Here is a 55,903-nt window from a genome sequence, read left to right as displayed (position 1 = left end):
GGATGATGGGCAATTGCGCAGCTTTGACCCGGCTTCCGGTGCCCTGGTTTCGAGCGTTGCGTTGCCCGATGGGGCCACCTCGAACCCGGTGGTGGTGAACCGGACGCTCTATGTTGTGACATCGCGCGGGCAATTGCTGGCTTTCCGTTAAGCTGAAAGCGATGTATGAGGCGCGATCACCTCGCCCTCTGACCCGCCGCCCGGGAGCCGTTTCATGAGCTTTACCCTTGCCATCGTTGGCCGCCCCAACGTTGGAAAATCTACTCTTTTCAACCGCTTGGTTGGCAAGCGCCTCGCCCTGGTTGACGATCAGCCGGGGGTGACGCGTGATTTGCGTGAAGGCGAGGCCCGCTTGGGTGATTTGCGCTTTACGGTGATTGACACCGCCGGGTTGGAAGAGGTGACAGACGACAGCCTGCAAGGCCGGATGCGCCGCCTCACCGAGCGCGCGGTGGAAATGGCAGACGTTTGCCTCTTCCTGATTGACGCCCGCACAGGCGTCACGCCGACCGACGAGCTGTTTGCCGATCTGCTGCGCAAGAAAAACGCGCATGTCCTCCTTGGGGCCAACAAATCTGAAGGCCGCGCCGCCGAGGCGGGGTTGCTTGAGGCCTATTCCCTTGGATTGGGCGATCCGCTGGCCATTTCGGCAGAGCACGGCGAAGGCATGGCCGAGCTTGCAACCGCTCTTATGCCGATCGTTGATGAACTTTCCCTTAATCGCCCCGACGACGGCCCGGAAACCGAGGTGATGCTCGACGAGGACGATGGTGACATGGAGGCGGCGGAAGACTGGGCGCCGAGCACGAAAAAGCCTTTGCAGATTGCCGTTGTGGGCCGCCCGAACGCGGGCAAATCAACGCTGATCAACCAGATCCTTGGCGAAGACCGTTTGCTCACCGGGCCGGAGGCGGGGATCACGCGGGATTCGATCTCGCTGGCGCTTAACTGGGGCGGCACCCCGGTGAAGCTGTTTGACACCGCCGGGATGCGCAAACGGGCCAAGGTGCAGGAAAAGCTTGAGAAATTGTCGGTCAGTGACGGGCTGCGGGCGGTGAAGTTTGCCGAGGTCGTGGTGGTGCTGCTGGATGCGGCGATCCCGTTTGAGCAGCAGGATTTGCGCATTGCCGACCTTGCCGAGCGCGAGGGGCGGGCCGTGGTGGTGGCGGTGAACAAGTGGGATATAGAGCCGGAAAAACAGGCCAAGCTGATGGGCCTGAAAGAGGCGTTCGATCGGCTGTTGCCACAGCTGAGGGGGGCCCCGCTGATCACCGTTTCGGCCAAGACAGGCAGGGGTTTGGAGCGGTTGCGCGAGGCGATTGTGCGCACTCATGAGGTGTGGAACCGCCGGATTACCACCGCCAAGCTGAACCAGTGGCTTGCGGGCATGGTCGAGGCGCATCCGCCCCCGGCGCCGGGCGGGCGGCGGATCAAGCTGCGTTACATGACCCAAGCCAAGACGCGGCCACCGGGGTTTGTGGCGATGTGCTCGCATGTTGATAAACTGCCGACCGCGTATAAACGCTATCTTGTCAACGGGTTGCGCGAGGACTTTGACATGCCCGGCGTGCCGATCCGCCTGCATATGCGCAGCCAGGCGGAGGATAATCCGTATAAGAACAAGAAGAAATCCACGCCCTCACGGTTGCGCAAACACACTGGAAAACCCTCGCATAACGGCTAGCGTTCGGCGGGGTTAACGGCGGCGGTGTTCACGAAATTTCCCGGTTTGCACAAGGGATGCACAACCCATGCACATCCTATGCATACGGGGTGCCGCACCATGGGCCGGGTTAACGTGGCGCACCGTGCGGCGGCGCACCGCGCATCTGTGGCCGGCGGGCCGTTGGCGGCGGCCTTTGGATGGGGTAGACACGGGGCCAAAGGGGCAGGGTGCATGCGAGCGGTTTTTGCGATCCTTCTGATGATCTGGGCGCCTGCGGTTTTGGCGCAGGGATTTTCCGGTTTGGCGCGGGTGGATGGCGCGCGCTCGGGGCTGAGTGAAAGCGCCGATGCGGTTGAGCTGCGCCTGACGCTGAGCCAACCGGTGGCGTGGCGGGTGCATATGCTCGATCAACCGCCGAGGTTGGTGGTGGATTTCCGCGAGGTCGATTTTGCGCCCATGGGCACCCCCGATCTGAGCCTGCTGGAAAAGGTGGTGGCGCTGCGCACCGGCCGGATGGGGCCGGGGTGGACGCGGCTGGTGGCCGAACTTGCGGGGCCATATGGGCTGGCAACCTCGCAGATGGTGACGGGGGCCGAGGATGGCTCGGCGCGGGTTGAGCTGCGCCTTGAGGAATTGAGTGCAGAGGATTTTGCCCGTGCTGCCGGTGCGCGGCCTTCGCCACTGTTCCCCGAGCCTGCGCTGACGGCGCGGCCAGCGGCGCGCCCCAGCGAGGATGGCCGGCTGACGGTGGTGCTTGATCCGGGCCACGGTGGGGTTGATCCCGGTGCGCTGCGCGATGGGGTCTCGGAAGCGGACCTGATGTTGATCTTCGCGCGCGACGTGAAGGAAAGTCTCTTACGGTCAGGCAATTACGATGTGATCCTCACCCGCAACGATGACAGTTTCGTTTCGCTTGAAACCCGGTTGACGATTGCGCGGCGGGCCGGGGCGGATGTGTTTTTGTCGCTTCATGCGGATGCAATTGAAGAGGGGATCGCACAGGGCGCGCAGGTTTATACCCTGTCGAACGAGGCCAGCACAGAGGCATTGGCCAAGCTGGCGCACCGGCATGATCGGGAGGATATTCTGGCGGGTGCGGACCTGCATGGCACCGACGATCAGGTGGCGCAGGCGTTGATGGAGATTGCCCGGCGCGAGACCGAGCCGCGCATCGAGGCGCTGGCCGATGCGGTGGTAGCGGGGCTGCGCTATGAGGGCGTGAAGCTGCACAAGAAGCCACGGGCGCATGGGGATTTTTCGGTGCTGAAGCTGCCTGACATCCCTGCCGTGCTGATCGAGATCGCGTTTCTGTCCTCGCCCAGCGAGTTGAAAAAACTGCAAAACGCCGAGTGGCGGCAGTTGGCGGCGGCGGGAATCGCCCGCTCGGTCGCGGCTTGGGTGGCAGAGGACGAGCGGCTTAAAGCGCTGATTCGGCAATAAAACGGTGGGCGGGGCGGGGTTTCACGGCCAAGTGACCCTTAGGCGCGCCAAATTGCCGGAAAACCTGCGGCAAGTGTTTTGCGCGGGGCGGCAAATTCGCCTATAAGCTGGGCAACGAGCAAACTCACTAAAGATGGAGCGGCAGGTGCTGCGTTATATCACCGGCATACTCGGCGGGCTTTTCACGCTGATCACCACAGGCGCGCTGTTTGGCGGGCTGCTGCTGGGGGCTGTCTTTTGGGTTTATGGCCGCGATCTGCCGAGCCATGAGCAACTGGCGCAATACACCCCGCCCACCATCAGCCGGATATACTCGGGTGAGGGGCGGATCATGGATGAGTTTGCCCGCGAGCGCCGCCTTTACGCCCCGGCTGATGAGATTCCGGAGATGGTGAAGCAGGCTTTCATCTCGGCGGAAGACAAGAATTTTTACCACCACAAGGGCTATGATCCGCTTGGGATGCTGAAGGCCGCGATTGATGCGGCGCAGGGCGGGCGGCTGCGCGGCGCTTCGACGATCACCCAGCAGGTGATGAAGAACTTTCTGCTGAGCTCCGACCGGTCTGCCGAGCGCAAGGTGAAGGAAATCATCCTTGCCGCACGGGTGGAGCGGGCGCTGAGCAAGGAAAAGATCCTTGAGCTTTACCTCAACGAAATTTTCTTGGGGCAGAACAGTTTTGGCGTGGCCGCTGCGGCGCAGACCTACTTCAACAAGACGCTGGCGCAGCTTTCACCGGCCGAGGCGGCCTATCTGGCGGTGCTGCCCAAGGCCCCGTCAAACTACCATCCCGTGCGCGACAAGGAAAAGGCGACCGGGCGGCGCAACTTTGTGCTCAAGGAGATGTATGAGAACGGCTACATCACCTATGACACCTATCAAAGCGAGCGCCTGCTGGAGCTGAAGACCGTGCAGAACGGGGATTACGAGAGCTTCAAACAGGCGCTGCCGCCGCGCGATTACTTCACCGATGAAATCCGCCGCCAGCTCAGCCGCAACTTTGGCGAGGAAGAGTTTTTTGGCGGCGGTCTGACGATCCGCGCAACGGTGGACCCGGAGTTGCAGACCGAGGCGGCACTGGCGCTGCAACGCGCGCTTGAGCGCTATGACCGTGGCCTTGGCCGCTGGAATGGCACCGGCAAAACCATTGATGCCGCCCTTTTGGGCGACGAGGCCGCGTGGCGTGAGGCGCTGGCCAATGTGAAGGTGGCCCGCGATGTGGAGCTTGAGCAGAAGTGGTATCCTGCCGTGGTGCTGGCCGTTGAGGAAAACCAGCTGCGCCTTGGCGTAGAGGGCGTGCCGATGGATGGCGCTGAGCCAACCGTGGTGCCGCGCAAGGACATTGCCTGGATGAAGGGCAGCTTCTTTGACAATTTCGAGCTTGGCGATGTGGTGCATGTGCGCCGGATGACCCAGGACGGCAGCTTTATTCGCTGGACGCTGCGGCAGGTGCCGCGCGTGCAGGGGGCCTTTATGGCGATGGACGTGGAAAACGGCCGGGTGCTGGCAATGCAGGGGGGCTTCTCTTACCAGCATTCGGTTTTCAACCGCGCCACGCAGGCAACCCGGCAGCCCGGCTCCAGCTTCAAGCCGTTCGTTTATGCCGCCGCGCTTGACAGTGGCTACACCCCGGCGACCATCGTGGTGGACGCGCCGATCGAGATCAACACGCCGCAGGGTGTGTGGCGGCCCAAGAACGCCAGCCACAAGTTTTATGGCCCCGCGCCGCTGCGCACCGGGATCGAGCAATCGCGCAACCTGATGACCATTCGCCTCGCGCAAGAGGTGGGCATGCAAACGGTGGCGAGCTACGCCGAAAGCTTTGGCGTGTATGACCGTCTTGGCCCCTTCCTGGCCAATGCGCTCGGGTCGCAGGAGACGACGCTGTTCAAGATGGTGTCGGCCTATTCGATGTTTGCCAATGGCGGCGAGCGGGTGGAGCCAACGCTGGTGGACCGGGTGCAGGACCGCTGGGGTAAAACCATTTATCGCCACGATCAGCGGGTGTGTGAACAGTGCGACCAGGCCTCGCTGGCCCCCGGCACGCTGCCCAGGATCAACAGCAACCGCAAACAGGCGATTGACCCGATCACCGCCTACCAGTTGACCTCGATGATGCAGGGCGTGGTGCAGCGCGGCACCGCGCGGCGCACGGTGGGCATTGGCGATATCCCGATTGCGGGCAAGACCGGCACCACCAACGATGCCAAGGACGTGTGGTTTGTGGGCTTCACCAACACCATCGCCGCAGGCTGCTACATTGGCTATGACCGGCCGCGCAGCATGGGGCGGGGTGCCTCGGGGGGCGGAATGTGCGGCCCGGTGTTCAACAGCTTCATGAAGAAGGCGGTCGACAAGTATGGGGCCGGCAAGTTCACCGTTCCGCCGGGCGGATACTGGGTGAACATTGACCGCTTCACCGGCGCACGGCTTGGGCCGGGGGCGTCGGGGCCGAACGTGGTGGCCGAATACTTCCGCGAGGGCGAAGAGCCGATCTTTGGCATGGCCGCCATGCTTGACGGTGGCTTTGGCATGGGGAGCAACCTGCCGATGTTTGCGGTCGGGGAAGACGAGTTGGAGCAGACGGGCACAGCGGTGACCACCTCCACCGGCAAAAAGGCGGTGATTGCGCCCAAGGCCAGCTTTGGTTCGTTGAGTTCCGGCGGGCTTTATTGAGCCGCTGATCGTGAACGGGGGCAGGGTTGGCCCGCCCCCGCAAGCGATTGCGTATGCCGTTGAAGGGTGGGGTGGTGCCCGCCCTATGGGGGCAGGGGTCCTGCGCCCTTGGGGCCAATCGGGAAATTCCGGCTGAGAAAAGGCAGGCTTTCTTGCTCCCTCGCGCAGGGCGGGGTATCAGGCGGTCTGACACATGGAAAGAAGGGCGGGCATATGCGGGCCGAGGCACAGAATGCGGTGGATGCGGTGAGAAAGTCGCTGGAGCTTTTGGCCCAGCGGCTTGATCTGGAGACCGCCGATCACCGGCTGGAGGAGTTCAACGCCCGCACCGAAGACCCGGACCTGTGGAACGATCCGGCCAAGGCGCAAAAGCTGATGCGCGAACGCCAGATGCTGGTGGATTCGCTGGCCACCTACCACGGCATCCGTCAGGAGCTGGAAGACAACATCGAGCTGGTTGAGATGGGCGAGATGGAAGAGGATGAAGAGGTGGTGGCCGAGGCCGAAAACGCCCTCATCGTGCTGGAAAAGCGCGCCGCCGCCAAGGAGCTTGAAGCGCTGCTGAACGGCGAGGCCGATGGCAATGACACCTTCCTTGAGATCAATGCGGGCGCGGGCGGCACCGAGGCCAACGACTGGGCGCAGATGCTGCAGCGGATGTATGTGCGGTGGGCCGAGAAGCGCGGCTACAAGGTAGAGATGCAGAGCGAGGAATCCGGCACCGAGGCGGGGATCAAATCGGTTTGTTACAAGATCAGCGGCCCCAATGCCTATGGCTGGCTGAAATCGGAAAGTGGCGTGCATCGGCTGGTGCGGATCAGCCCGTTTGGCAAGGGCACCCGCGAGACCAGTTTTGCCAGTGTGTGGGTCTATCCGGTGGTGGATGACAACATCGAGATCGAGGTGAATCCGAGTGACATTCGGATTGATACCTACCGCTCGTCGGGGGCAGGCGGGCAGCACGTGAACACCACCGACTCCGCCGTGCGGATCACCCACGCGCCCACCGGGATTGTGGTGACAAGCTCGGAAAAGTCGCAGCACCAGAACCGCGATATCGCCATGAAAGCGCTGAAATCGCGGCTCTACCAGATGGAGCTGGACAAGCGGAACGCGGCGATCAACGAGGCGCATGAGAGCAAGGGCAGCGCGGGCTGGGGCAACCAGATTCGCAGCTATGTGCTTCAGCCTTACCAGATGGTCAAAGACCTGCGGACCAACTTTGAAACCTCTGACACCTCGGGTGTGCTGGATGGGGATCTGGATGGGTTCATGGCGTCGGTTCTGGCGCAGGATGTGGCCGGAAAATCGCGCAGCGAGGCGCAAGCCGAGGGGTAGGGCCGGGACTGGGCACGAAGCCGGGGCGAAGACCGGGCCGAATACCGGGCTGCTTTTTTTCCTGCGATTTGAACCATGTGCTGGCGGCGGCGGGAATAAATGAAGCGCGTCAATTGACGCTGCGTCAGACAACTCCCATCTGTGATCTATTAGATCATTTATTTGGGGATTTTATGACCATGCCATATGCACGCCAGACCTATACCGTGAACGAACTGACACGCCTGCTTGCCAATCCGGTGAGCGCACCATCGGGGCCTGCGGCCCATTCGTCCAAACACGGGGTAGAGGGGGAGCTTGCCAGCCACCCTATGTTCCAGAGGGCCCGCGTTGAGGCGGTTGTTCATGATGGGCGCAAGAGCGATTTGAACGCGCCCTTCCACGCAAGGGACCACCTTGGAAATTGGGTTCACAGCAACAACCAGCGCCGCCAGCATCCCTTGCCCTCCCCCGACGTGGGGCGGCATTCGACCATGTCGGCGACAGATATGGCCACCGCGCTGGCGCAGGCTTTCAACTCTGCCGCGATGCAGCCGCATCTGGCCACGCTGGACGGCGGCACCGATATGAGGGTGAACGTCAACTTTACCCTGCCAATCGGTGGCGGCGCGGCGCACCGGACCGGCCATCCCTCGACCGCGATGAACGTGGTTTCGCTTTTCGTTTACTGCAAGGCGAACCCGGCCAACGAAGACCTGCCGATCTTTCAGACGGTGGTGCCCAAGGACACCCATGCCGCGCCGGGTGGCGGCACTCCGGTGGTGGTGATCTGAAGCGCCACGCCTTTGAGCTGAGACATCAGATAAAGGCGAGGCGCGCACCATTCCGGCCTCGTCCTGCGCTTCGCCAAAAGCTGTGATTCAGGGTTATGGCGGAACGCTTTAGCCGCGAAAGGGCGGGGCGCGCGTGCTTTGCCGCGCTTGCGCCTTGATCCCCCGGCCTGCGCCATGCCTAATGGCCGTGAAAGCGCACGGGCAGCAGGCAGGCGGGGAGGACCAGGTGGCAGAGATAACAGATGTGGCGATGCCAGAGGCCTCGCCCAAGCCGGTTGTGGCCGAACTGCACTTTGGCGACCTTGCGGCCGCCCTGCGTGAGGGCTGGCGCGATTTTACCAAGGCGCCGCAGTTTGGCCTGTTCTTTGCGCTGATCTATGCCTTTGGCGGGTTTGCCATGGTCAAGCTGTCGCTCGGCCAGGTGGCGACGGTGCTGATTCTGAGTCTTGGCTTTCCGCTGGTTGCCCCGTTTGCGGCGGTGGGCCTTTATGACGTGTCGCGCCGCCTTGCGGTGGGCGAACGGTTGACTTGGCGCTGTGTGCTGGGCTGTGTGTGGCGCGAGCGTGCCAGGCAGATCCCGTGGATCGGCGCGATCATCGTGATCTACTTTCTGTTTTATACCTTCTTTGCGCATATGCTTTTTGCGATCTTCCTTGGCCCCTCGGCGCTGATGAATATCTCCAGCAGTTATGAGGCGTTTTTCACGCCGCAGGGTGTTCAACTCATCGTCGCGGAAGTGATCTTTGGCGCGGTGGTGGCGCTGTTGCTTTATGGGTTGACGGTGGTGTCGATCCCTTTTGCGCTCGACCGGGAGGTGGATTTCATCACCGCGATGCTGACCAGCCTTGAGGTGGTGCGCGAGAACAAGCTGGTGATGCTGGTTTGGGCGGTGGTGCTTGCGGTGCTGCTGCTGGCGGCGATGGTGCCGTTTTTCGCCGGGCTGCTCATTGCCTTGCCGGTTTTGGGCCACGCCACATGGCACCTGTATGAAAAGGCGCTGATCCACCCGGCGGAGTAGGCCAAGGGCTGGGACCAAGGGCAGGGACCAAGGAAAAAGGGCGCCCGATGAGGCGCCCTTTGGTAAACTGGTATTTGCGGGCTGGTTTAGCCTTTGTCGGCCCCGCCAGCCTGTTTGGAGGCGGGCATGACAGGCGCGGCGCTACCGGTGTTGCCGGTCGAAAGAGGATCGTCCTGGCGTTGCACGGAGCCTTCAAAATGGGCGCCGCTCTCGATGGCGATGGTCTTGTGAATGATGTCACCCTCAACGCGGGCCGAAGAGGTGAGGCGGACCTTGAGGCCGCGCACCCGGCCAACGACACGGCCATTGACCACGACATCATCGGCAACGCACTCGCCGCGCACCGTGGCGCCCTCACCGACGGTCAGCAGGTGCGCGCGGATATCGCCCTCGATGGTGCCCTCGATCTGGATGTCCCCGGTCGACTTGATGTTGCCGACGATGGTGAGGTCAGACGACAGCGTGGAGGCTGGCGGCTTGGCCTTGGGGGCGGAGGACACGGGCGCAGAGCTGCTGCCGGAGCTTGGCGGCGTGGTGGCCTGCTTGGGCGGCGGTCCGCCCGTTGACGTGGTTTCCGGTTTGCCGGCGTCGGCCCCTTGGCCGCTGCCAGGCTCGTTGATCCTGCTTTTAGAAAACATCTTTCGCTGCCTTGATGTAAGTCATGGGGTTTACCGGCTTGCCACCAACGCGCACTTCGTAGTGAAGGTGCACGCCAGTCGAGCGTCCGGTGCTTCCCATATCACCGATCCGGTCGCCGCGCGAGACCCTTTGGCCGACTTTCACGCGAACTTTGCTCATGTGGGCGTAACGGGTTTCGATCCCGAACTCATGCTGGATTTTCACGAGGTTGCCGTATCCGGATTGCCGCCCGGCGTGGATAACAACACCGTCGGCGGTGGAATAGATCGGCGTTCCGTAAGAGGCCGCGAAATCGGTGCCGTTGTGCATCCGCCCCCAGCGCGGGCCGAATCCCGAGGTGAAGCGGAAGGCCGATTTTACCGGCACCGCGAAGGGCGCTTTTTGCGCGGCGATGCGGTAAAGATCCATCTCCTCAAGGCCTTTGAGGATGCGGTTGGCGCGGTTCTGGCCCATGTCGAGCGGCATCCCCTTGGTCGAGAAAGTGACCGGGGTGAGGGGGCCGCCCTGGCCGGAGTAGCCCTTTTTGACGGTTTTGATCAGCGAGTCAGGTGGCAGGCCGGCATCGCGGAACATCTTGTCGAGCGGCTTGACGGAGACGGTGAGCGCCTCTTCAAGCTGGGTGAAGATGCGGTTGTTGCGATCAAGGATCAGCTCGCGCTCAAATTCCAGCCGCTGGGCTTCTTCGCGCGCGGAGCGGGCCGAGGTGGCCATGGCATCGCGCTCGGAGGCGGTGCTATCAAGCGCGGCGGTGAGGAAATCAACGGTGCCTTCCACATCGGCGAGGCGGCCATCGGTGGTTTTTGCCGAGCCGGTTGCGCCTTCAAGGGTGGCGAGGGCCTCGTCGCGCACCTTCATGGCGGCGTCGCGCTCTTTCATGGTGCGGCGCAGGGTGGCCTGGATCACGCCGATACCGGTGTCGAGCTCGCGGCGGCGATCCTCGGAGGCCAGCAATTGCGACTGCATGACAGAGATCTGATCAAGCGCGGCGTTGAAGCGCTCTTGCGCGGCGGCGGCCTCTTCGGCGCGGGCGTCACGCTGGGCGGACAGCTCATTGAGGCGAGCGGCATAGGCGACCTGCTCGCGCTTGGCCTGCTCGCGGATCGAGCCGGACCCGATGGAATCCATCAGCAAAACGGCGGTGGCGATGATGGCCCAGCCGACAACGAGAGCGGAGCCTGTGAGTGCGATTAGCTGGGTTTCCGAGCGAAGCCGGATGAAGCGAGTGTCGGTGTCCGAGCGCAGGAACAAGCGTTGTTCGGGCAAGCGGCGTTCGATGACGCTATGCAAGCGATGCAAGACGCGTGCTTTCAATGGTTCATTCCTGTTTCCCGTCCCCAACAATGGTTCGATCACGCCCCCAGCGATGCCGAACATGCCCTGTGTTACAGTGCACGCGTAGGGGCTGGCAACCCGGTTGCCGTGGCGGCGGCAGGCGCCTGTTGGTCAGAGGGAGCGATTCGGCAATTTTTCGCCGATTTCAGAGGGGTTGCGGGGCGAAGCTGCGGCGGCGTGCCGCAAGTGGGCGCGCTTTCTCAGCGACCTTCGACCAGCGGCCAGTAGAAATCAGGCGGCATCCCGGCTTCGGCGCGTTTTTCCTCGTTGAAGGGCGGCTTTGGGCCTGCGGGAAAATAGCGGCGCACGAGGCTGTGAAACGCCTCCTTGGGGTCCAGCCCGTCACGCCCGCAGATCCAGTTGAACCACTTGGCACCGTAGGCCACATGGCTGACCTCTTCGGCGTAGATAACCTTGAGCGCATCGACGGCACCCCGCTCCTTGGCCTGCTCGAACAGGGTGATCATGCCCGGCGTCACATCCAGGCCGCGGGCCTCAAGCACCATGGGCACAACCGCAAGGCGGCCGGGCAGATCAAGCGCGGTTTCTTCGGCGGCGCGCCACATGCCCGCATGGGCGGGAAGCGCGCCATAGTGGCTATCCATCGCTTCAAGACAGTCGCACATCATGTTGAAATGACGGGATTCATCATCGGCGGCGCGCACCCAGTCATCATAAAAGCCAAGCGGCATGGGGATATGGGTGAAGCGGGCGACGACATCCCAATGCAGATCAATCGCGTTCAGCTCGATATGGGCGATGGCGTGCAACATGGCGCGCCGCCCATCCGGCGAGCCGGGCTTGCGGCGGGGCACATCGCGCGGTGCCAGCAGCTCGGGCGCGGCGGGGCGGGCGGGCATATCGGGCGGGGACGCGGTGCCGATCTCAAGCGGCGCATCGGCGGCGCGGCTTTCAAGCCAGAGCGCCGCGTTTTGGCGAGACAGCGCCGCCTTGCCGCGCCCCTCGGGGCAGCGCAACACCGCATCGGCCAGTTCGGCGAGGCTTGCTGTCACAGGCCGCGCACCGCTTCGAGCACCTCATCGACGTGGCCTTTGACCTTCACCTTGCGCCACTCGCGCACCACGGCACCGGTGCCGTCAATCAGGAAGGTCGAGCGCTCTATCCCCATGCTTTTCTTGCCATACATGGTTTTTTCGACCCATGTGCCATAGGCCTCGCAGACCGCGCCATCACCATCCGAGAGCAGCGGAATGCCCAAGGCGTGCTTGGCGCAGAACTTCTCATGCTTGGCGACGGTATCGCGGCTGATGCCCAGCACCTGCGCCCCGGCGGCGGCAAAATCTTCCTTGGCGGCGGTGAACTTAAGCGCCTCGGTGGTGCAGCCGGGCGTATCATCGCGCGGGTAGAAATAGAGCACCACGGTGCCGGGGCGCAGGGCAGACAGAGTAACCTCGTCGCCGCCGTCGCGGGGCAGGGTGAAATCGGGCGCGGATTGGCCGGTGAGCACGGTGGTTTCTCCCAACATTGGATTGCGCTTCAAAAGAGCGCCGGAAATTGCGAGTATAGGCGTTAAGAGCAGATAGGCCAACGTGCCGCAAAGCAAGGGTAAACCCGGCCCATGACGCCGCCAGAAAACTCGCCGCAAAAGACTGCGGAGCCGCAAGAGGGTGAGGGCCAGCCAGCCCTGGCCCGCCGGCGTGATGCTGACGCCGAGGCGGAACAGGCTGTGAAAGAAGGCCGCGCGAGCCGCTGGATTGGCCCGGCAGAGGTGAGCGGCGCAGCGCCGCCAAAGGCGCTTGGTGCGGTGGCGCGCGATGATGCGGGCGCCAAGGCGGCGGGGCAGGTGCCCTCCCCCGAAAAGCTGGGATTGGACGGTGACACCCCGCCCGACTCTGGTGCCGCCCCCGCGCTTGGGCAGCCCAAAGGGCACAGGGGCGAGGCGGTGGCGGTGGAGGCGCGGCCAGAGCGGCTGGGGCTGGATCGCCCATCGGAGCCGGGAGAGGCGACAGAGGAGCAAAGCGCGCCACGATCCAAACCAACGCCCAAGCCGCGCCACAAGCGCCGCCGCCACATGATCGCCAAACCCTTCATCTGGGCGCTGGATGTGGTGGTAATCGTGGTGCTGGCGGTGGCGGTGATGGTGTTTGTGCTGGCGGGCAAGGAGCTGCCCGCGCCCGATTGGCTCGCCGCCCGTGTGGAGGCCGAGCTGACCGAGGGCATGGGCGGCGCCACGGTGAACGTGGGCGAGCTTTTCATCATCTTTTCGCGCACCGCCCTGCCGAGGGTGAGCTTTAGGGATGTAGATATTCTGGCCGTTGACGGCACCGAGATGCTGCATGTTCCGGCCTTTGGCGCGAGCCTTGACCGGGGGCTTTTGCTGGCCGGGCAAATCCAGCCGAGGGCGGTGCAGGTGGAGGGCGCGGCGGCGCGGCTTTCAAGGCGGGCCGATGGCACTTTTGATCTGGAGTTGGGGGATGTGGCGCTTGATCTGGGCGGCTCGGGGCGCAGCCTTGCCGAACTGATCGACGCGATTGACCGCATGTTTGCCCTGCCAAGCCTCGCCCCGATCGAGGAAATTGCCGCCACCGACATGGTGCTGGAGGTGTTTGATGCCCGCTCCACGCGCGAGTGGGTGCTTTATGACGGGGATCTGGTGGTGCGCCAGGACGCGGGCAATGTCTCGGGCCGTTTGGCGCTGCAACTGGCGGGTGAGCTGCCGCAGGAAGAAACCGATTGGGCCGAGGAGCGGGACCATGCGGCAAGTATCGCGCCCGCGGGGGCTGGCTCCGGCGCGTTTGAGGTTGTCCCGGCAGCGGTGGAGCTGACATTCGCCTCCGAGCGCAACTCGACCGCGGCGGAACTGGGGGTGCGGGTGGATGGCGTTTCAGCGCGCGACATTGCCGCGCAAAGCCCGGCCACGGCCTTTCTGGCACTGCTGGACGCGCCGATTTCGGGCGCCTTCCGCGCGCGGGTTAATGAGGACGGCGCTCTTGCCGAGCTGGCCGGGCAGCTCGAAATTGGCGCAGGCCAGATCGAGCCGGGGCAGGGGCAAGCGCCGGTGGGTTTTGACGGCGGGCGCAGTTACTTCCACTATCAGCCGGATGACGCGCGGGTGGTGTTTGACGAGCTGCGCCTCGCCGGGCCGGACGGGGCTTTCAGCGCCACGGGCCATGCCTATCTGGAGGGGATCGAGGACACCGGCTGGCCGACGCGCATGATCGCGCAGCTTCAATTCCAGAAGGTGCGGCTGAACCCAACCGGGCTGCTGCGCACGCAGGCGGAATTTGACCGGGGCGCGCTGGATATGAAGCTGACGCTTGATCCCTTTGAGTTTGTGATCGGGCAAATGGCGCTGAGCCGGGATGACCTGACGCTGAATGCCAGCGGCGCGGTGCGACCAAGGCCGGAGGGCTGGGAAGCCTCGCTTGATTTCGCGGTGGACCGGATGAGCCATGAGCGGCTCCTTGATCTGTGGCCGCTGCCGCTGGCCTCGAAAACCCGCAACTGGATTTCCGAGCGGGTTCTGGCGGGCGAGCTTTTTAACGTGCAGGGCGCGTTGCGGATGCAGCCGGGGGCTGAAACGCCGCTGGTCAACGTGGTTTATGAGTTCCGCGACGGAGAGGTGGTGCCGTTGCCCACGCTGCCGCCGGTGACAGGGGCGAGCGGCTATTCTTCGATCTCGGGGAATGTTTATACGCTGTCGCTCGACAAGGGCCAGATGGCCGCTCCCGAGGGCGGGATGGTGGATGTGACAGGCTCGGTGCTGCGGGTGCCCGATATCACCAAAATCCCGGCGCAGGGCGAGATCGAGCTGCGCACCGAAAGCAGCATCACCGCCGCGCTGAGCCTGCTGGACCAAGAGCCGTGGCACTTTTTGACCAAGGCGAAGCAGCCTGTGGATATTGCTGCCGGGCGCGCCGCGCTGGAGGGGCTTGTGACCTTCCCGCTGATGAAAAATGCCCCCAAGGAGCGCATCCAGTTTCGGGTGGCTGGCAAGCTGAGCGGCGTGCGCTCGTCCAAGGTGGTGCCGGGGCGCGTGCTGACGGCGGAAGCGCTGGATGTGGTGGCCCATAACGAGGAGATCATGATCACCGGGCCGGGTCGGATTGAGGGGCTGCCGATCACCGCGACATGGGTGCAACCGTTGAAAACCCCCAAGGCGGGCAGCCGGGTAGAGGGCACGATCGAGCTGAGCCAGGCCTTTGTCGACAAGTTCAATATCGGCCTGCCGCGTGGCATGGTTTCGGGCGCGGGCACCGGGCAGTTTGCGATTGATCTGGCGCAGGGGCGGGCGCCGCGCTTTACCCTCGCCTCTGATCTCAACCGGATGGGCCTGCGCATATCCGAGCTGGGTTGGTCGATGGGCAAATCGGCCAAGGGATCGCTGCGGGTCGAAGGCCAGCTTGGCGAGCCTGCGGTGATTTCGAACCTCTCGCTGAAAGCGCCGGGGCTGATGGCGGAAGGCAAGGTAACGCTGAACCCGGGTGGCGGGCTGAAGGCGGCCACCTTCAGCCGGGTAAAGGCGGGAGCCTGGATTGATGCGCCGGTCACGCTCACCGGGCGGGGCCGGGGGGTGACTCCGGCGGTGCGGGTGAGCGGTGGTTGGGTCGACATCCGCAAAACCTCCTTCGGGCAGGGCGGTGGCGGCGATACGGCGGGCGCGCCGATGCGCCTTGCGCTGGACCGGCTGGTAATTTCCGACAGCATCGCGCTGACCGGGTTTTCCGCCGATCTCAAATCGCGCGGCGGGCTGAACGGCAGCTTCAAGGGGCTGGTCAACGGCGCGGCGCCGATCTCTGGCACGCTGGTGCCGGTGCGCGGCAAGACAGCGGTGCGCTTTGGCTCGGATGATGCGGGGCGGGTGTTTCGCGCGGCGGGGCTGTTCCGGAAGGCCAAGGGCGGCTCAATGGAACTCACCCTCACACCGCGCCGCCAGCCCGGTGTTTATGACGGCGCCCTCAGGGTAAAAAACGTGCGGGTGCAAAGCGCGCCGGGGCTGGCCGCATTGCTGAATGCGATCTCGGTTGTGGGCCTGCTCGAGCAGTTGCAGGCCGCAGGCATCCTGCTGACCCACTCGGAGGTGGATTTTGTGCTCACGCCCGGCGCGGTGCAGATCACCAAAGGCTCGGGCGTTGGCCCGTCGCTGGGGATTTCGGTGGCCGGGCTTTATGACATGAACCGCGATTACATGCAGGTTCAGGGGGTCTTTTCCCCGATCTACGTGGTGAATGGCATCGGCCAGATCATCTCGAAAAAGGGCGAGGGGCTGTTTGGCTTTAACTACCGGATGACCGGGCCTGCCTCGGCCCCCAAGGTGAGCGTGAACCCGCTTTCGGTGCTTACACCGGGGATTTTCCGCGAGATCTTCCGCCGCCCGCCGCCCACGCTGAAAGGTACGGACTAGCCGCCGCGTGAAAGGCGCAGGCTTGCCACGGTGGTGGCTCGAAAGGCGGCGCTGGTTGTATTTTCTTGCCAAAAATATCCCCGCCGGAGGCATTGAACTTTTGGCGCTTGGCCGGGTATGGCGGGCGGTATGAAGCTGAGTGATTTTGATTTTGACCTGCCCGAAGCGCTGATCGCCACGCGCCCGGTAAAGCCGCGCCCTGCGGCCCGGCTGCTGGTGGCCGGTGGGGACTGGATAGATGACGCGCATGTCGCTGATATCACGCGGTATTTGCGCCCCGGTGACCGGCTTGTGCTGAACAACACCAAGGTGATTTCGGCGCGGCTTTCAGGGGTGCGGCGACGTGACAGCGCGCAAGGGCCGGTGGAGGCGCGGGTAGAGGTGACGCTGCTGGAGCCGGGCGCCGAGGGCGCGTGGATGGCGCTGGCGCGGCCTGCGCGCAAGGTGAAGCCGGGCGAGGTGTTGGAGTTTGGCGAAGGGTTGAGCGCTGAAGTGCTGTCACGCGAGGGCGGTGAGGTTTGGCTGCGGTTTTCGGCTGAGGGCGCGGCTTTTGACGCAGCCCTTGAGGCGGTGGGCGCGATGCCCTTGCCACCCTATATCGCTGCACGCCGCGCCGCAGATGCGGCAGACCGCGAGGACTACCAGACCGTATTCGCCAAGCACTCCGGCGCGGTTGCGGCCCCCACGGCTTCGCTGCATTTTGACGATGATTTGCTGAGCAAGATCAAGGCGATGGGCGTAGGGTTGACGGAGGTGACGCTGCATGTGGGGGCGGGCACCTTCCTGCCGGTCACGGTGGAGGATGTCACCACCCACCGGATGCACGCAGAGCGCGGCGAGGTGAGCGGCGAGGCCGCCGCAGAGATCAACGCCACCCGAGCGGCGGGCGGGCGGATCATCCCGGTGGGGACCACGGCGCTGCGGCTGATCGAAAGCGCGGCCAGCGGGCCGGGGCAGATTGCGGCGTGGCAGGGCGAAACCGATATCTTCATCTATCCGGGCTATGACTTTGCCCTGACAGACGCGTTGATGACCAACTTTCACCTGCCGAAATCAACCTTGATGATGCTGGTTTCGGCCCTCATGGGGCCGGAGCGGATACGGGAAATTTACGCCCATGCGATAGGCGCCGAATATCGGTTTTTCTCTTACGGGGACGCTTCGCTGCTGTTGCCGGACGAATAACGACACGGCGGCGTCGCAACCAAGCGGTTGACGGCACCGCCACTTGGGCCATTTGAGGCGCAATGGCAGGGAGCGCGGGCGATGATCAAGGTTCTGGCAAGCACATGGGCGCTGTTACTCGGCGTGATGTTGCTGATGGTAGGCAACGGGATTCAGGGCACCCTGCTGGGCATCCGGGGGGCGAACGAAGGCTTTTCGACGCTTGAGATCTCGATCGTCATGTCAGCCTATTTCCTAGGCTTTCTGGGCGGCTCACGCATGGCCCCGGAGATGATCCGCCGGGTGGGGCATGTGCGGGTGTTTGCGGCCCTGGCCTCGATGATCAGCGCAGTTTTGATTTTGTTCCCAAGCTACGCCGCGCCCTGGGCCTGGATCATTGAGCGGGTGGTGATCGGCTTTTGCTTTTCGGCGGTTTACGTGACCGCGGAAAGCTGGCTCAACAACGCCGTGACCAACGAGATCCGCGGCAAGGCGCTGTCGCTTTACATGATCGTGCAGATGACCGGGATCGTGGCGGCGCAGGGCTTGCTGGTGATCCCCGATGAGACCGGTTTCTTGCTGTTTGTGATCCCCTCGGTGCTGGTGTCGATCTCGTTTGCGCCGATTTTGCTGAACGTGCAGCCAACCCCGGCCTTTGAGACCACCAAGGCGATGAGCCTTTTGCAGCTTTACACCATTTCGCCGCTGGGCGTGGTGGGGGCCTTTTTGCTGGGCGGGGCCAATGCGGCAACGTTTGGCATGGCGGCGGTGTTTGCCACGCAGGCGGGCCTTTCGGTTGGGCAAACCTCGGGGTTTGTGGCGTCGATCTTTGTGGGCGGGTTGGTGATGCAATACCCGATTGGCTGGATTTCCGACCGGATGGACCGGCGGATGCTGATCGCGATGATCGCCATGCTCGGCGGGATTGGCGCGATTTTTGGCTTTGTGTACGGCGATGCCTATACGGCGGTTCTGGCGGCGGGCTTTGCGATTGGTGGCATGACGAACCCGCTCTATTCGCTGCTGATTGCCTACACGAATGACTTTCTGGAACCCGAAGACATGGCCGCCGCTTCCGGCGGGCTGATCTTTGTGAACGGGGTGGGGGCGATTGCCGGGCCGATTGTGACAGGTTGGTTCATGGGGCTGATCGGGCCGACCGGCTTTTTCATTTATATCGGCGGGCTGATGGCGGCGATCACCGGCTATGCCTTTTGGCGGATGACGCGGCGGCCCTCGACCCCGGTGGATGAGACCACCAGCTACACCCCGGTTTTGTCGTCCTCCACCCCGGTTGCCATGGAAGCGGCGCAGGAGGTGTTTATCGAGAACATCGACGATGAGCGCGGGGATGCCGAAACTGCCGCCTGACCGGTTGTCACAGGGCGCGGCGCGTGTTTGGCTGGGGCTGTGCTTTTTGGGAGGAAGTGGCAGTATGGAACAAGCGGAAGATATCCTCAGGTTTTGGGTTGATGAGATTGGCCCCGAGGGATGGTACGCGGTGGATGACGCGGTGGACGCTGAAATTCGCAAGCGGTTTGGCGGGCTTTGGCAGGACGTGCATGACGATGCGTTGCGCGGTTGGCGCAACACGCCTGAGGGGGTGCTGGCCTATCTCGTGCTGACCGACCAGTTTCCGCGCAACATGTTTCGCGGCGATGGCCGCAGCTTTGCCACCGATGCCCGTGCGCGGCAGATGGCGAAATGGGCGATAGAAAACCGGTTTGATCGGCGGATCGACGGGCCGAAGCGGCAGTTCTTTTACCTGCCCTTGATGCATTCGGAGGTGCTGGCCGATCAGGATCGTGCGGTGCGGTGCTTCATGACGCGCATGTCGCAGGGCAACAACCTGGAACATGCGCGGGCGCATCGGCAGGTGATCCGCGATTTCAGCCGCTTTCCCTATCGCAACGAGGCGCTGGCCCGCGTTTCAAGCGAAAAGGAGAAAGCCTACCTTGCCGCCGGGGGCTACGGCTGGACCTATCAAAGGATCGAAAAGGGCGAGGCGGCGGGCTGGGGTTCATCCGGGTGAGGGGCGCTGGAGGGGCAAAATCGCTTCGGGGTTTCGGAGTGGGCGAAAAATAGTTTAATACCAAACTAGTTTGGGCACAGGAGAGAATCATGGCCGCTAAAAACTTCGACCTCATCGTGATTGGCGCAGGTCCGGGCGGTTATGTGGCCGCGATCCGGGCGGCGCAACTTGGGTTGAACGTGGTGTGCGTTGAGCGTGAAAACCTCGGCGGCATCTGCCTGAACTGGGGCTGCATCCCCACCAAGGCGCTGCTGCGGACATCGGAGGTGTTTCACCTGATGCACCGGGCCAAGGATTTTGGCCTGTCGGTCGAGAAGCCGGACTTTGATCTTGAGGCCGTTGTCAAACGCTCGCGCGGTGTGGCGGCGCAGATGGAAGGCGGCATCAAGCACCTGTTCAAGAAGAACAAGGTCACCTCGATCATGGGCGAGGCGAGGATCACCGGCAAGGGCAAGGTCGCTGTGAAAACCGACAAGGGCACCGAGGAGCTGACCGCCAAGAACATCGTGCTGGCCACCGGCGCGCGCGCGCGTGAATTGCCGGGGCTTGAGGCCGATGGGGATTTGGTGTGGACCTATCGCCACGCGCTCACCCCCAAGCGGATGCCCAAGAAGCTGCTGGTGATCGGCTCGGGCGCGATTGGCATTGAATTTGCCAGCTTTTACAACACGCTCGGCGCTGACACCACGGTGGTGGAGGTGATGGACCGTGTGCTGCCGGTGGAGGACAAGGACATCAGCGCCTTTGCCAAAAAGCAGTTTGTGAAGCAGGGCATGAAGATCATCGAGAAGGGCATGGTCAAGCAGCTTGACCGCGCCAAGGGCAAGGTGACGGCCCATATAGAAGTGGGCGGCAAGGTGGAAAAGCAGGTGTTTGACACCGTGATCTCTGCCGTTGGCATTGTGGGCAATACCGAGGGGCTGGGGCTGGAAGAGCTGGGCGTAAAGATCGACCGGACCCATGTGATCACCGATGAATACTGCCGCACCGGCGTGGACGGGCTGTTTGCGATTGGCGATATCGCGGGTGCCCCTTGGCTGGCGCATAAGGCGAGCCATGAGGGCGTAATGGTGGCTGAGCTGATTGCAGGCCAGCATGTGCATCCGGTGAAGCCCGAAAGCATTGCCGGCTGCACCTATTGCAACCCGCAGGTCGCCAGCGTGGGCATGACCGAGGCGCAGGCCAAGGAGGCCGGACACAAGCTGAAGGTGGGCAAGTTCCCGTTCATCGGCAACGGCAAGGCGGTGGCCTTGGGCGAGCCGGAGGGCTTGGTGAAAACCGTGTTTGACGCCGAAACCGGCGAGCTTTTGGGCGCGCATATGGTGGGCGCGGAAGTGACCGAGCTGATTCAGGGCTATGTGATTGGCCGCCAGCTTGAAACCACCGAGGAAGACCTGATGAGCACGGTCTTCCCGCACCCGACGCTGAGCGAAATGATGCACGAAAGCGTGCTGGAAGCCTACGGGCGGGCGATCCACATCTAGAGGTGGGTTAGCACCCAGCCTTCAGGGTGGCGGAGATTGGAATTGAAAGGGCGCCCGGTGATGGGCGCCCTTTTTTCATGTGTCGGTCTGGGTGGGTTACTCCAGCGTGACAGGCACTTCCGCGATGGGGGTTCGATCCACCTTCAGGAGGTATTTCACCACGTAGTCGCCGGGGCGGTCGGGCATGGTGAGCATGGCGGGAGAACCATCGCGCGTGTAGGCGTAACCGAGATACCTGTCACCGCCCGCCGGGAAAATGGCGATGAAATCCCCGTTGTTATCCGGGCCCTCCCACTCCACCGGGAGCTTGCCCTGCGGCGTTAGCGTGCCGAGGGTGAGGGTGGCTGTGACAGGGGCGATCTCTACCTCGGCGACGGAAAGCACATTGCGCCCCTCGGCCTGCACATAGGCAATGTCATAGGCGCCGGGCTTGGCGGGAAGTTGCAGATCCAACGGAGAGCCTTCGCGGGTGTAGGTATAGCTTTCATAGCGCTTGCGCTCACCGCGCGGGAAAACGGCGATAAAGTCATTCTTGTCATCCGGGCCTTCCCAACCGATCTGCACCGAACTGCCTATGGTCAGGGTATCGGGTGGGGTGACGCTGGCGGAAACGGCCGCAATCTCGACCTCGGCCACCGAAAGCACATTTCGGCCCTCGGCCTGCACATAGGCAATGTCATAGGCGCCGGGCTTGGCGGGAAGTTGCAGATCCAACGGAGAGCCTTCGCGGGTGTAGGTATAGCTTTCATAGCGCTTGCGCTCGCCGCGCGGGAAGACGGCGATAAAGTCATTCTTGTTATCCGGGCCTTCCCAGCCAACTTGCACCGAACTTCCGGCATTGAGGGTGGCAGGTGGGGTGATGCTGGCGGAGACAGCGGCGATTTCCACCTCGGCAATGGCCAGTGTGGTGCGATCCTGGGCCAGGACATAGGCGATATCGTAGCTGCCCGGCTCGGAGGGCAATTGCAGATCGAGCGGAGAGCCTTCGCGGGTGTAGGCATAGCTTTCATAGCGTTTGCGCTCACCGCGCGGGAAGACGGCGATGAAGTCATTCTTGTAATCCGGGCCTGTCCAGCGGACCTGCACCGAACTCCCGGCGGGGAGTGCGGCGGGGGGCGTGATGCTGGCCTCGACAGCGGTGATCTCGATCGGGTGGGTGGCGAGGGTCTTGCGGTGATCGTTCAGGATATAGGCGATCTCGTAACTGCCCGCCTCTGGCGGCATCACCAGATCAAGAGGAGAGCCTTCGGCGGTGTAGGTGTAGTTGATATAGCCGCTGTCACCGATTTTACGCAGGGCGATGAAATCCTTGGCGGTGTCCGGCCCTGTCCAGCGGACGGGGATGGTGCTGCCGACGGTGGCGGTTTCGGCGGCCTCAAGGGAGGCGGCGGGGCGATACTCGGGCAGCTCGACGACTACCTTCTTGTTCACCCGACCCACACCAAAGATCGCCTCGGCGCTGGCCTCATCGGACGGGCGCATGACGGTGACACGGTATTCGCCCTTTTCCAGATCGGCGCTGAAGCGATCCACGTTCAGCGGCCCCTCGACCAGCGTCTCGCCGCGATGCAGATCCCAGACCAACGGATCGGTGATGGGCGGACCGTTCTTTCCATCGCGGGCCTGGAACTGGACTGTGACAGGAGGTGCCGGGAACATGACGATGACATTCAACGCGCTATCGGCCACGGTAAAGGCGGCCTCGCGCGTCAGCCCATCCTCGGGGCGGGTGGCGCGGGCGGTATATTCACCCGGATCAAGATCGGCGGCATGGGTGGCAGAGAGGGCGGTTTCGCCCACGGGCGAGCCGTTTTGCAGGATTTCCCAATTGAGCGGCGTGGTGATGAAGGGGCCATACTTGCCAAGCTGGGCACGGAAGGTGAGGCCCGTCACGGTGAGGGGCGGCGCTGGCTCGGGCGCTTCGACCACATCGACGATCTGGACCATGGCGGTGGACAGCTCATCGGCGTTGGAGGCGGTATGGAAGGTGCCGCCGGTTTCATCGGCGATACACTGCATTTGGCGCAGGGCTTCGGCTTCGGACACATCAAAGCCAACCACATGGGCGGTGAAATCAACGCCCGCCTGCTCCAGAGCGCGCGCGGCGGCGCAGGGATCAGGATCACAGGTTTCGATGCCGTCGGAGACAAGGATCACGGTTGCGGTTTCCTCGGTGTAGCGCAGGGCAATCGCGGCTTGGCGGACGGCTTCCGTCATCGGGGTTTTGCCCTTGGGCGAGATGCCATTGACCGCTGTGGTGATTGCCCCCTTGGTGCCAAGCGCCGGGGCAACGACGGTTTCGATATCGGTGCAATCGCCCTTGCGGCGGTGGCCATAGAGGGTGAGGCCAAGCGCTTGATCCGCAGGCAGAGTCTCTAGCACGGTGCCCACCACGTCCTGGGCGATTTCGATCTTTGTCTTGCCGTCGATCTGGCCCCACATCGAACCGGAGCCATCCATCACCAGAATCGCGGAAGGGCGCTCCTGTGCTGAAAGGGTGGTGGCAATAAGGGCGAAGAAACAGGCAGTTATGACCTTGAGCATGGGAATCTCTCCGGGGCAAAAAATGCGGTGCAAAATTGATTTGACCCGGAGTAAAGCACACCCCCCCCTTTACGCCAAGCGCTGCGCGGGGGAGAAGCGGGGATGAGTATGCCCATCTCCTCAGATCGCACCAACTGGCCGCTTGTTGCGCTGCTTTACGGGCTTGGGCTGTTGGCGGCGGGGCATTTTGCCAAGGTCGCGCTGACGCTGGATGCCTTGGCGCTGCGCTACCCCGAGGCCGGCGCGACGCTGCCTTTGACGGTGTCGATGACCTCAGTCGCGGGTATCCTGTTTGGCGCGACGGCGGGGATTGTGGTGGCCCGGTTCGGGGCGCGGCGGCTTCTGCTGGTGGCCATCGCGGCGGGGGCGCTGCTTGCCGGGCTGGAGGCCGTGCCGCTGCCGTTTGGCCTGTTTCTGGCGCTGCGGGTGGTCGAGGGCTTTGCCCATCTGGCGCTGGTGGTGGCAGGGCCAACGCTGATGGCCGCCTCTGCGCGCACTGCGGACAGGCCGATGGTGATGGGCCTCTGGGGCACCTTCTTTGGCGTGGGGTTCATGCTGTTTTCACTTGCAGAACAGGCGCTTGGCATGGGCATTTACCTTGCGCACGGGGGCGCGCTGGCGCTGCTCGGGGTGGCGATTGCGCCGCTCTTGCCGCGCCGCGTGGGCCGGGGTCCGGTGGTGGCCGAAGGCTGGCTTGCCCGCCACGGCGCGATATATCTCAGCGCACGGCGGGTGGCCCCGGCGCTGATGTTCTTCTGGCATACGCTGATGTTCATGGCACTGTTGACCTACCTTCCCGATTTCCTTGGAGGCTGGGCCTCTCCCGTGCTGCCGCTGGTGGCGCTGGTTGGCACCTTTGGAGCCGGCGCGCTGACCCGCCGGGTACCGCCTGCACCAATCGGCATGATGGGCTTCGCCCTGGGGCTGTTGCTGATGCTGGCGTTCTGGGGGCTGCCGGAGCTGCGCGCGGTGCTGTGCTTCCCGCTGATGCTGGCTTTCGGCGCGGTGCCGGGCGCGGCCTTTGCCTCGGTCCCGTGGCTCAACAGCGACCCGGCCGATCAGGCGCGGGCCAATGGGGCCATTGCGCAGCTTGGCAACGTGGGCACCGCGCTCACCATCCCGGTTTTCACCCTTGCGCTGGCCTTTGGGCTGGGCGGGTTGGTGGCGCTGAGCGTAGGGATTTCGGGCGTTGGGATCGTGGTGATCTGGCTGATTTTTGGGCGTGCAGTACGCTCCTGACAACAGCCTGTCAGCATTTTCACGGTTTGTTCTGCATTTTGGGTTGGAGACTCGCGGCCAAGCCCCTATCTCTGGAACGGGTAGAACCTTTGAGGGTGGCATGGCCGAGCAAAAATTCATCGAGGTGCGGGGCGCGCGAGAGCATAACCTCAAGGGCATAGACGTGGATATCCCGCGCGACGAACTGGTGGTGATCACCGGGCTTTCCGGCTCGGGGAAATCATCCCTCGCGTTTGATACGATCTACGCCGAAGGGCAGCGGCGCTATGTTGAGAGCCTGTCGGCTTATGCGCGCCAATTCCTTGATATGATGGAAAAACCTGATGTGGATCACATCAGCGGCCTGTCACCGGCGATCTCGATTGAGCAGAAGACGACCTCGAAAAACCCGCGCTCCACGGTGGGCACGGTGACCGAGATTTATGACTATATGCGCCTGCTGTTTGCCCGCGCCGGAACACCCTATTCACCCGCCACCGGCAAGCCGATTGAGGCGCAGCAGGTGCAGGACATGGTGGACCGGGTGATGAAGATGGAAGAGGGCACGCGGGCCTACCTGCTGGCCCCCATCGTCCGGGACCGCAAAGGGGAATATCGCAAGGAATTCCTCGAGTTACGCAAGCAGGGCTTCCAGCGGGTGAAGGTTGACGGGGCGTTTCATGAGCTCGACGATCCGCCAAAGCTGGATAAGAAATATCGCCATGACATTGACGTGGTGGTAGACCGGCTGGTGGTGAAAGAGGGGCTGGAAACCCGGTTGGCAGACAGCTTTCGCACGGCGCTTGATCTGGCGCAGGGCATTGCCATTCTGGAAACCGCCGTGGCGGCGGACGAGGAGCCGGAACGCTTTACCTTCAGCGAGAATTTTGCCTGCCCGGTCAGTGGGTTCACCATCCCCGAGATCGAGCCGCGGTTGTTTTCCTTCAACGCGCCCTTCGGGGCCTGCCCGGAGTGTGACGGGCTTGGGGTGGAGCTGTTTTTTGATGAGCGGTTGGTGGTGCCGGACCAAACCCTGAAGGTCTATGACGGGGCGCTGGCGCCGTGGCGGAAGGGAAAGAGCCCGTACTTCCTGCAAACCATTGAAGCGATTGCGAAACATTACGAATTCAACAAGAACGCCCGGTGGAAAGACCTGCCCGCGCATGTGCAGCAGGTGTTCCTTTACGGATCGGGCGATGAGGAGATTAAATTTCGCTACGATGAAGGCGGGCGGGTGTATCAAATCAGCCGCGCGTTTGAGGGGGTGATCCCCAATATGGAGCGCCGTTACCGCGAGACCGATAGCAACTGGATTCGCGAAGAATTTGAGCGTTATCAAAACAATAGGCCCTGCGGTGCATGTGGTGGTTTCCGCCTGAGAGAAGAGGCGCTGGCGGTGAAGATTGCGGGCGATCATGTGGGCCAGGTGGTGCAGAAGAGCATCCGCGAAGCACTGGCCTGGTGCGAGGCGGTGCCTGAGAGCCTGAGCAAGCAGAAGAACGAGATCGCACGCGCCATTCTGAAGGAAATCCGTGAGCGACTTGGATTCCTGAATAACGTTGGATTAGAGTATCTTACGCTGTCACGTTCAAGTGGCACTTTAAGTGGCGGCGAGAGCCAGCGCATTCGGCTTGCCTCGCAAATCGGCTCGGGGTTGACGGGGGTATTGTATGTTCTGGACGAACCTTCCATTGGTTTGCACCAGCGTGACAACGGGCGGCTGCTGACGACGCTGAAAAACCTGCGGGATCAGGGCAACACGGTGATCGTGGTGGAACATGATGAGGAGGCCATTCGTGAGGCTGACTACGTGTTTGATATCGGGCCGGGGGCCGGGGTGCATGGGGGCGAGGTTGTCTCGAAGGGCACGCCGGGGGAGATTGCCGCCGATCCGAACTCTGTCACCGGGCAGTATCTCAGCGGAAAGCGAGAAATTCCTGTGCCCAGCGTACGCCGCAAGGGCAACCGCAAGAAACTGACGGTGAAGAAGGCGACGGGGAACAACCTCAAGAATGTGACCGCCGACTTCCCGCTTGGGAAATTTGTATGTGTTTCAGGGGTTTCGGGGGGCGGAAAATCTACGCTCACCATCGAAACCCTGTTCAAGACCGCCTCGATGGCGCTGAACGGCGCGCGCCAGACCCCGGCGCCTTGCGAAACGATCAAGGGGCTGGAGCACCTTGATAAGGTGATTGATATCGACCAGCGACCCATCGGGCGCACGCCGCGCAGCAACCCGGCGACCTATACCGGGGCCTTCACGCCGATCCGCGACTGGTTTGCCGGGCTGCCCGAGGCGAAGGCGCGGGGCTACAAGGCCGGGCGCTTCTCGTTCAACGTGAAGGGGGGGCGGTGTGAGGCGTGCCAGGGCGACGGTGTGATCAAGATCGAGATGCACTTTTTGCCTGATGTTTATGTCACCTGCGAGACCTGCAAGGGCGCGAGATACAACCGCGAGACGTTGGAAATAAAGTTTAAAGGCAAGAGCATAGCCGACGTTCTTGATATGACGGTTGAAGAGGCGCAGGAGTTTTTCAAGGCGGTTCCGAGCATCCGTGACAAGATGGATGCGCTGCACCGGGTGGGGCTGGATTACATCAAGGTTGGCCAGCAGGCGACGACGCTTTCGGGCGGTGAGGCGCAGCGGGTGAAGCTGAGCAAGGAGTTGAGCAAGCGCTCGACCGGGCGCACCCTGTACATTCTGGATGAGCCAACGACCGGGCTGCACTTTGAGGATGTGCGCAAGCTGCTGGAAGTGCTGCATGAATTGGTGGATGGCGGCAATACCGTGGTGGTGATCGAGCACAATCTCGACGTGATCAAGACCGCCGATCATATCATCGACATTGGCCCCGAGGGGGGCGATGGCGGCGGTGAGATTGTGGCCACGGGCACGCCGGAGGAGGTGGCCGAGGTAGAGGCGAGCCATACCGGGCGCTACCTTAAGGATATGCTGAAAGGCGCGAAAATGGCCGCCGAGTGAGGGGGCCACAAGTGATGCGCAACCGATGCACATTTGACATGCCTGCGTTTTCGCACCCAAAGGGCGCGCAAGCTGGTTAACTGTGCGGGGCGTTGCGCCTAGAGCGTGTCGCGTTCATTCGAATTCACGCGACATGCTCTAACTTATTGATTTCGCATGTTCGAGAAGCTCAAAACCGGTTCCCACTTTTGAGCAACATGCTCTAGGCGCGGTGAGCGAGGTTTGACAGCCAATAGCTGCGCGCGGTGGCCGCCAGTGCGGTGAGGCCGCCGAACCCGGCGAGCAGGGTGATGTCCCAGTTGACGCCCCAGTTGCGCACGGCGATAGCGATGAGCGCCCAACAGAGGGCGAAGGCATAGGCCGGGTTGGGGCGCACCAGCAGCACGGTGGTGAGGCCCACGAGGAGCGCGCCGAGGATACAGGCGACCGCCCAGCCATAGGGCCCCCAGAGCAAGCCAAAGCCCGCGCCGGTGATGCCAAGGCCCGCAAAGCTGGCGGCGGTGAGCCAGCCAGCATAAAGCGCGATGGGGGTGGAGAGCAGCCAGGGCTGCTTTGCAGGGGTCACGGCCAAGGCCCAGAGGGCGAGGGCGAGCATGGCGAAAATCTCGATCTCGGCCCAGATCGGCGAGAAGGTGGCGACGGAAAGCCATGTGACGCCGATGACCAGCGAGGCCATGAGCGGCCAGCGCGGTGCGTCCCACCCGACGTCATCGGCCTTGGCGAGCAGGCCATATCCCGCGTGGACCACCAGCCACACATAGATCACGCCCCAGATGGCAAAGGCCCAGCCTGCGGGCTGCACTGGCGGGTTTTCTTGCGGGATGGGGAAGAGGGCGGGATCAAAACCGGCGAAACCGCTCACAAAGAAGGGCGCGGCAAAGAAGGCGAGCGCTGCGGTGAGCAGGAGGATGGCTTTCATACGTCTCATGGTCTTTTACCGCCTGTGATCGGGTTTAGGTTCATTAATTACCAATATGGAGCGCGCGCAAAAGGGTGATGACCTCTGTGGTGCGTGTGTTCATCAGCAAAAGCTGGCCGTCGAGCACCACATAATCGCTGCCTTGGGGGGCGGGCTCCAGCCCGTAGCGCCAGGGATCGACGACCTTATAGGCCGTGCCCTCAAGCGGGGTGCCGGGCTGGATGGCGGGGGTTGCGAGGCCGCGCCCGCCTTGATGCCGGTTTTGATGCCCGTTTTGATCCTGGGCTTTTTGGGCGGGCGCATCGGCCATTGCGCCGGTTTGGGCCAGCGCCGGGGGGGGGAGCATGAGGCAGGCAAGGGTGCCGCTCGCAACGTAGGTTCGGGTGGTGTGCATCGGCGGCCTCCTTTGAAAAAGTTGCTCTCTGGGAGAACAACACCGGGGAGGCCGCATGGTTTCATTCCTGCGGCGGGACGCCGCAAGGCGCGCGCTCAGTTGCGCTTCATCGGGCAGGAATTCATGCCGAAGATCGAATAGAGCGGGCAGGTGCCAAACAGCCCGGTGAAGAGCGGGATGATGCCGATGAGGAAGAGCCAGCCATAGGCGGCGTCCCGGTAGAAGAAGAAAGCCACGATGAGCGCGGCGCCCACGACGATACGGACGATGCGGTCAATCCCGCCGACGTTGTTTTTGAACATGGGATGCTCCTTTATATCATATTCGAAGTATAGAATATAACATGCGGCCCCGTGAGTCATCCGCAATCGGTGGGGTGCGACAGAATGGCGGCGGCGCGTGAGGCGCCTCCGGGCAAGGGGAAGGGGCGGGAGGGCCTGTGCGCGGCCCCCGTCCGGGCGTGAGTAAAGTGCCGGGCGGGGGGTGTGGTTAAAGCGGGGCCGTCAGGCGCGGTGGCGCTTTTCGAAACGCGGCAGCATGGCCGAGAAATCGGTGTCGCCCTGGCCTTCGCTCTCGACAAACTCGGCATAAAGATCAAGCGCGGCCTGGCCCATGGGCGTATCGGCGTCTGCGGCCTCAGCGGCTTGCTGGGAGAGGCGCAGATCCTTGAGCATGAGGGCGGAGGCGAAGCCTGGTTTGTAGTCGTTGTCCGCCGGGGATTGCGGGCCAACCCCGGGGGCGGGGCAGTAGGCGTTCATCGTCCAGCTGTAGCCCGAGGAGGTGGAGACCACATCAAACATCGACTGGCGATCAAGCCCGAGTTTATCGGCCAGCGCGAAGGCTTCGCAGGTGGCGATCATGGTGACGCCGAGGATCATGTTGTTGCAGATCTTGGCCGCCTGGCCCATGCCCGCGCCGCCGCAAAGCACCGACTTCTGGCCCATGATCTCAAACAGCGGCAGGGCGGTGGCATAGGCCGCATCGGGGCCGCCGACCATGAAGGTGAGGGTGCCGCCCGATGCGCCGCCGGTGCCGCCCGAGACCGGGGCATCAAGGGCCGAGAGGCCAGCCTCGGTGGCGGCGGAGGCGACGGCCTGGGCGCTTTCCACATCGACGGTGGAGCAATCAAGGTGGATCGCGCCCGGCTGCATGGCGGGGTGAATTTCGGCCGCGACAGAGCGCAGGATTGCGCCGTTGGGCAGCATGGTGATCACCACCTCGGCCCCCGAAGCGGCCTCGGCGGCGGTGGCGGCAAGGGAGATGCCCTCTGGGGTGGCGGCGGTATCAAAGCCCGTCAGATCATGGCCGGCCGCGATAAGGTTTTGGGCCATGGGAGCGCCCATGTTGCCCAGACCGATAAAGGCGATTTTCATGTGTTGTCCTCCGGAAATGTTAGGTCGTTGGCGCCCAGCGGCGCGAGCATGGCGTCAACCTGCTGAGGGGTGACGCTGGTGAGTGAGGGGTTTGGCCATTTGGGGCTGCGGTCCTTGTCGATCACGGCGGCGCGGATGCCTTCAAGGAAGTTGCCCTGCTCCATGCAGCGGTAGGTGAAGCGGTACTCAAGGGTGAGCGCATCGCGGATGGTGCTTTGCGGGGTCAGCCGGTGCAGGATGGCGAGGTGGCAGGCGGTGGCCAGCGGATCGGCGCGCGACAGGGCCTTGAGCGCGGCTTGCGCCTCGTCCGAGGGATCATCGGTGAGGGCTGCGAGGATGCTGGCAAGGTCGGGCTTGTCAAAGTGGCGGGCGACGGGGGTGGGATCAGGCGCGGCGGTGCTTTCGCCCTCGGGGAGGGGGATGGTGCCGGTGTCGATGATCCGGGCCTTGAGGTCGGGCCAGGTGTTTTCGGGCGCGTGGTGGGTGGCGAAACCGGGGATCGCGCGCGCGCCTTTGATGCGGTGGCCGGTTGTGCCGATCCAGCTGCCGAGGCCCGGCAAAAGCTGGTTCAGCCCTGCCAGAATGAAGCTGCCGCCCACATCGGGCACAAGGCCGATGGCACATTCGGGCATGGCGATTTGGGTGGTGTCGCCGACAACGCGGTGGGAGGCGTGGCAGCCAAGCCCCACGCCGCCGCCCATGGTGAAGCCTTGCAGGAAGGCGACGATGGGCTTGGGATAGTCGGCGATGCGGGCGTTCATGCGGTATTCATCCCGCCAGAAGTGTCGCGCTTGATCGAAATTGCCCGCCCGCCCGTTGTGATACATCTCGACGATGTCACCGCCAGCGCAAAAGGCCTTTTCGCCCAGGGCGTCAATCAGGATCACCTTCACGGCCGGGTCTTGCGCCCAGTCGATCAGGGCGGCGTCTATGGCGAGGCACATCTCATGGGAGAGCGCGTTGAGCGCGCTTTCGCGGGTGAGGGTGATGCGGCCTGCGGCCCCTTCGATACGGATTGACACATCACTCATTGGGCGAGCATCCCGCGGGCGACGATCAGGCGCATGATCTCGTTGGTGCCTTCAAGGATGCGATGCACGCGCACATCGCGCAGCAGCTTTTCGATGCCATAGTCAGCAAGGTAGCCATAGCCGCCGTGAAGCTGGAGGCAGGTATCGACCACGCGGTTGCCCACCTCGGTGGTAAAGGCCTTGGCCATGGCGCAGTGGCGGGTGGCGTCTGTTGCGGCGGTGTCGATCTTCCATGCGGCCTGGCGCAGGAAAACGCGGGCGGCTTGCAGCTCGATTTCCATATCGGCGAGCTTGAACTGGAGGGCCTGAAACTCATTGAGGGATTTGCCGAAGGCGCGGCGCTCGTCCATGTAGGCGAGGGTTTGGGTGAGGGCGGCCTGGGCCGCGCCAAGCGAGCAGGCCGCGATATTGAGCCGCCCGCCATCCAGCCCGGCCATGGCATATTTGAAGCCCTTGCCCTCTTCGCCGAGCAGGTTCTTGGCGGGGGTGATGCAGGTATCGAACTGCACCTGCCGGGTGGGTTGCGCGCGCCAGCCCATCTTGTCTTCGAGCCCGCCGAAGCTGAGGCCGGGGGCGCCATCCTCGACGACCAGGGTGGAGATGCCATGCGGGCCGTCATCCCCGGTGCGGGCCATGACGACATAGGCATCCGAGTAGCCGCCGCCCGAGATGAAGGCCTTGGTGCCGGTGAGGCTGTAGCCCTCATCGGTGCGGGTGGCGCGGGTTTTGAGCGCGGCGGCATCAGAGCCTGCGCCGGGCTCGGTGAGGCAGTAGGAGTAGACGGTTTCCATGGAGACGGCGCCGGGCAGGAGGCGCTCTTTCATCTCGGGGGAGCCGTAACCGTCGATCATGCGGGCGCACATGTTGTGGATCGACAGGAAGGCGGCAACCGAGGGGCAGGCCATGGAGAGCGCCTCGAAGGCGAGGGTCGCATCAAGCCGGGTGAGACCGGAGCCGCCGCTCTCTTCGGAGACATAGATGCCGCCGAGGCCAAGGGCGCCAAGCTCGGGCCAGAGGGTTTTGGGGATGATGCCATCCTTCTCCCACTGAGCGGCGTGGGGCGCGATGGTATTGGCCCCGAAATCGCGGGCCATATCAAAAATGGCGGACTGTTCTTCGGTAAGCGCGAAATCCATGCTGTGATCCTCCCCGGTGGCGCTGATTTGAACGCATGTTCAATTTGAGGGGTGGAGCGGGATTTGGCAAGGGGGGAGATGGGGGGAGTTTGGCCGGGCAGGGGGCTATGCGGGAGGTGGGGCCGCGCGGTGGTGAGGATTGGAAGGACGGGTTAGGGGTGGAGGTCTCCTACGAGCCCAATCTTACGCCATCAACAGGCCTACTTACTAAAATTCAGGGTGGACGGAATGCTGTAAGTGCAAATAATATTTCTCTGTACAGTCCGAAGGTTTAGGAGCGGTTGATGGAAGTGATCTCAGGGTTTCCCGCCGGCGTTTCCGAAAAGATTGGAAACTACGTCTATCGTTTGATTGATCCAAGAAATGGCGAAACGTTTTATGTTGGAAAAGGTAAGGGGAATCGTGTCTTTGCACACGCAGCAGCAAGACATGAGAAACTGATTGACGACAACGACGATTCAATCTCATTGAAATTTTCCCGTATTGCCGAGATTAAGAACGCGGGTCTTGAGGTGTCTTACGTCATTCATCGCCATGACATTCCAGATGCCGCAATACTTGAAGTAGAGGCTTCTCTGATTGACGCATTTCCCGGCCTAACAAATGTTCAAGGTGGTTACGGTAGCGGAGCAAAAGGCCCAATGAATGTCATTGAAATAATCGACAAATATGCCCTTCCAGAGATCGATGTTGAACCTGAAGAGAAGCTAGTCCTTATCAACATCAATCGTTTGGAAGATAGGTCGGATGTGTGTGCCATATATCAACAAACACGACTGGCTTGGCGAATTTCCAAGAGCAGGGCTGATGCCGCTGACTATATTTTGGCGGTTGTCAAAGGCGTTGTTGTCGGTGCCTTTGTCGCGAATGAATGGCTGGATGCAACACATGCCAACTTTCCTGATCGTGTGCCTATGGGCGGCGAAAGTCCTGATCGAAAAGGATTCAACGGCACTCCTGCACCGAAAAATGCTTGGGAAAAATTCGTCGGTGACCGAGGCAAGCGGATATCGATTGAAGGAATGAAACATATTCAAAACCCAGTACGCTATTGGAACATTTAGAGCGGGAAAATTTTGCGCAAAGCCTAGCATAGTTGTAATTTATTCTGAAATTTATTGAAGGTCTGATCCGTCCGCTGACCGGACTTCCAGCAGGCCAAGTCAGAGTGATAGCCGCCACTTCCATCCCGACCGGAATCAAGCCGAAGGCGCCGGTCGAGCGCCTGCCCGTTCCGGCGGGCTGGCGCTGGTTGGACGATAGCGCTTCGAAGGGGCGGAAGATGATCTTGCGACCATAAAGGGCTTTTGAACTGACGTTGGAGCGCCACCCCACGGGCAGGCGCGCGACCGCCTTGTGTGGGGGATTGGGTGGGGGGCGGCTTACTTAATCGTCACGGTAATCTCCGCAGCCCCCTCAAAGCCCCTCATGAAACTCGTCTATCAGATGCTCGACCACCGAGCGCATGGCGGCGTTGTGGCTTGCGCCGGACTCGCGGTTGCCGGTGTAGACGGCGCGTTGGCGGTCGGCGGAGGTGCCTTGGGTGGCGATCTCGCTCAGGCGTTCGAGTTCGGCGGTGGAGCCGAGGGCGTGGGCGTCTTTTTCGAGCAGGGCGATCAGTTCGTTCACGAGGTCTGGCATGGGGGTGATCTGGTGGGCGCCAAAGTCGATCAGCCCTTCGTTGACGCCGTATCGCTGGGCGCGCCAGCGGTTTTCGGCGATCAGGAAGCGCCCGTAGTGCCGCCAGCGCAGGTTACGCACCCGCATCCGCCAGAGCATCCGCAAGAGGGCCTGGTTGGCGGCGGCGATGGAGAGCGTGTCTTCGATCCGGGGGGTTACGTCGCAGATGCGGGTTTCGAGGGTGGGGAAGCGGTGAGAGGGGCGCAGATCCCACCAGATCTTGGTGCTGTCTTCGATGACGCCGAGATCGACCAGTGCATCTACCGTGCGCTCATATTCGGCGAAGCTTTCAAAGGTGGGCGGCAGGCCGGTGCGCGGCAGGTTATCGAACACCGACAACCGGTAGGAGGAGAGGCCGGTATCCTGCCCCTGCCAGAAGGGCGAGGAGGCCGAGAGCGCCAGGAGATGCGGCAGGAAGTAGCTGAGTTGCGGGAGCAGGTCTGCGCGCAGGTCGTCGTTATCAATCCCGACGTGGACGTGCATCCCGCAGATCAGCATCCGGCGGACCACGCCGCCGAGGTCATCGCGCAGGGTGTTGTAGCGGGCGCGATCGGTGTGGTGCTGGTCTTTCCAATCGGCGAAGGGGTGGCAGGCGGTGGCGATGGGGGCGAGGTTATAGCGCGCCGCGCAGCGGGAGACGGCAGAGCGCAGGCGCTTCAGGTCATCACGCGCCTCGGCGATGGTGGCGCATTTGCGGGTGCCGATTTCGATCTGGCATTGCAGAAATTCGGGGCTGACCTGATCGGCCAGCTCGGTGGTGCAATCTTCCATCAGCTCGGGGGGAGCGGTGGCCAGTTCGAGGCTGTCGCGGTCAACGAGGAGGTATTCTTCCTCGATGCCCAGCGAGAAGCTTGGTTGTGTGACGGCCATTTTGATCCCCCTTGCGCGAAGGGCACGGCGCCCCGGCACATGGTGCACCGGGGCGAAGAGGGAGGGAAGGGAAATTGGGCGGCGTCAGTCGGCAATCACCGTCAGGTCGACATCGGGGTTGGTGATCAGGAGGCTGTTATTACTGAGCGTCACGCGCTGCGCATCTTCGTAGCGGGTGATGCCGAAGGGGCCATTGGCAGTGAGGTCATAGACCTTGGTGTCTTCGACTTGCGGCTGGTTGAAGGTGGTTACGCTGGTGTCACCGGGCAGGTGGCAGGCGCTATCGGCGAGGATGGTGCCTTGCGGGCAGGCGGTTTGCGCCGCGAGGGGGGCGGCGGTGAGGGTGAGGGCAAGGGCGGCTTTGGCGAGGGCGCGGGGCATGGGATGTCCTTTCGGTTATTGGGAGAACGCAGGCAGGGGCGGTTGGTTCCGGGGGGCGGGCGGTTTGGGGCTGGCGTGAGGAGGGGGCTTTGGGGCGCTGTTTGGATCACTTTCCGCGCCGGACGGCCAGTGAGGAGGGTATTGGCGCTGATCTTGCCGTTGAGAGCGCAAGGGCGATGTAGGGTGATGGCGAGATCAGAAGGATGGTGGGTGGGTTTGTGTGATGAGGGGGACGGCTGAGACGGCTTTTTGTGCTGTTTTGGAGGACGGTTTGGGGGGCGACTGGACGCAACCCAAGACGGTCGCGCGCCTGCCCGTGGGATGGCGCCCCAACGTCCTTTCGGAAGCCCTTTATGGTTACAAGGTCATCTTCCGTTCATTCGGGGCGCTGGTGGCAAGGTAGCGCCAGCCCGCCGGACGGGCAGGCGCTCGACCGGCGCCTGCGGCTTGATTCCGGTCGGGGTGTGTGTGCCCGAACCTTTATAATCTGCGGCAGAAAGGCCCGGTCCGCTCAACCGAAGGACGGTCCACCCAAGGCCAATCCAAGCCGGGCATGCGGTTGAGTGCTTAGAGGTTGGGGAGGGGCTTTGGGGGGTGGTTTTCGCGGGTGTGCCCGTGGTCGTGCCCTTGGTCGTCATCGTGATTATGGGCGTGGGGGGCGATGGGGCGGGCGGACTCGGTGGTTTCGGTGAGGGGGATCAGCAGGCGGGCGCCGGTCGCTTCGGGGGGCGCGAGGCGGTGGCGGCGGGGGCCGGTTCCGGCGCGGGTGATCTCGATGAAGAGCGGCAGGTTCTCGGCCTCGGGGAGCGCCTTGAGGCAGGAGGCAAGCTCGCTGGCGAGGGTCGAGGCGCGCAGGATCGGGCCGGGGCCGGGGGCGAGGCTGAGCAGGGTTTCTTTCCAGCTTTCGGGGGCCGCGCCGGGGCGGGCTGCACGGCTTTCGGTGATGCGCAGCTCATGCAGGGTGAGGCGGGCGATCTCGCCTTCGGGCGTGGTCACACAAAGGAGGGCATCACCCGCTTCGCGCAGGCGGTTCAGAAAATAGCGCGGTGTCATGGGCAAAGACTGCCCGATGCGGCGGGCTTTGGGAAGGGCGCACCGGGGGTCAGACCGCGCCCTGGATGAGGGCGGAGAAGCTGGTTTCTGAAAGACCGAGGACGGAGAGTGTGCCTGCTTCGGTATCTTGCACCAGGGCGACGATGGCATCGAGGTTTTCCCAGCTGCGCATGGCGAGATGGGCCACCTCGCGGGCCACGCCGCCGGGGGCGTAGTAGACGATGATGGTTTCGGGGCCTTGCAGGAAGGCTTCGGCCTTTTTGGCCTGAAGGGCGAGCAGCCCGGCAAAATCACGCTCGTACCCGGTGATGCGCGACAGGTCGACAAGCTGCTTTTGTCCGGGGCGAAAGCCGGGATCGGCCATGTAGCTGGCAAAGAGCGCCCCGCTTTCGGCGACATCCATGGGGCCATCGTAGCGAACATAGACGATGCCGAGATCGGCGAGGATCTGGTAGGTGACGGGCATTGCGCGTTTTTTCTGCTGTTGTTTCCTGCGCGGACCATTCTTTACCAATAGGTCAAGGGAAGTCCAGCGGGGAACGGCGCGCGCAAAGGGCGACCCGATGGGCCGCCCTTTGAAAGTGGTGCAGATTGGCGAGGGGCCAATCAGTCCATTTGCTTGAAGGCAAACTCGCCGCCGTCCTTGATGCCGGAGAACCAGCGGGAGGTGACGGTTTTGGTGCGGGTATAGAAGCGGAACGCATCGGGGCCGAACTGGTTGAGATCGCCAAAGCCCGAGGCCTTCCAGCCGCCGAAAGTGTGGTAGCTGAGCGGCACCGGGATGGGGAAGTTGATCCCGACCATGCCGACATTCACCCGGTGGGCATAATCGCGGGCCACGTCGCCATCGGCGGTGTAGATCGCGGTGCCGTTGCCATAGGGGTTGTCCATCACCAGTTGCAGGGCTTCATCATAGCTGTCGGCACGCACCTGGCACAGCACCGGGCCGAAGATCTCTTCGCGGTAGATCTCCATATCCGGGGTCACGTTGTCAAACAGCGACGGGCCAACGAAATAGCCCTCTTCGTAGCCTTGCAGCGAGAAGTCGCGGCCATCAACCACCAGCTCTGCGCCCTCATTGACGCCGGAGTTGACCAGCCCGAGGATGCGCTCCTTGGCGGCTGCGGTGATAACGGGCCCGTAATCGACATCATTCTCAGAGGTATAGGGGCCAACCTTGAGCGCCTCGACACGGGGGACCAGCTTTTCGATCAGCGCATCGGCGGTGTCCTTGCCCACTGGCACGGCAACCGAGATCGCCATGCAGCGTTCGCCTGCCGCGCCAAAGCCTGCGCCAACCAGCGCGTCAGCGGCCTTGTCCATATCGGCATCGGGCATGATGACCATGTGGTTCTTGGCGCCGCCAAAGCACTGGGCGCGTTTGCCGTTGGCGGTGGCGCGGCTGTAAATGTAATGGGCGATCGGGGTGGAGCCAACAAAGGCGACGGCCTGGATGGTGTCATTGTCGAGAAGCGCGTCAACCGCCTCCTTGTCACCGTTCACCACTTGCAGCACGCCATCGGGCAGGCCGGCTTCCTGCATCAGCTCGGCCAGCATCATGGCGGTGGTGGGCACGCGCTCGGAGGGCTTCAGGATCATCGCGTTGCCGCAGGCCAGAGCGCCGGCCATTTTCCACAGCGGGATCATGGCGGGGAAGTTGAACGGGGTGATCCCGGCGACAACGCCAAGCGGCTGGCGCATGGAATGCAGGTCGATCCCCGGGCCGCCATCATCGGTGAAATCCCCTTTGAGCAGGTGGGGCGCACCCATGCAGAACTCAACCACCTCAAGGCCGCGCTGCACATCGCCGCGTGCATCGGGGAGGGTTTTGCCGTGTTCGCGGGCAACCGCCTCGGCCAGCGCATCCATGTTCTCGTTGATCAGCGCGCCGAATTTCATCATCACGCGGGCGCGGCGCTGCGGGTTGGTGGCCCCCCATGCCTTTTGCGCCTCGGCGGCTTTGGCAACCGCGTCGTTGACCTCGGCGGTGGTGGCGAGGGCAACCTTGCCCTGCACTTCGCCGGTGGCGGGGTTCATCACATCGGCGGTGCGCCCTGACGTGCCTGCGGTGCGGGTGCCGTTGATGAAGTGGCCGATCTCTTCCATGGGGTTTTCCTCCGGGGGTTTGAATTGCGGCGACCTTACTCTTGCATTAATCGAGGTAAAAGCGGCAGCTTGGCAAAAGCGCTTTGCAATAATGCAAGACGGTTCAGAGGAGAGAGAGCATGGCGGCAGCACCGGCCTGGGACGACATGAAGATTTTTCTGGCGGTGGCAAGGGAGGGGAGCCTCTCGGGCGGGGGGGCGGTGCTGAAGATGGACCCGGCCACCGTGGGGCGCCGCGTGGCGCGGCTGGAGGCAGCGCTGGGCTCGAAGTTGTTTTTGAAATCGCCACAGGGCTACGCGATGAGCGAGGCGGGCGAGCGGATGGTGCCCCATGCCGAAGAGTTGGAGCAGGCGATGCTGGCGGCCGAGGATGCGGTGCGCGGGCAGGAGGACCGGCTTGGCGGCACCATCAGGGTGGGGGCGCCGGACGGCTGCGCCAACTTCCTGTTGCCGCAGGTGGTGGCCCGCATTTGCGAGGCGCATCCTGACCTGGAGGTGCAGGTGGTTTCGCTGCCACGGGTGTTCAACCTCAACCGGCGCGAGGCCGATATGGCGGTGGCGGTGTCGCGGCCCACGGCGGCGCGGCTGACGGTGCAGAAGATTGCGGATTACCACCTTTATCTTGCGGCCTCGCGCAGCCACCTCAGGCACCAGCCGGTCAGCGGGCTGGAGGATTTGAAGGGGCGGCGGCTGGTGGGATATGTGCCTGACATGATCTTTGACAAGGAGTTGGACTACCTTAGCGAATTGGGGCTGGAGCGGGTGCAACTGGCGTCAAACTCGGCGTCGGTGCAGTTCCAGTGGGTTCGGCAGGGGGCGGGGCTTGGCGTGGTGCATGGTTTTGCCCTGGGCGCGGACCCGAGGGTTGAGCGGGTTTTGGCCGAGGACTGGAGCCTCAAGCGCACCTTTTGGCTGGTGCGCCATGGCGATGATCGGCGGGTGCGGCGGCATTCGCGCTTTGCGGAATTGCTGTGTGAGGGCTTGCGCGGCGAGATCGAGCGGCTGGAGGGGGCGGCGGCCTGAGCCATGGGCGACCCTTGGCCAATGTCGCCGCAAGGGGATGCAGACTTGACAGGTGTCGCGCGCGGCGCAACGCTGGGGAGGCGGGGCTGAAACGCGAAGGAGACACTCATGCTGGTGCAGCAGATCCTGAAGGAAAAAGGCGATGGCGGAGCCGTGGAAACGGTGAAGCCGGGCAGTTCGGTGGCGGATGCGGCAAAGCTGTTGTCGGAAAAGCGGATTGGTTCGGTCGTGGTTTCGCCGGATGGCGTTGCGCTGGAAGGCATCCTCTCGGAGCGGGACATCGTGCGCGAGCTGGGCCGTCGTGGGCCATCGTGCATGAGCGACAAGGTGGAGGAGTTGATGACGAGGAAGCTCATCACCTGCACCACCTCGGAGACGGCGCTGGGCGTTCTTGAGATCATGACGCAGGGGCGCTTTCGCCACCTGCCGGTGGTGGAAGACGGCAAGATGATCGGGCTGGTTTCGATTGGTGATGTGGTCAAGGCGCGGCTGAGCGAATTGTCGATGGAGAAGAATGCGCTGGAAGGGATGATCATGGGGCACTAGCCCCGCGACTGGTGCTTCATCGCCGATATTCTCAATAAAGGCGCAATATTATTGCGCAAAGGGCGGATTTTGGCTTGCCCCTCGTTGATGCTGTGTGTTTCTTGTGCCCACCCAAAGCCAGCATATTTACGGGAGGACTTTTATGCGCATTGGCCTTTATCCGGGCACTTTTGACCCGATAACTCTTGGACATACCGACATTATCCTACGCGCCTGCGCTCTGGTTGACCGGCTTGTGATTGGCGTTGCGATCAATGCCGACAAGGGACCGCTGTTTACCCTGGAAGAGCGGGTGGAGATGCTGCAAGAGCAATGCGGTGAGATGGCCGAGAAAACCGGCTGCGAGATCGTGGTGCACCCGTTTGAGAACCTTCTGATCGACTGTGCCCATGATGTGGGTGCCGGTGTGATCATTCGTGGGCTGCGGGCTGTGGCTGACTTTGAGTATGAATATCAGATGGTTGGCATGAACCGCCAACTTGATGACAGTGTCGAAACCGTGTTTTTGATGGCCTCGGCCGAGCGGCAGGCGATTGCCTCCAAGCTGGTGAAAGAAATCGCGCGGCTGGGCGGAGATGTTTCGAAATTTGTGCCCAAGCGGGTGCGGACGCGGCTGCTGGAGCGCATTGGCTAGGCAAGTGTGAACTGGGGTCAAGACGAAGGCGCTGGCGAGTTTTGATGCATTTGCCTGATGCCGTGGAGCGGTGGGTTTTGCCGCCCGCCGCCCACACCTCCCTGCTGGATTTGCCGGGCGTTGCGGCGCGGCAGGATCGCTTTAACGGGGCGGTGCAGAGCGGCCCGTAGAGCGGGCTATTACCTAAAGCGTCACGCCTTTAACCTGAGACATCAGATAAAGGCGAGGCGCGCGCAACAGTCCTGCCTCGCACTGCGCTCCGCCAAAAGCTGTGAGTCAGGTTTTTGGCGGAACGCTTTAAATGTGCGCCTGACGGCGCGTTTCTTTTTATGACGCCGGTGGTGGATGTGAGCCAGTCAGGCGGGCCTACCCATGTTTGCGAAGCGAATTAGCCGTAAACCGCGCGATAGGCGGTTTGTGCGGCGTCTTCCGGGTAAAGGCCCAGATCAAGCGCGGTTTCACGCGACATGCTCGCCAGTTCACGGCGGGTTTGCTCGTAGCGGTTATGTTTCTCCATAGCGGAGCGGAGTTTGGTAAAGACGGTCATCGGTGCTGTCCTTTCGTGCAATCGGTTGGTGTCTTTCGAGGGCACAGATAGTCATGCTGCGGTGCAGCACAACGTCTGCTTTCGCCGCCCCTCTATGCGCTGGATGCATGGCGAGAAAGGGCGAGCCATGAAAAAGGGCCGCAGCGGAGTGCTGCGGCCCTTTGGTCAGGTGGCGGTGGCGGGGATGCCTAGAGGAACTTGCCCATTGCCACGGCGGTATCGCTCATCCGGTTGGAGAAGCCCCATTCGTTGTCATACCAGGTGAGGATGCGGGCCATGGTGCCCTCCATGACCTTGGTTTGATCCAGCGCGAAGGTGGAGCTGTGCGGATCGTGGTTGAAGTCGATCGACACGTTGGGCAGGGCGGTGACGCCGAGGATGCCTTTGAGCGGGCCAGCGGCGGCGGCTTTCATGGCCTCGTTGATCTCTTCCACCGAGGTGCTGCGCGAGGCCTCAAAGGTGAGGTCCACGACCGAGACATTGGGCGTGGGCACGCGGATGGCGACGCCATCGAGCTTGCCGTTCAGCTCCGGCAGCACCAGGCCCACGGCCTTGGCGGCCCCGGTTGAGGTGGGGATCATCGACATGGCCGCGGCGCGGGCGCGGTAGAGATCCTTGTGCATGGTGTCCAGCGTGGGCTGGTCGCCGGTGTAGCTGTGGATCGTGGTCATGAAGCCTTTGGTGATGCCGATGGTATCGTTCAGCACCTTGGCCACCGGCGCGAGGCAGTTGGTGGTGCAGGAGGCGTTGGAGACGACAATCGCGTCCTTGGTGAGGCTGTCGTGGTTAACGCCATAAACGATGGTGGCATCGGCGTTTTTGCCCGGAGCCGAGATGAGCACGCGGGAGGAGCCGTTTTCCAGATGGGCCTGGCAGGCCTCCCGGGAGGTGAAGATGCCGGTGCATTCCATCACGATGTCAACATCTGACCAAGGCAGATCAGCCGGGTTGCGCATAGCGGTAACCTTGATCGGGCCGCGGCCCACATCAATGGTGTCTTCGGTGGTGGTGACCTCTGCGGGGAAGCGGCCATGGACGCTGTCAAAGCGCAGCAGGTGGGCGTTGGTTTCGACCGGGCCAAGATCATTGATCGCGATGACTTCGAGATCGGTGCGGCCGCTTTCGATGATGGCGCGAAGCACGTTACGGCCGATACGGCCAAATCCGTTGATGGCAACTTTGACGGCCATGGGACCCTCCTTGTTGAACTTGGTGAATATGTTATCGCTAACAAAGCAATTCAGCAGCCTCTGTCAAGCGAAGCATGGCATGGGAGAGAGGTTATTTGAACCCGGCATCGGCCCTTTTTTTCAAAGGCGGGAGGGGGTGGTGGGAGCGGTTGTGAGAGAAAATCTTTGAAATGGTTGGGAACGAAAATCACCGGCGCGCCGTTGTGTAGGCAATGACGGTGCAGGGAGCAGGCCAATGAGGGCCGCCCGCCGCACCCTCCGGCAGCAAAGATTCGCCGGGTATGAAGAAAAAGGAGTTCTAACCTATGAAACGCATTATGATGACTGTTGCTGCAATCGCCCTGACCGCTGGTTCTGCCGTCGCCATGAACGCCGACGAGTTGCGCGAGAGCGTTGCCCTCCAGATCAACCAATACGCCCCTGAAGTGGCCGTGGAAACGCTGACCGAAGATCAGGTCAAGCAGGTTTACATGGTGCTGAACGACAGCAGCGGCTCGCCAGCTGACAAGACCAACGCCATTGGTGAGATCATTGAAGGCACCAACGCCGAGTTCTATGCCGATCTGGTCGACGGTTCGATCGACACCTCGGTGGAAGTGGCCACCATGCGTGAACGTCTGCAAGCAAAGCTGAACATCCGTGGCTTTGAGCATGACGTGGCAACACTGTCGGACGATGAAGTTGTTGAGCTCATCACCGTGATGAACGCCAGCTCTTCGCCGAGCGAAGTTGACACTGCCGTGCGCGGAGCCTTCGACTCGTAAGGCCAGCCTTGAAGCTAACAGGAGGGTCGCCCGGTGGGCGGCCCTTTTGTTTTGGGGCACAGGCTGGTTTCTGGTGATCGTCCGGCGGGCCTATCGCCAGAAGGCCAGCCATTCGGTCAGTTGGGCAAAGCGCTTGAGGGCGATCATGGTGCCGGAGCCATCATTCAGTACGCCGTCGCCGACCAGCAGGGCGATGAATAGAATGAAGAGCACAATGGCGAGGCGGTTGGTCATGGCTCATTCAATAGCTGTGCGGCGCGGGGTTGCCTAGAGCGGGGGCGGATCATTTCCGCCTGGGTGTGGCCGTTTGCCGGTGCCGCCAAGGGCGGGGGCGCACAGGGCACCGCCCGCCGGAGAGCTTATTGGAGGCGGCCCATGTGGCCGGCAACATCCGCCATGCGGGCGGAAAAGCCCCATTCGTTGTCATACCATGCCAGCACGCGAACGGTGCGGCCAACCACTTTGGTCTGGTCCGGTGCAAAGATCGAGCTTTGGACGGTGTGGTTGAAATCAACTGAAACCTTGGCCTCGGGATCGTAAGACATGACCATGCCCATGTGCCCGGCGCAGGCTTCGGCGACCACTTCGTTCACATCCGCAACCGTCACATCCCGGCCTGCCTCGAAGGTGAGGTCAACCGCCGAGACATTGGGGGTCGGCACACGCATCGCGGTGCCGTCGAGCTTGCCAGCGAGTTCGGGCAACACCTCACCCAGGGCCTTGGCGGCGCCGGTGGAGGTGGGGATCATCGCCATGGCGGCGGCGCGGGCGCGGTAGAGATCGTTGTGGCGGCGGTCGAGCGTGGGTTGATCGCCGGTATAGCTGTGAATCGTTGTCATGATGCCGCGTTCGATGCCGATTGCATCGTTCAGCACCTTGGCCAGCGGGGCGAGGCCGTTGGTGGTGCAGGACCCGTTGGAAACCATGCGCTCTTCGGCGGTGAGGGCGCGGTGGTTGACGCCGTAAACAACCGTGCGGTCCACATTGGTGGCGGGGGCTGAGATGAGCACCTTGCCTGCGCCGCGCTCAAGGTGGATCGCGGATTTTACCCCATCGTTGAACTTGCCGGTGCATTCGAGCACCACGTCGCAGCCGCCCCAATCAAGGGTTTCGGGCGCGTAGGACGACATCACCTCGATCGGGCCACAGCCCAGATCAATGGCGCGGTCTTTCACGGTGACCTCACCGGGGAAGCGCCCGTGGACGGAATCGTAACGCAGCAGGTGGGCGTGGGTCTCGATATCGCCGGGGGCGTTGATCTTGACGACAGACACATCATTGCGCGCGCTTTCGGCGATCTGGGCCAATGTGCAACGTCCGATGCGTCCAAAGCCGTTGATCCCGATGGTGACGGTCATGATATGCTGCTTCCCTTGATGCCTGTTGGCGCGGAATTACCACACCATTGCACATTGTCGAAACCCCGCTAAATCAGACTGTTAGCGAAAACATCCGTCTGTTAGCGCAAGCAGGCGCATCTGGTGGCGCTATCAAGGGGGCGGGGTTGCCTTGCGGCGACGAATCCCTACCTTCTGGCGTCAGTTGGTGGAAAGGAACGGCATGAGTGGATTATTAGCCCTGTTGGATGATGTGGCCGCGATTGCCAAGATCGCAGCAGCCTCGGTGGATGATATCGCAGGCCAGGCGGCGAAGGCGGGGGCCAAGGCGGCGGGCGCGTTGATTGACGATGCGGCGGTGACGCCGAAGTACTTGCAGGGGTTCAGCGCGGAGCGCGAGTTGTCGATTGTCTGGCGCATCGCGCGGGGTTCGATCTTCAACAAGCTGGTGATCTTGTTGCCGGTGGCGCTGCTTCTCTCCAGCTTTGCGCCCTGGCTGATTACGCCGCTTTTGATGCTGGGTGGTGCTTACCTTTGTTTTGAGGGGGCCGAGAAGATCTGGCATGTGCTGCACAAGGGCGGCCACCACGCGGCGGGCGAGGCGGTGGGCGATCCCTTGCATCTGGAAGAGTCCAAGGTGAAGGGCGCGATCAAGACAGATTTCATCCTGTCGGCAGAGATCATGACAATCATCCTTGCCGCCCTGCCAACTGACAACACGATCTGGTTTCAGGCCGGGGCGCTGGCCTTTGCTGCGCTGGGGGTTACGCTGCTGGTTTATGGCTCGGTCGGGCTGATCGTGAAGGCCGATGACGTGGGCCTGCATATGGCCGAGCGGGGCCGTTTGGGGCTGACGCAAGCCTTGGGCCGCAGGATTGTGAAGGCGATGCCGGGTTTCCTGAAGCTCTTGATGATCATCGGCACGGCGGCGATGCTGTGGGTTGGCGGGCAGATCATCATCCACGGGTTGGCGGCCCTTGGCTGGCATGACCCTGAACACTGGGTCGAACTGGCCGCCGAGGCGGCAGCGCATCTGGTGCCCGAGGCGGCGGCGGCTTCGGTGATCTGGGCGGTGAGCGCGGCGATTGCGGGGGTGTTTGGCCTGCTGCTGGGCTTCGTGCTGATCGCGCTGATGAGCGGCATCATCACCCCGCTTTGGACAGCGGTGCGGGGCAAGCCCGCGTGAGCTGGCCTTGTGGCCCCGGTTCTGCGGAGCATGGGCGGTGATCTGGCAAAACGTGGCGCTCTTGGTGGCGCGGGGGCTGATTGCGGCGCTGTTCCTTGGTGGCGCGGTGCAAAAGACCGACCCGACCCCGGTGATCGAGCTATTGGCCGCCAAGGGCTTGCCCGGCTGGCTGGTGTGGCCTGCGCTGGCCTTCAACGCCGCCGCCGCCGTGGCGCTGCTGGCGGGGGTGTGGGTGACGCCGGTGGCTTTGGCGCTGGCGCTTTATTGTGGTGTCACCAGCATCTTTCACTTCATCCCAAGTGATCCGTGGCAGATGACGATTTTCGTGAAGAATTGGGCGATTGCCGGGGGCTGCCTTGCGCTGGCGGTTGCCGGGCCGGGGCGGTTTGCGCTGAGGAGCTGAAAGGCTGACATGAAAAAGGCGCGCCGGGGGTCCGACGCGCCTTTTTTGTAGGGTTCGATTGTAGCGGATCAGAGCAGGCTTTTGACCTTCTCTGCCACGGCCTCGGCGGTGATGCCGAAGTGCTCATAAAGCTCGCCTGCCGGGGCGGAGGCTCCAAAGCTCGACATGCCGATAAAGCCGGCCTTGGCCTCGCGGCCACGCTCACCGAGCAGCCATTGGTCCCATCCCTGGCGCACACCCGCTTCAACGGCCACGCGGACCGCGCCTGCGGGCAGTACGCGCTTGCGGTATTTTTCGTCCTGCGCCGCGAAAAGATCCATCGACGGCATGGAGACGACGCGGGTGCCGATGCCCTCGGCCTCAAGCAGGGCCTTGGCCTCCATCGCGATGGCGACCTCGGAGCCGGTGGCCAGGAGGATCGCCTGACGCTTGCCCTCGGCATCGGCCAGAACGTAAGCGCCCTGGGCGGTGAGGTTCTTGACCTTGTGCTCGGTGCGCACGGTCGGCAGCCCCTGACGCGACAGGCACAGCACCGAAGGCGCGCTGGTGGTGGAGAGCGCCAGCTCCCAGGCCTCGGCGGTTTCCACCGCGTCGGCGGGGCGGAACACATGGGTGTTGGGGGTGGCGCGCAACATCGCAAGGTGCTCAACCGGCTGGTGGGTTGGGCCATCTTCGCCAAGGCCGATGCTGTCGTGGGTCATCACGTAGACCGGGGCGATCTTCATCAGGGCGGAAAGGCGCATCGCCGGGCGGGCATAATCGGTGAAGCACATGAAGGTGCCACCGTAGGGTTTGACCCCGCCGTGCAGCGCCATGCCGTTCATCGCGGCGGCCATGCCATGCTCACGGATGCCGTAATAGATGTAGCGGCCTGCACGGTCCTCGGCGGAAAACACCCCCAGATCGCCGGTTTTGGTGTTGTTCGAGCCGGTCAGGTCAGCCGAGCCGCCGATGGTTTCGCCCATCACCGGGTTGATGACCTCAAGCGCCATTTCCGAAGCCTTGCGGGTGGCAACCTTGGGCGCTTCATCGCTGATCTGCTTTTTCAGGGCGCGGATCACGGCAGAGAGCTTTTTGGGCACCGCGCCGGATTGCTGGCGCTCCCACTCTTCGCGCTTGCGGTCTGACAGGGCGGCGAGGCGGGTTTCCCAATCCTTGCGGTCCTGTGCACCGCGCGCGCCAATCGCCTCCCAGGCCTCCTTGAGCGGGGCGGGGATGGTGAAATCGGGGTGGTTCCAGCCGTAGGCTTCCTTGGTGGCGGCCTTCTGGTCGGCGTCGGTGAGGGCGCCGTGGCCTTTGGAAGTGTCCTGCGCGGCGTGGCCCAGGGCGATATGGGTTTTGCAGGCGATCATGGTGGGCTTGTCGGAGGCTTTTGCCTTGGTCAGCGCCTCATCAATCGCCACCGGATCATGCCCGTCAATTTGCAGCACGTTCCAGCCGGAGGCGGCGAAGCGGGCGCATTGATCGGTGCTGTCGGAGAGCGAAACCTTGCCGTCGATGGTGATGCCGTTGTTGTCCCACATCACCACGAGGTGCGAGAGCTTGAGGTGGCCCGCCAGCGCGATGGCCTCCTGGCTCACGCCCTCCATCAGGCAGCCGTCACCGGCCATGACGTAGGTCATGTGATCCACCACGCGTTTGCCCCAGGCGGCGCGCTGCGCCTCCTCGGCAATGGCAAAGCCCACGGAATTGGAGATGCCCTGGCCGAGCGGGCCTGTGGTGGTTTCGATGGCGTCGGCAAGGAAGTTCTCGGGGTGGCCTGCGGTGCGGGCCCCAAGCTGGCGGAAGTTCTTGATCTGATCGAGCGTGATCTGCGCATCGCCGGTGAGATAGAGCAGCGAATAGACCAGCATGGAGCCGTGGCCCGCCGAGAGGATGAAGCGATCGCGGTCCGGCCAGTTGGGCGCGGAGGCATCGAACTTCAGGTGCTTTTCAAACAGCACGGTGGCCACATCGGCCATGCCCATCGGCGCACCGGAGTGCCCGGAATTTGCGGCGGCGACCGCATCCAACGTGAGCGTGCGGATGCAGGCTGCTTTCATCCAGTGATCGGGATGGTCTTTGCGGAGCGCGTCGATATCCAAGGAATTTCCCCTTATCAGTTCCGTCATCGTTGGCCCCGAGGCACCGGGGAGCGCGAAAATCCCAGCCCTGATAGCAGCCCTAGGGCCAAGTTCAAGGCAGGACGGTAAGTGCATGAAAAGAAAGGGGAGGCAAAATGCGGGTCGCGTGGTTAAACTGGGTGACGCAGGGGTGCGGTGTCGATTCGGGGCCGGGCCCTGCGTGACAGGTGAGGCAATAAGATGAGCGGCGATCCACGCCGCGGGGACGTGCAGAATGAATGATGTGACAGGGCTGGAGCGCAGGCTGACAGCGGCGATGGACCGGATCGGGCGCGCCGTGGCCTCTTATGATACGGCCGCCGCGCCAAGTGCCGAGGAAGAACAGGCCCGCGCCGCACTGGAGGCGCAGGTGGTGCAACTCAAGCAGGCGCTGGAGGCCGAGCAAACGGTCAACGTGCAGCTGCGCGAGCGGGTGGACGCGATGAAGGCGCTGAAAGAGCGCCAGCAGGAGCGGATATCCGAACTTGAAGAAGAGGCAGAACGGCTGAAGAGCCTGCGGGCCAATGATCGTGAAGAACTGGACGCGGTGATTGCCGCGCTGGAGCCGTTGGTTGGGGAGGGCGCATCGCATGGCTGAAGTTGAAATCACCATCGGCGGGCGGAGCTTTTCGGTTGCCTGCCAGGAGGGCGAAGAGCACTACCTGCAATCGGCGGCCAAGCTATTGGACCGCGAGGCCAGCACGCTGGTGGGCCAGATCGGGCGGTTGCCCGAGGCGCGGATGCTGCTGATGGCCGGGCTGATGCTGGCGGACCGCACCGCCGCCTTTGAGGAAAAGGCCAATGCGGCAGAGGAAAAGCTGGCCGCGCAGGAGAAGCTGATCGAGGAGATGCGCACCATGCCGCGCCCTGCGCCGCAGCGCGTGGAAGTGCCTGTCATCCCGCCGCAGATCACCGAAACGCTGGCCGAACTGGCCGCCCGCGCCGAGGCTCTGGCCGCGCAGGCGGAAGAAAAGGCTGGTTGAAGGTCGCCCGATAAGGGTTTGAAGCAAAGGTGAAATGCCGCAGTTTGCGACGGGCGTTCGCGCGGCTTCATAAATCTTAAAGCAAATCAGAGAGCTTTTGAGGTGGTTCGAGGAAACACCCGGAGGCTCTCATGCTTTCTGTCGAAGAAATTGCCCGTGACATCGTCACCCGCGAAGGCGGCTACGTTAATGACCCAGATGATCCCGGTGGGGCCACCAAACATGGTGTAACCTACCGCACGCTGCGCCGCCTTGGGGTGGATGTGGACGGCGATGGACGCTCTACCCTGCGTGATCTGAAGCGGCTGAGCGCGGCACAGGCGCAGCGGATATTTGTGGAACATTACTTTCGCCGCCCCGGCATTGCGGCCCTGCCGCAGGTGCTGCAAGCCAGCGTGTTTGACATGTATGTCAATGCGGGCGGGCAGGCGGTGAAAATCCTGCAACGGCTGCTCACACGCATGGGCCACCCGGCGGCGGTGGATGGGGCGATTGGCCCGCAAACCATTGCGGCGGCGCGGGAGGCCTTTGATGAGGCCCCGGCGCATTTGGCGGATGCCTATGGCATTGCGCGGCGCAACTACTACTACGCCCTGGCCGATAGCCGCCCGGCGAGCCGCAAATATGCCCGCCGGCGCGATGGCGGCAAGGGCGGCTGGATCACGCGGGCCGAGGAATTCATCTCTCCGAAATACCATTTGACCGAGGCGGAGCACCGGGCGCGGGTGGCAAAATGGGGCTGATCCAGGGGCTGTTTACCTCGCTCTTTGGCGGCGGGCGCAATGTTGTGGCGGAAACCGTGGAGGTGTTTCGCGAAAACGCCGAAGCGGGCGCGGCCCGCTCGGCGGACTATCAGGCGCGGGCGCTGGAGCAGTTTGCCGCCGAGTTCATGGTGGAGCGCAAGGGCTGGTTTGATCGCTTCATGGATGGGTTGAACCGGGTGCCGCGCCCGGCGCTGGCGCTTGGCACTATTGGCCTTTTCGTTTCGGCGCTGGTGCATCCGATGTGGTTTGCCGCACGGATGCAGGGGATCGCGCTGGTGCCACAGCCGCTGTGGTGGCTGATGGGCGCGATCGTGAGCTTTTACTTTGGGGCGCGCCATCAGGTGAAAGGACAGGATTTTCAACGATCTATCGCCGCTTCGGCAGCGCTGGTGCCGCAGGTTCAGGCCAATATGGCGGCGTTGAAGGCGCTTGAGGCGGGCGCGGGCCGCCCGCCGGAGTTGGAGGCGGATCTTTCGCCCAACCCGGCGCTTCAGGACTGGTCGGAGGACCGCGGCCGATGATCCCCGACAGCGTTTGGGTGAGCATCATCACCGAGCACGGGCCGTGGGTGCTGCTGGTCTTTTTCCTGCTCTTCAAGGACCACAAAAAGGATGAAACGACCCGCGCCGCGCTGCATCGCAACACCGAGATCATCATCGAGTTGACGACACTCATCCGTGAGCGCCTGCCCGGCCGGGGGGCGAAGGAATGAGCCGGTTGGAGCGGGTGATCCGGCGGGTGCTGCTGGGGCGCGAGATGGAGCGCGAGAGTGATCGTAACCGCGATGCGGCGCATCGGCTGGATATGGCATTGAAAGAGGTTTTACAGAAATGAAACAGGCGCTTGTGATCTTTTCTTCATGCGTTGGATTAATGGCTGTTCTGGCGGGCGCGGCGGGGCTTTCACTGGCGCAGGACATGGTGCGCGCGGCGCTTACGGTGCTTGGCGCGGGCGTGTCGGCCACGTTTTTGTGGCTTTGGTCAGAAAAGGCGACGCCGCTGGCGCTGGCGATGACCTTCTCCTGGGCCGGGGCTACGGCACTGGTGGGCAGCTGGCTCGCGGCTGATCTGGCGGGTGGCCCGGTGATGCCGGCCCACCCAACGGCGCTGGGGGCGCTGGCGCTTTACCTCACCGGCACGCTTTTGCACCTGCAAGCGATCCGCCAAGCCTTTGGGCTGGGCGATGTAGCGCTGCTTTCGGTGCTGGGGGGCGCGGTGGCGGCGGCGGCGCTGGCGCTGGCGGTTTTGGGGTGAGGTTTGGGCGTGGGGTGCGGTGGGTTTCACCCATCCTGCGAGGGTGGAATGGGGGCGGCGCGGATCACAAGCCTGCGACGGGTGAGCGCAGGGGGATTTTCGGCGGCGTCGCAAGGGGGTAGAAGCGATGAATGATAGCAGAGCTCGGACATTTCGCCCTCATCCTCGCTGCCCTTGTGGCGGTTGTGCAAACCGTGGTGCCGCTGATCGGGGCGGGCAAACGATGGCCGGGCTGGATGGCGGTGGCCGAACCTGCCGCTTTGCTGCAATTTCTCTTGGTTGGCCTGTCTTTTGCGGCGCTGACCTATAGCTTTATCGTTTCGGATTTCTCGCTTCGGCTGGTGACGCTGAACTCGCACACGCTGAAACCCATGCTCTACAAGATCAGCGGTGTGTGGGGGAATCACGAAGGCTCGATGCTGCTGTGGGTTTTGATCCTTGCGGCCTTTGGCGCGGCGGCGGCGGCCTTTGGGCAGCGCCTGACGGACACGTTCCGCGCCCGAGTGCTGGCGGTGCAAGCCTCGGTCGGGGTGGCGTTTTACGGCTTTATCCTGCTCACCTCGAACCCGTGTTTGCGCCTTGGACGGCCCCCGCTGGATGGGCAGGACCTGAACCCGCTGTTGCAGGATCCGGGCCTCGCCTTTCATCCGCCGTTTTTGTACCTTGGTTATGTGGGCCTTTCGATGGCCTTTTCCTTTGCCGTTGCCGCGTTGATTGAAGGCAAGGTGGATGCCGCATGGGCGCGCTGGGTGCGCCCCTGGACGCTGGCGGCCTGGGTGTTTTTGACCATCGGCATCGCGCTTGGCTCCTGGTGGGCCTATTACGAGCTTGGCTGGGGCGGTTTCTGGTTTTGGGACCCGGTCGAGAATGCCTCTTTCATGCCATGGCTCTTTGCCGCCGCGCTGCTGCACTCGGCCATTGTGGTTGAGAAGCGGGAGGCGCTGAAGGCCTGGACGATCCTTTTGGCGATCACCGCCTTTGGCTTTTCGCTGATCGGCACGTTCATTGTGCGCTCGGGGGTTATCACCTCGGTGCATGCCTTTGCGAATGACCCGGAGAGGGGCGTTTATATCCTTGGTATCCTTGTGTTTTTCGTTGGTGGCGCCTTTGTGTTGTATGCGCTGCGGGCGGGCACGATGGAGGCCAAGGGGGTTTTTGCGCTGGCGAGCCGCGAAACCGGGCTGGTGTTGAACAACGTGCTGCTCTCGGTTGCCTCGATCCTTGTGTTCGTGGGCACCATCTGGCCGCTGGTGGCCGAGCTGGCGCTGGGGCGCAAGCTATCGGTGCAGGCGCCGTTCTTTGACACGGCCTTCACGCCCTTCATGGTGGCGCTGGCGGTGATCTTGCCGGTGGGCGCGATGCTGCCGTGGAAGCGGGCCAAGCTGGGGCGGGTGATCAAGCAGTTGATCCCGGCGGCGCTGGTGGCGCTCGCCGCTTTGGTGCTGGTTTGGGCGGTGCAAACGGGCCGCTCGGCGCTGGCGCCGGTGGGCGTGGGGCTGGCGGTGTGGATCATCGCGGGCGGCTTGACCGACCTGTTCAGCCGCACCGGACGGGGCAGCTTTGGCAACCGGATTGCCCGGCTTTTCCGCCTGACACGGGCCGATTGGGGCAAGTTTACCGCACATTCCGGCCTTGGGATCACGATTCTTGGGGTGGCGGCGATCACCGCCTGGCAGAGCGAGGATATTCGCGTGGCCAATGTGGGCGAGCCGTTTGAGGTGGCCGGGCTGACGCTGACACTGGGCGAGGTGGTGCGCGAGCAGGGGCCGAACTACATGAGCACGACGGCCCCGGTGACGGTTGAGAAGGATGGCGCGCTGATCACCATGCTCCACCCGGAAAAGCGGGTGTATCCGGTGCAGGCGATGCCAACCACGGAGGCCGCCATTCACAACGGGCTGTGGCGTGATATCTACGTGGTGATCGGCGATGCGCAACAGGGCGGGGGCTGGGCGATGCGGACCTATATCAAACCTTTCGCAAGCTGGATCTGGGCCGGGTGCGCGCTGATGGCGCTTGGCGGGCTGCTTTCACTCACCGACCGGCGCTTTCGGGTGGCGGCGGGGGCGCGCAAGGTGCGCCGGGCCGAGGTGCCCGCAGAATGAGGCGGGCGTTGTGGCTCATCGCGGCGCTCTTCGCCCTGGCGTTGCCGGCGCTGGCGCTCGACCCGTCGGAAATGCTGGACGATCCGGCGCTGGAGGCGCGGGCGCGCCAGCTTGACCATGAGCTGCGCTGCGTGAAGTGCCAGGCAGAGGCTATTTCATCGTCGAACGCGGATTGGTCACGCGATGCCCGTGCGAAGGTGCGTGAGTTGATCGCCGAGGGAAAGACCAACGACGAGGTGAAGGCCTATTTCCTTGCGCGCTACGGTGAGTTTGTTCTGATGAACCCGCCCGTAAAGGGGTGGAACTGGGTGCTTTGGCTCGCCGGTCCGGTGCTTTTGCTGCTGGGTTTGCTGGTTGCATTGGTGGCGCAGCGGCGGCGCAGCACGAAGGCGCAAGGCCCCGATGGGCTGGCGCCTGACGAAGAGGCGCGGCTTGCGGAGCTTCTTGGCGAGAAGTGACGCCGGGTTTTGGCTTTTGTGAGCCAGAGAGTTCCTTATGCTGCCCCCTGACATTGCTTAGGGAGAGCCGCGCATGACCTACGGTCGCATTACATATGAGATGAAGGACGGCGTGGCCGTTATCACCCTGTCTTACCCGGAAAAGATGAACAGCCTCGATGCGCAGATGCGGGCCGAGTTGCTCCATGCGATCAAGGCGGCAGAGGCAGAGGCGCGGGTGCTGGTGATGACCGGGCAGGGGCGGGCCTTTTGCGCGGGGCAGGACCTTGTTGAGGGGCAGTCGATTGAAGACAGCGATATGGAACGCACGCTGATCGACGAATATGAACCGATGCTGAAGGCGATTTACGGCTGTGCCATCCCAACGTTTTCGGCGGTGAACGGTGCGGCGGCGGGGGCGGGGGCCAACCTTGCGCTGGCGGCGGATGTGGTGATTGCCACCGAGAGCGCCACGTTCATCCAGGCCTTTGCCCGCATTGGCCTTATGCCCGACGCGGGCGGAACGTGGTGGCTGCCCAAGCAGGTGAGCTTTGCGCGCGCGATGGGGGCGGCGCTGTTTGCGGACTCCATCACAGCGCGGCAGGCAGAAGCCTGGGGGATGATCTGGGAAACGGTGGCGGATGATGGATTTGAGGCGCATTGGCGCGGACGTGCGGCGCATCTGGCCAAGGGGCCTACGCTGGCCTACCGCCAGATGAAGCAGGCGATCCGGGCGTCTTATGAGAACACGCTTGAAGAGCAGCTTGCGGTGGAAGCCGCAGGGCAGGGCGTGTGCGGCAGCAGCACGGATTTCCACGAAGGGGTGACGGCCTTTCTGGAAAAGCGCGCGCCGCGGTTTGAAGGGCGCTAACCATAGGGCGAGTGGTTGGGCCTGAATTTGGCTGGAGGTTGGGTGGCGCGGGCGCTCGGGTGGCTTTATTCCCGACCAAAAGCATTGGAGCCTGCAATGGATGCGCAAACCCTTGATGCCACCTTCGGGGTTGGCTTTTCGCTGGTAAAGAGCTTTGATTTCAACTTCCGCCTGAACGCGCCGTCCCATCCCGGCACCGCTGTAGATGCAGATGTGTAGATGCAGATGTGATGGAGCAATTCTACCGGGTGGATGCCACCTGGGATGCACAAACCGGCCGCCTGCGGTTTGTGCTTGATCCGCAGGGCGATGGGCTGTGGAGTCCCTACCTTGGCAATGGCGCCGGGGCGGGGGGCGGCACAACGGCCAAGGGCTGGGGCACCTCCTCCTGTGCGCTTGATAACACGGTGGAGTGGGTGGCGACGGGGCGCATTTCGGGGTGCCATATCGGGTTTTTTGACGGCGCAGGCGGCACGCGGATTGCCCATTTGATCACCCCCGGTGACGGCTACACGGCGGCGAGCGTAGAGGGGCAGATTGACGCCATTGAGCAGGCGACAGGCTCGACGCTGGTGCATCGTGAGCAGCCTTGGAGTGTGGAACGTCGCACACCTTTGACTCGATAAACCGGATTTTCTGAATCAGATCAGAAGGGCGCGTCATGCAATATTGACCCAAACGTCAAGCAATTCTTACCCAGACCGGACCTACAACGCAGGAAGCGCGGAGGTCAGGTGAGCGGACATTGCCGTCATTGCCCGATCTCCGTTGAATGGCGGGTTTGTGGTCAGCGCGGTCGCGGGAGCCTGCGCATTGTGGGGCTGCGCGGTGTTGGCGGGGTAGATTGAGGCGCTTGGCCGCGCCAATCACCCGAAGGTTGAACTCCCGACAAAACAAGGTCATCTTCCAGCCATTGGTTAACCGCGTTTCGCCGCCATTATAAGCGGCATCAGTTTGGTATCGGGGCGATTTGGGAATGGACGGAATTTATACCCAGGACAATAACCTGGGTCGGGTGGAGACGGTTCTGGGCAAGGATCATCTTCTACTGGTGGCGTTCAGCGGCACCGACAAGGTCAATGATCTGTTCAACTACAAGCTGCGCGTTCTGGCCCGCGAGGGGCTGGAGTATGATGCGCTTCTGGG

At 62.9% G+C, this 55,903-nt stretch carries 55 protein-coding genes (1 of these 55 cut by a window edge); 34 read left to right on the top strand and 21 right to left on the bottom strand.

What is annotated here, in order from left to right:
• From P1U55_RS02925 to P1U55_RS02895, 7 genes are all read left to right on the top strand, one after another.
• Positions 1-151 carry the 3' end of a PQQ-binding-like beta-propeller repeat protein gene (locus P1U55_RS02925; RefSeq protein WP_301045996.1) on the top strand. It extends 1,175 nt beyond the left edge of the window, so only the last 151 of its 1,326 coding nucleotides appear in the window; the start codon falls outside the window, past its left edge; the stop codon is at positions 149-151.
• A 63-nt stretch (positions 152-214) separates the two neighbouring features.
• Complete coding sequence (gene der / locus P1U55_RS02920; RefSeq protein WP_301045995.1) at positions 215-1,684, top strand: ribosome biogenesis GTPase Der; 1,470 nt, start codon at positions 215-217, stop codon at positions 1,682-1,684.
• Between the two features lie 213 nt (positions 1,685-1,897).
• Positions 1,898-3,106, top strand: coding sequence for an N-acetylmuramoyl-L-alanine amidase (locus P1U55_RS02915; RefSeq protein WP_301045994.1), 1,209 nt, complete (start codon positions 1,898-1,900; stop codon positions 3,104-3,106).
• 145 nt (positions 3,107-3,251) lie between these two features.
• The gene (locus tag P1U55_RS02910) at positions 3,252-5,780 is read left to right on the top strand and encodes a penicillin-binding protein 1A (RefSeq protein ID WP_301045993.1); all 2,529 of its coding nucleotides are present in this window, start codon (positions 3,252-3,254) and stop codon (positions 5,778-5,780) included.
• A 213-nt stretch (positions 5,781-5,993) separates the two neighbouring features.
• Positions 5,994-7,118: a peptide chain release factor 2 gene (gene prfB, locus P1U55_RS02905; protein ID WP_301045992.1), complete on the top strand. Its 1,125-nt coding sequence runs from the start codon at positions 5,994-5,996 to the stop codon at positions 7,116-7,118.
• Between the two features lie 179 nt (positions 7,119-7,297).
• The gene (locus tag P1U55_RS02900) at positions 7,298-7,891 is read left to right on the top strand and encodes a hypothetical protein (RefSeq protein WP_301045991.1); all 594 of its coding nucleotides are present in this window, start codon (positions 7,298-7,300) and stop codon (positions 7,889-7,891) included.
• Between the two features lie 226 nt (positions 7,892-8,117).
• Entirely contained in the window at positions 8,118-8,909 is a 792-nt protein-coding gene (locus tag P1U55_RS02895; RefSeq protein WP_366943008.1) for a DUF2189 domain-containing protein, read from the top strand.
• An 86-nt stretch (positions 8,910-8,995) separates the two neighbouring features.
• Here P1U55_RS02895 and P1U55_RS02890 read toward each other — a convergent pair whose 3' ends face one another.
• The 4 genes from P1U55_RS02890 to P1U55_RS02875 all read right to left on the bottom strand — a co-directional run bounded on the left by P1U55_RS02890 (position 8,996) and on the right by P1U55_RS02875 (position 12,366).
• Complete coding sequence (locus tag P1U55_RS02890; protein ID WP_301045990.1) at positions 8,996-9,547, bottom strand: polymer-forming cytoskeletal protein; 552 nt, start codon at positions 9,545-9,547, stop codon at positions 8,996-8,998.
• Positions 9,537-10,859 carry a M23 family metallopeptidase gene (locus tag P1U55_RS02885; protein ID WP_301045989.1) on the bottom strand — a complete coding sequence of 441 codons (1,323 nt, stop codon included), beginning with the start codon at positions 10,857-10,859 and terminating at the stop codon, positions 9,537-9,539. Before P1U55_RS02885 ends, P1U55_RS02890 begins: the two co-directional genes overlap by 11 nt.
• A 221-nt stretch (positions 10,860-11,080) precedes the next feature.
• Positions 11,081-11,893, bottom strand: a complete 813-nt coding sequence (locus P1U55_RS02880; protein ID WP_301045988.1) for a ferritin-like domain-containing protein — start codon at positions 11,891-11,893, stop codon at positions 11,081-11,083.
• Entirely contained in the window at positions 11,890-12,366 is a 477-nt protein-coding gene (locus P1U55_RS02875; protein ID WP_301045987.1) for a peroxiredoxin, read from the bottom strand. Before P1U55_RS02875 ends, P1U55_RS02880 begins: the two co-directional genes overlap by 4 nt.
• Before the next feature lie 93 nt (positions 12,367-12,459).
• Between P1U55_RS02875 and P1U55_RS02870 the strand changes: the two genes are divergently transcribed.
• The 5 genes from P1U55_RS02870 (at position 12,460) to lpdA (ending at position 20,925) form a co-directional block, all read left to right on the top strand.
• Complete coding sequence (locus P1U55_RS02870; protein WP_301045986.1) at positions 12,460-16,245, top strand: hypothetical protein; 3,786 nt, start codon at positions 12,460-12,462, stop codon at positions 16,243-16,245.
• Between the two features lie 129 nt (positions 16,246-16,374).
• A complete protein-coding gene (gene queA, locus P1U55_RS02865; protein ID WP_301045985.1) occupies positions 16,375-17,430 on the top strand; it encodes a tRNA preQ1(34) S-adenosylmethionine ribosyltransferase-isomerase QueA in 1,056 nt (351 codons plus the stop codon).
• A gap of 81 nt (positions 17,431-17,511) precedes the next feature.
• On the top strand, positions 17,512-18,780 hold the full coding sequence (locus P1U55_RS02860; protein WP_301045984.1) for an MFS transporter: 1,269 nt from the start codon (positions 17,512-17,514) through the stop codon (positions 18,778-18,780).
• Positions 18,781-18,844: 64 nt separating this feature from the next.
• The gene (locus tag P1U55_RS02855) at positions 18,845-19,441 is read left to right on the top strand and encodes a DUF924 family protein (protein WP_301045983.1); all 597 of its coding nucleotides are present in this window, start codon (positions 18,845-18,847) and stop codon (positions 19,439-19,441) included.
• A gap of 89 nt (positions 19,442-19,530) precedes the next feature.
• On the top strand, positions 19,531-20,925 hold the full coding sequence (gene lpdA, locus P1U55_RS02850; RefSeq protein WP_301045982.1) for a dihydrolipoyl dehydrogenase: 1,395 nt from the start codon (positions 19,531-19,533) through the stop codon (positions 20,923-20,925).
• A 96-nt stretch (positions 20,926-21,021) separates the two neighbouring features.
• On the opposite strand, the gene P1U55_RS02845 is transcribed toward lpdA, so the two are convergent.
• A complete protein-coding gene (locus P1U55_RS02845; protein ID WP_301045981.1) occupies positions 21,022-23,469 on the bottom strand; it encodes a VWA domain-containing protein in 2,448 nt (815 codons plus the stop codon).
• A 102-nt stretch (positions 23,470-23,571) separates the two neighbouring features.
• On the opposite strand from P1U55_RS02845, the gene P1U55_RS02840 reads away from it, so the two are divergent.
• Together P1U55_RS02840 and uvrA are read left to right on the top strand one after the other, a co-directional pair.
• A complete protein-coding gene (locus P1U55_RS02840; RefSeq protein ID WP_301045980.1) occupies positions 23,572-24,708 on the top strand; it encodes an MFS transporter in 1,137 nt (378 codons plus the stop codon).
• A gap of 100 nt (positions 24,709-24,808) precedes the next feature.
• Positions 24,809-27,670 carry an excinuclease ABC subunit UvrA gene (gene uvrA, locus P1U55_RS02835; RefSeq protein WP_301045979.1) on the top strand — a complete coding sequence of 954 codons (2,862 nt, stop codon included), beginning with the start codon at positions 24,809-24,811 and terminating at the stop codon, positions 27,668-27,670.
• A gap of 202 nt (positions 27,671-27,872) precedes the next feature.
• On the opposite strand, the gene P1U55_RS02830 is transcribed toward uvrA, so the two are convergent.
• The 6 genes from P1U55_RS02830 to P1U55_RS02805 form a co-directional block, all read right to left on the bottom strand.
• Complete coding sequence (locus P1U55_RS02830) at positions 27,873-28,598, bottom strand: hypothetical protein (RefSeq protein ID WP_301045978.1); 726 nt, start codon at positions 28,596-28,598, stop codon at positions 27,873-27,875.
• 34 nt (positions 28,599-28,632) lie between these two features.
• The gene (locus P1U55_RS02825; protein ID WP_301045977.1) at positions 28,633-28,983 is read right to left on the bottom strand and encodes an RcnB family protein; all 351 of its coding nucleotides are present in this window, start codon (positions 28,981-28,983) and stop codon (positions 28,633-28,635) included.
• 95 nt (positions 28,984-29,078) lie between these two features.
• On the bottom strand, positions 29,079-29,285 hold the full coding sequence (locus P1U55_RS02820) for a DUF2892 domain-containing protein (RefSeq protein WP_301045976.1): 207 nt from the start codon (positions 29,283-29,285) through the stop codon (positions 29,079-29,081).
• Positions 29,286-29,486: 201 nt separating this feature from the next.
• Positions 29,487-30,356 carry a 3-hydroxyisobutyrate dehydrogenase gene (gene mmsB / locus P1U55_RS02815; protein WP_301045975.1) on the bottom strand — a complete coding sequence of 290 codons (870 nt, stop codon included), beginning with the start codon at positions 30,354-30,356 and terminating at the stop codon, positions 29,487-29,489.
• Positions 30,353-31,387: an enoyl-CoA hydratase/isomerase family protein gene (locus P1U55_RS02810; protein ID WP_301045974.1), complete on the bottom strand. Its 1,035-nt coding sequence runs from the start codon at positions 31,385-31,387 to the stop codon at positions 30,353-30,355. Before P1U55_RS02810 ends, mmsB begins: the two co-directional genes overlap by 4 nt.
• Positions 31,384-32,523: an acyl-CoA dehydrogenase family protein gene (locus P1U55_RS02805; protein ID WP_301045973.1), complete on the bottom strand. Its 1,140-nt coding sequence runs from the start codon at positions 32,521-32,523 to the stop codon at positions 31,384-31,386. Before P1U55_RS02805 ends, P1U55_RS02810 begins: the two co-directional genes overlap by 4 nt.
• A 284-nt stretch (positions 32,524-32,807) precedes the next feature.
• Here P1U55_RS02805 and P1U55_RS02800 point away from each other — a divergent pair, with 284 nt between their 5' ends.
• A complete protein-coding gene (locus P1U55_RS02800) occupies positions 32,808-33,587 on the top strand; it encodes a hypothetical protein (protein ID WP_301045972.1) in 780 nt (259 codons plus the stop codon).
• Between the two features lie 352 nt (positions 33,588-33,939).
• Here the strand turns inward: P1U55_RS02800 and P1U55_RS02795 are convergent, their stop codons facing one another.
• The 5 genes from P1U55_RS02795 to P1U55_RS02775 form a co-directional block, all read right to left on the bottom strand.
• Positions 33,940-35,073 (bottom strand): carboxylate-amine ligase, encoded by a 1,134-nt coding sequence (locus tag P1U55_RS02795; protein ID WP_301045971.1) that lies wholly within the window; start codon positions 35,071-35,073, stop codon positions 33,940-33,942.
• An 84-nt stretch (positions 35,074-35,157) separates the two neighbouring features.
• Complete coding sequence (locus tag P1U55_RS02790; RefSeq protein ID WP_301045970.1) at positions 35,158-35,454, bottom strand: hypothetical protein; 297 nt, start codon at positions 35,452-35,454, stop codon at positions 35,158-35,160.
• Between the two features lie 567 nt (positions 35,455-36,021).
• Positions 36,022-36,507, bottom strand: a complete 486-nt coding sequence (locus P1U55_RS02785; RefSeq protein WP_301045969.1) for a hypothetical protein — start codon at positions 36,505-36,507, stop codon at positions 36,022-36,024.
• A 49-nt stretch (positions 36,508-36,556) separates the two neighbouring features.
• Positions 36,557-36,973, bottom strand: a complete 417-nt coding sequence (locus P1U55_RS02780; RefSeq protein ID WP_301045968.1) for a hypothetical protein — start codon at positions 36,971-36,973, stop codon at positions 36,557-36,559.
• A gap of 140 nt (positions 36,974-37,113) precedes the next feature.
• The gene (locus P1U55_RS02775) at positions 37,114-38,613 is read right to left on the bottom strand and encodes a CoA-acylating methylmalonate-semialdehyde dehydrogenase (RefSeq protein WP_301045967.1); all 1,500 of its coding nucleotides are present in this window, start codon (positions 38,611-38,613) and stop codon (positions 37,114-37,116) included.
• A 119-nt stretch (positions 38,614-38,732) separates the two neighbouring features.
• Between P1U55_RS02775 and P1U55_RS02770 the strand changes: the two genes are divergently transcribed.
• From P1U55_RS02770 to P1U55_RS02755, 4 genes are all read left to right on the top strand, one after another.
• The gene (locus P1U55_RS02770; protein WP_301045966.1) at positions 38,733-39,635 is read left to right on the top strand and encodes a LysR family transcriptional regulator; all 903 of its coding nucleotides are present in this window, start codon (positions 38,733-38,735) and stop codon (positions 39,633-39,635) included.
• A gap of 108 nt (positions 39,636-39,743) precedes the next feature.
• Entirely contained in the window at positions 39,744-40,181 is a 438-nt protein-coding gene (locus tag P1U55_RS02765; RefSeq protein ID WP_301045965.1) for a CBS domain-containing protein, read from the top strand.
• 142 nt (positions 40,182-40,323) lie between these two features.
• Positions 40,324-40,815: a pantetheine-phosphate adenylyltransferase gene (gene coaD / locus P1U55_RS02760; RefSeq protein ID WP_301045964.1), complete on the top strand. Its 492-nt coding sequence runs from the start codon at positions 40,324-40,326 to the stop codon at positions 40,813-40,815.
• A gap of 44 nt (positions 40,816-40,859) precedes the next feature.
• Complete coding sequence (locus P1U55_RS02755; RefSeq protein ID WP_301045963.1) at positions 40,860-40,985, top strand: hypothetical protein; 126 nt, start codon at positions 40,860-40,862, stop codon at positions 40,983-40,985.
• 218 nt (positions 40,986-41,203) lie between these two features.
• Here the strand turns inward: P1U55_RS02755 and P1U55_RS02750 are convergent, their stop codons facing one another.
• Positions 41,204-41,362 (bottom strand): DUF1127 domain-containing protein, encoded by a 159-nt coding sequence (locus tag P1U55_RS02750; protein WP_301045962.1) that lies wholly within the window; start codon positions 41,360-41,362, stop codon positions 41,204-41,206.
• Positions 41,363-41,550: 188 nt separating this feature from the next.
• Positions 41,551-42,552 (bottom strand): type I glyceraldehyde-3-phosphate dehydrogenase, encoded by a 1,002-nt coding sequence (gene gap, locus P1U55_RS02745; RefSeq protein WP_301045961.1) that lies wholly within the window; start codon positions 42,550-42,552, stop codon positions 41,551-41,553.
• Between the two features lie 305 nt (positions 42,553-42,857).
• Between gap (P1U55_RS02745) and P1U55_RS02740 the strand changes: the two genes are divergently transcribed.
• The gene (locus P1U55_RS02740; RefSeq protein WP_301045960.1) at positions 42,858-43,316 is read left to right on the top strand and encodes a hypothetical protein; all 459 of its coding nucleotides are present in this window, start codon (positions 42,858-42,860) and stop codon (positions 43,314-43,316) included.
• Positions 43,317-43,406: 90 nt separating this feature from the next.
• Here the strand turns inward: P1U55_RS02740 and P1U55_RS02735 are convergent, their stop codons facing one another.
• Entirely contained in the window at positions 43,407-43,550 is a 144-nt protein-coding gene (locus tag P1U55_RS02735; protein WP_301045959.1) for a glyceraldehyde-3-phosphate dehydrogenase, read from the bottom strand.
• A gap of 125 nt (positions 43,551-43,675) precedes the next feature.
• Positions 43,676-44,674 carry a type I glyceraldehyde-3-phosphate dehydrogenase gene (gap, locus tag P1U55_RS02730; RefSeq protein ID WP_301045958.1) on the bottom strand — a complete coding sequence of 333 codons (999 nt, stop codon included), beginning with the start codon at positions 44,672-44,674 and terminating at the stop codon, positions 43,676-43,678.
• A 202-nt stretch (positions 44,675-44,876) separates the two neighbouring features.
• On the opposite strand from gap (P1U55_RS02730), the gene P1U55_RS02725 reads away from it, so the two are divergent.
• Positions 44,877-45,839 (top strand): DUF808 domain-containing protein, encoded by a 963-nt coding sequence (locus P1U55_RS02725; RefSeq protein WP_301045957.1) that lies wholly within the window; start codon positions 44,877-44,879, stop codon positions 45,837-45,839.
• A gap of 37 nt (positions 45,840-45,876) precedes the next feature.
• Positions 45,877-46,242 (top strand): DoxX family membrane protein, encoded by a 366-nt coding sequence (locus P1U55_RS02720; RefSeq protein ID WP_301045956.1) that lies wholly within the window; start codon positions 45,877-45,879, stop codon positions 46,240-46,242.
• A 68-nt stretch (positions 46,243-46,310) separates the two neighbouring features.
• On the opposite strand, the gene tkt is transcribed toward P1U55_RS02720, so the two are convergent.
• Entirely contained in the window at positions 46,311-48,326 is a 2,016-nt protein-coding gene (tkt, locus tag P1U55_RS02715) for a transketolase (RefSeq protein ID WP_301045955.1), read from the bottom strand.
• A 253-nt stretch (positions 48,327-48,579) separates the two neighbouring features.
• On the opposite strand from tkt, the gene P1U55_RS02710 reads away from it, so the two are divergent.
• The 12 genes from P1U55_RS02710 to P1U55_RS02655 all read left to right on the top strand — a co-directional run bounded on the left by P1U55_RS02710 (position 48,580) and on the right by P1U55_RS02655 (position 55,383).
• Positions 48,580-48,942, top strand: coding sequence for a hypothetical protein (locus P1U55_RS02710; protein WP_301045954.1), 363 nt, complete (start codon positions 48,580-48,582; stop codon positions 48,940-48,942).
• Positions 48,935-49,327, top strand: coding sequence for a cell division protein ZapA (locus tag P1U55_RS02705; RefSeq protein WP_301045953.1), 393 nt, complete (start codon positions 48,935-48,937; stop codon positions 49,325-49,327). The genes P1U55_RS02710 and P1U55_RS02705 overlap by 8 nt, the downstream gene beginning before the upstream one ends.
• Positions 49,328-49,458: 131 nt before the next feature.
• On the top strand, positions 49,459-50,070 hold the full coding sequence (locus P1U55_RS02700; RefSeq protein ID WP_301045952.1) for a holin-associated N-acetylmuramidase: 612 nt from the start codon (positions 49,459-49,461) through the stop codon (positions 50,068-50,070).
• Entirely contained in the window at positions 50,061-50,612 is a 552-nt protein-coding gene (locus P1U55_RS02695; RefSeq protein WP_301045951.1) for a holin family protein, read from the top strand. The genes P1U55_RS02700 and P1U55_RS02695 overlap by 10 nt, the downstream gene beginning before the upstream one ends.
• Complete coding sequence (locus tag P1U55_RS02690) at positions 50,609-50,803, top strand: hypothetical protein (RefSeq protein ID WP_301045950.1); 195 nt, start codon at positions 50,609-50,611, stop codon at positions 50,801-50,803. Before P1U55_RS02695 ends, P1U55_RS02690 begins: the two co-directional genes overlap by 4 nt.
• Entirely contained in the window at positions 50,800-50,925 is a 126-nt protein-coding gene (locus P1U55_RS02685) for a hypothetical protein (RefSeq protein ID WP_301045949.1), read from the top strand. The genes P1U55_RS02690 and P1U55_RS02685 overlap by 4 nt, the downstream gene beginning before the upstream one ends.
• Entirely contained in the window at positions 50,922-51,344 is a 423-nt protein-coding gene (locus tag P1U55_RS02680) for a hypothetical protein (protein ID WP_301045948.1), read from the top strand. The genes P1U55_RS02685 and P1U55_RS02680 overlap by 4 nt, the downstream gene beginning before the upstream one ends.
• 131 nt (positions 51,345-51,475) lie before the next feature.
• The gene (locus tag P1U55_RS02675; RefSeq protein WP_301045947.1) at positions 51,476-53,449 is read left to right on the top strand and encodes a heme lyase CcmF/NrfE family subunit; all 1,974 of its coding nucleotides are present in this window, start codon (positions 51,476-51,478) and stop codon (positions 53,447-53,449) included.
• Complete coding sequence (locus tag P1U55_RS02670) at positions 53,446-53,907, top strand: cytochrome c-type biogenesis protein (protein WP_301045946.1); 462 nt, start codon at positions 53,446-53,448, stop codon at positions 53,905-53,907. The genes P1U55_RS02675 and P1U55_RS02670 overlap by 4 nt, the downstream gene beginning before the upstream one ends.
• A 73-nt stretch (positions 53,908-53,980) precedes the next feature.
• Positions 53,981-54,757: an enoyl-CoA hydratase-related protein gene (locus P1U55_RS02665; RefSeq protein ID WP_301045945.1), complete on the top strand. Its 777-nt coding sequence runs from the start codon at positions 53,981-53,983 to the stop codon at positions 54,755-54,757.
• A 96-nt stretch (positions 54,758-54,853) separates the two neighbouring features.
• Positions 54,854-54,976, top strand: coding sequence for a hypothetical protein (locus P1U55_RS02660; RefSeq protein ID WP_301045944.1), 123 nt, complete (start codon positions 54,854-54,856; stop codon positions 54,974-54,976).
• A gap of 11 nt (positions 54,977-54,987) precedes the next feature.
• Positions 54,988-55,383, top strand: a complete 396-nt coding sequence (locus P1U55_RS02655; protein WP_301045943.1) for a hypothetical protein — start codon at positions 54,988-54,990, stop codon at positions 55,381-55,383.
• Positions 55,384-55,903 lie beyond the last annotated feature (520 nt).

It is taken from the genome of Vannielia sp. (assembly GCF_029212645.1).
In the GTDB taxonomy this organism is placed as follows: Bacteria; Pseudomonadota; Alphaproteobacteria; order Rhodobacterales; family Rhodobacteraceae; genus Vannielia.
Note: the sequence above shows the minus strand (reverse complement) of the source record. Positions and strands in the feature narration are given on the sequence as shown.

Bases quoted from the DNA above. Each gene is read 5' to 3' on its own strand.
- P1U55_RS02785 (WP_301045969.1), bottom strand. From the start codon at position 36,507: ATGACACCGCGCTATTTTCTGAACCGCCTGCGCGAAGCGGGTGATGCC.
- prfB (WP_301045992.1), top strand. From the start codon at position 5,994: ATGCGGGCCGAGGCACAGAATGCGGTGGATGCGGTGAGAAAGTCGCTG.
- P1U55_RS02900 (WP_301045991.1), top strand. From the start codon at position 7,298: ATGCCATATGCACGCCAGACCTATACCGTGAACGAACTGACACGCCTG.
- P1U55_RS02695 (WP_301045951.1), top strand. From the start codon at position 50,061: ATGGGGCTGATCCAGGGGCTGTTTACCTCGCTCTTTGGCGGCGGGCGC.
- P1U55_RS02680 (WP_301045948.1), top strand. From the start codon at position 50,922: ATGAAACAGGCGCTTGTGATCTTTTCTTCATGCGTTGGATTAATGGCT.
- P1U55_RS02740 (WP_301045960.1), top strand. From the start codon at position 42,858: ATGAAACGCATTATGATGACTGTTGCTGCAATCGCCCTGACCGCTGGT.
- P1U55_RS02750 (WP_301045962.1), bottom strand. From the start codon at position 41,362: ATGACCGTCTTTACCAAACTCCGCTCCGCTATGGAGAAACATAACCGC.
- der (WP_301045995.1), top strand. From the start codon at position 215: ATGAGCTTTACCCTTGCCATCGTTGGCCGCCCCAACGTTGGAAAATCT.
- P1U55_RS02725 (WP_301045957.1), top strand. From the start codon at position 44,877: ATGAGTGGATTATTAGCCCTGTTGGATGATGTGGCCGCGATTGCCAAG.
- P1U55_RS02710 (WP_301045954.1), top strand. From the start codon at position 48,580: ATGAATGATGTGACAGGGCTGGAGCGCAGGCTGACAGCGGCGATGGAC.
- P1U55_RS02845 (WP_301045981.1), bottom strand. From the start codon at position 23,469: ATGCTCAAGGTCATAACTGCCTGTTTCTTCGCCCTTATTGCCACCACC.
- coaD (WP_301045964.1), top strand. From the start codon at position 40,324: ATGCGCATTGGCCTTTATCCGGGCACTTTTGACCCGATAACTCTTGGA.
- P1U55_RS02775 (WP_301045967.1), bottom strand. From the start codon at position 38,613: ATGGAAGAGATCGGCCACTTCATCAACGGCACCCGCACCGCAGGCACG.
- P1U55_RS02765 (WP_301045965.1), top strand. From the start codon at position 39,744: ATGCTGGTGCAGCAGATCCTGAAGGAAAAAGGCGATGGCGGAGCCGTG.
- queA (WP_301045985.1), top strand. From the start codon at position 16,375: ATGAAGCTGAGTGATTTTGATTTTGACCTGCCCGAAGCGCTGATCGCC.
- P1U55_RS02655 (WP_301045943.1), top strand. From the start codon at position 54,988: ATGGAGCAATTCTACCGGGTGGATGCCACCTGGGATGCACAAACCGGC.
- P1U55_RS02860 (WP_301045984.1), top strand. From the start codon at position 17,512: ATGATCAAGGTTCTGGCAAGCACATGGGCGCTGTTACTCGGCGTGATG.
- lpdA (WP_301045982.1), top strand. From the start codon at position 19,531: ATGGCCGCTAAAAACTTCGACCTCATCGTGATTGGCGCAGGTCCGGGC.
- P1U55_RS02855 (WP_301045983.1), top strand. From the start codon at position 18,845: ATGGAACAAGCGGAAGATATCCTCAGGTTTTGGGTTGATGAGATTGGC.
- P1U55_RS02755 (WP_301045963.1), top strand. From the start codon at position 40,860: ATGCATTTGCCTGATGCCGTGGAGCGGTGGGTTTTGCCGCCCGCCGCC.
- mmsB (WP_301045975.1), bottom strand. From the start codon at position 30,356: ATGAAAATCGCCTTTATCGGTCTGGGCAACATGGGCGCTCCCATGGCC.
- P1U55_RS02780 (WP_301045968.1), bottom strand. From the start codon at position 36,973: ATGCCCGTCACCTACCAGATCCTCGCCGATCTCGGCATCGTCTATGTT.
- P1U55_RS02840 (WP_301045980.1), top strand. From the start codon at position 23,572: ATGAGTATGCCCATCTCCTCAGATCGCACCAACTGGCCGCTTGTTGCG.
- gap (WP_301045958.1), bottom strand. From the start codon at position 44,674: ATGACCGTCACCATCGGGATCAACGGCTTTGGACGCATCGGACGTTGC.
- P1U55_RS02820 (WP_301045976.1), bottom strand. From the start codon at position 29,285: ATGTTCAAAAACAACGTCGGCGGGATTGACCGCATCGTCCGTATCGTC.
- P1U55_RS02875 (WP_301045987.1), bottom strand. From the start codon at position 12,366: ATGTTGGGAGAAACCACCGTGCTCACCGGCCAATCCGCGCCCGATTTC.
- P1U55_RS02830 (WP_301045978.1), bottom strand. From the start codon at position 28,598: ATGAGACGTATGAAAGCCATCCTCCTGCTCACCGCAGCGCTCGCCTTC.
- P1U55_RS02660 (WP_301045944.1), top strand. From the start codon at position 54,854: ATGGATGCGCAAACCCTTGATGCCACCTTCGGGGTTGGCTTTTCGCTG.
- P1U55_RS02825 (WP_301045977.1), bottom strand. From the start codon at position 28,983: ATGCACACCACCCGAACCTACGTTGCGAGCGGCACCCTTGCCTGCCTC.
- P1U55_RS02770 (WP_301045966.1), top strand. From the start codon at position 38,733: ATGGCGGCAGCACCGGCCTGGGACGACATGAAGATTTTTCTGGCGGTG.
- P1U55_RS02795 (WP_301045971.1), bottom strand. From the start codon at position 35,073: ATGGCCGTCACACAACCAAGCTTCTCGCTGGGCATCGAGGAAGAATAC.
- P1U55_RS02890 (WP_301045990.1), bottom strand. From the start codon at position 9,547: ATGTTTTCTAAAAGCAGGATCAACGAGCCTGGCAGCGGCCAAGGGGCC.
- P1U55_RS02790 (WP_301045970.1), bottom strand. From the start codon at position 35,454: ATGCCCCGCGCCCTCGCCAAAGCCGCCCTTGCCCTCACCCTCACCGCC.
- P1U55_RS02685 (WP_301045949.1), top strand. From the start codon at position 50,800: ATGAGCCGGTTGGAGCGGGTGATCCGGCGGGTGCTGCTGGGGCGCGAG.
- P1U55_RS02810 (WP_301045974.1), bottom strand. From the start codon at position 31,387: ATGAGTGATGTGTCAATCCGTATCGAAGGGGCCGCAGGCCGCATCACC.
- uvrA (WP_301045979.1), top strand. From the start codon at position 24,809: ATGGCCGAGCAAAAATTCATCGAGGTGCGGGGCGCGCGAGAGCATAAC.
- P1U55_RS02705 (WP_301045953.1), top strand. From the start codon at position 48,935: ATGGCTGAAGTTGAAATCACCATCGGCGGGCGGAGCTTTTCGGTTGCC.
- P1U55_RS02675 (WP_301045947.1), top strand. From the start codon at position 51,476: ATGATAGCAGAGCTCGGACATTTCGCCCTCATCCTCGCTGCCCTTGTG.
- P1U55_RS02665 (WP_301045945.1), top strand. From the start codon at position 53,981: ATGACCTACGGTCGCATTACATATGAGATGAAGGACGGCGTGGCCGTT.
- P1U55_RS02670 (WP_301045946.1), top strand. From the start codon at position 53,446: ATGAGGCGGGCGTTGTGGCTCATCGCGGCGCTCTTCGCCCTGGCGTTG.
- P1U55_RS02700 (WP_301045952.1), top strand. From the start codon at position 49,459: ATGCTTTCTGTCGAAGAAATTGCCCGTGACATCGTCACCCGCGAAGGC.
- P1U55_RS02805 (WP_301045973.1), bottom strand. From the start codon at position 32,523: ATGGATTTCGCGCTTACCGAAGAACAGTCCGCCATTTTTGATATGGCC.
- P1U55_RS02915 (WP_301045994.1), top strand. From the start codon at position 1,898: ATGCGAGCGGTTTTTGCGATCCTTCTGATGATCTGGGCGCCTGCGGTT.
- P1U55_RS02800 (WP_301045972.1), top strand. From the start codon at position 32,808: ATGGAAGTGATCTCAGGGTTTCCCGCCGGCGTTTCCGAAAAGATTGGA.
- gap (WP_301045961.1), bottom strand. From the start codon at position 42,552: ATGGCCGTCAAAGTTGCCATCAACGGATTTGGCCGTATCGGCCGTAAC.
- P1U55_RS02735 (WP_301045959.1), bottom strand. From the start codon at position 43,550: ATGACCAACCGCCTCGCCATTGTGCTCTTCATTCTATTCATCGCCCTG.
- P1U55_RS02870 (WP_301045986.1), top strand. From the start codon at position 12,460: ATGACGCCGCCAGAAAACTCGCCGCAAAAGACTGCGGAGCCGCAAGAG.
- P1U55_RS02690 (WP_301045950.1), top strand. From the start codon at position 50,609: ATGATCCCCGACAGCGTTTGGGTGAGCATCATCACCGAGCACGGGCCG.